This window comes from Rathayibacter sp. AY1D1, from assembly GCF_002932635.1.
Classification (GTDB): domain Bacteria; phylum Actinomycetota; class Actinomycetes; order Actinomycetales; family Microbacteriaceae; genus Rathayibacter.
The window spans coordinates 1-53259 of the sequence record NZ_PSVY01000007.1 but is presented as its reverse complement, the minus strand read 5'-3'; the positions used below and the strand labels follow the sequence as shown (position 1 = coordinate 53259).

The window sequence follows — 53259 nt, the reverse complement described above, 5'->3', positions numbered from 1 at the left end:
CTCGCGCCGGGTGTGCGAGTGGTCGGCGTGCCGGTGCCGGCGGGCGACAAGTACGCGCTGGCGGCCGCGGCGCCGCAGTTCGCGCGCGCCGCGGAGGGGGCCGACGTCGTGCACTCCCACTACTGGGTGTCGGGCCTCGCGGGGGCGCTCACCGGCAGGCCGCACGTGCACTCGATGCACTCGGGCTCGCTCGCGAAGAACGCCCGGCTCGCCCCGGGCGACGTCGCGGAGCCGCAGCAGCGGATCGACGCGGAGCGCTCCGTGCTCGCCTCCGCCGACGCGATCGTGGTGGCGGGCGCCTCGGAGCGGGAGGACGTCGTCAGCGGGTACGGCGCGGATCCCGACCGGGTCGTCGTGGTGCCGCCCGGAGTCGACGCGCGGTTCCGCCCGGGCGGCGGCGAGCGCTCCGGAGTCGTCCTGGTCGGCCGGGTGCAGCCGCTCAAGGGCCAGCTGCTGGCGGTCGAGGCGCTCGCGGCGATGGCGCCGGCGGAGCGGCCGGTGCTGCGGCTGGTGGGCGGGGCGGCACCGGGCCGGGAGTCGTACCTCGACGCGGTGCGCGCCGCGGCGGCTCCGCTGGGAGACCGCGTGCTGATCGAGGGGGCCGCCGACCGCGACCGGGTGGCGGAGCGGCTCCGGAGCGCGCAGCTGGCGCTCGTGCCCTCGGCGGCCGAGACCTTCGGGCTGATCGCGCTCGAGGCGGCCGGCAGCGGCACTCCCGTGCTCGCGCGCAGGACGACCGGCCTGGTGGACGCGGTGCGCGACGGCGGAAGCGGCGTGCTGCTCGACTCCGACTCCCCCGCGGCGTGGGCCGAGGCGATCCTGACCCTGCTGGGCTCGCCCGGCGAGCTGGCGCGACTCGGCCGCGGCGGCGTCGACTGGGCGGCCGCCCACTCCTGGCCGGCCGCCGCCGCCCGGCTGGACGCCGTCTACCGCGGCCTGTCGGCCCGCTGAGGGAACCCCGGACCGTCGAGGGACCCCGCTCCGCCGGATTACCTCGACGGGTCGGGGCTCCCTCGATGCAGGGAGGGGGTCAGTCGGCGATGGCGGGCGCCCCGGGGTCGAGGCGGGCGCCGCGAGTGGAGCGGTACCAGGGAGCGAGGCGGTCGGGCGAGACGGCGACCATCGCGGCGCCCGTGAATCCGGCGTCGTTGCCGAAGCGGGCGGGGACGATCTCGGTGCCGATGTCGAGGAAGCGGGCGAACTCGTCGAAGACGTGCGCCGCCGCGCCGCCGATCACGAACAGCTGCGGCGAGAGCAGCATCTCGAGGTGCCGGTAGTAGACGCTGAGGCGACCCGCCCACTCCTCGAGGGTGATGCCCTCGCGGCGGACGGCCGAGAAGCCGACCTGCGGCTCGAAGTCGGGACCGTCGATGTGCAGGTGACCGAGCTCGGAGTTGGGGATCACCACGCCCTCGTGGACGAGCGCCGTCCCGATGCCGGTGCCGAGGGTGGTCAGCAGGAGGAGGCCCTCGCGTCCGCGCATCGCGCCGAACTCGCGCTCGGCGACCCCTGCCGCGTCCGCGTCGTTGACGACGACGACGTCGACCCCGGTCGCCTCCGAGAGGAGGGCCTGCGCGTCGAGCCCGACCCAGCGCTGCGAGACGTGGGTGGTCTGGCGGACGACGCCGCCGCGGACGATCCCGGGGAAGCCGACGCCCACGGGCGTGCCCGAGATCGGCGAGACGTCGCGGACGATGCCGGCGATCGCCTCGGCGAAGTCCTCGGGCTCCTTGCCCAGCGGGTTCGCGACCGCGAAGCGCCGAGCCGCCCGCTCGCCGGTGGTGACGTCGACGAGGGACGCCTTGATCGACGTCCCCCCGATGTCGACGCCGACGGCGAAGCGCGGGAGGAGGCCGTCGTGGGGCTGGGTCACGGATGCTCCGTCTGCAGTGGTGGGCGAGTGCGGGGACTCGCGAAAACGGTCGGCCCGTCGGATCCGGGATCGCGACGAGCCGAAGGCGATTCTACGAGCCGTCAGGTGCGCGCGGGCTCCGAGAGGGCGCGGAGGACGAAGTCGATCACCGGCTCGTAGAGGTGGACGGCCAGCCCGTCGTCGATCGGGACGACCACCTCGATCGAGCCCTGCGCCTCGGCGACGAATACCGCCGGGTCGTTGCAGTCCGCGATCGCGATGACCGGCAGCCCCCGCCGGCCGGCCGCGCCCGCGAAGCCGTGGTCGGCGACGACCAGGTCGGGGCGGACGCCGAGCTCGTCGAGGCGGTCGAGCAGCGCGTCCATCGGCTCCGGCGAGTGCGTGTGCTGCAGCCCTCCCCCGCGGTAGACGCAGGTGACCCCGCCGGTGCACCACAGGGCCTGGTGCTCGTCCGCGAGAGGCACGCGGATGCCGTCGGGGGCGGCGAACGGGAGCGCGTTCACGTCGATCACGCGGGCGCCCCGCTCCGTCGCGGCAGCAGCGAAGCGGCGGTAGACGTCCATCAGGGTCGCGGGGTGCGCGGTGGCGAACAGGAGGAGCGCCCCCTCGCGGACAGCGGCGGCGAACCGCTCGCGGTAGCGGGCGAGACCCGCGACCGTCAGGCGGGCGTCGATCCGGTCCTGCCCGCTCTCGAAGGAGGGGTCGGTGCTGATCCCCACGCGCTCCCCCATCAGGGCGAGCAGGCTCTCGAGCGTCCAGTGCTCGGCCACGTCCACCCCGTAGAGGTGCGCGGGCTCGCGGGCGGCGAGGCCGCGGAGGTTGCCGAGGTTGCTCGCGCGGCCGGTGAGGACGTCCCCGGCGAGGAGGGAGGAGTCGAGGTACGCCTCGAGCTCGGAGTCGGGAAGCGGCATGCGGGACCTCTCGATCGACGGGGAGCTCCCAGGCTACGGGCAGTTCAGGTGTTGACATCCGATCCGTCGCCGATATATCGTTACTGCATCGCCGACAGATCGGAAGCAGCCGCTCCCGACGGGCGACCGGATCCGATCGAAAGGGATCCCCTCACGACAGAGAGCAGCACACCCATGAACTCCAGGACCTTCTTCTCCGACGACCGCCGCGACTCGTGCGACGGCGACCACTCCTCCCGCCACGAGCACCCCGGCCGCGGACAGCGCCGCGGACCCGGCGGTCACGGCCGCGGCTTCGGGCCCGGCTTCGGCTTCGGCCCGGGCTTCGGCCCCGGCTTCGGCGGCCCCTTCGGCCGCGGCGGAGGACGCGCCCGACGCGGTGACGTCCGCGCGGCTCTCCTCTCCCTCCTCTCCGAGAAGTCCTCGAACGGCTACGGCCTGATCAAGGCCATCGCCGAGAAGACGAACGGATCGTGGCGTCCCAGCCCCGGCTCCGTCTACCCCACCCTCCAGCAGCTCGTCGACGAGGGCCTCATCACGGCCGTCGGCGCGGGCCGCGGCACCGAGTACCAGCTCACGGACGCGGGCGGCACCTACGTGCGCGAGCACGCCGACGAGCTCGACGCGGCCTGGGAGGCCACTCCCGGCGCGAGCGACGCCGATCGCGCCTTCATGGAGAACGTCGGCAAGCTGATGGGCGTCGTGCAGCAGTTCCGCGGAGCGACCGAGGCGCAGCGCGCCGCCGCCTCCGCCAAGCTCGACGAGACCCGTCGCGCGCTGTACCTCATCCTCGCCGACTGACCTCGGCTCCCCTCCCGCGATCCGTCGCGGGAGCCCCGGACGGACGGGACCCCCTCGCCTCGGCGACGGAGTCCCGTCCGTTCCGTCGTCTCCGGACCCGGCGCCTCAGCGGGCGGCGGACAGGCGCGCCAGACCCTCGTCGAGGGTGACCGACGGGCTCCACTGCAGATCGGCGCGCGTGCGGCGCTGGTCGAACCAGTGCGCGGTCGAGAGCTGCTCGGCGAGGAAGCGGGTCATCGGCGGCTCATCGGCGCCGGGCCGCACGGCCCACACGCGCTCGACGAGCGAGCCCGCAGCGCGGGCGACGGAGGCGGGGACGGACCAGCGCGGCGGCTCGACGCCCGAGGCGCGGCAGATCCCGGCGAGCAGCTCGGCGACCGGGCGCGGCTCGCCGTTGGTGACGACGTAGGAGCGGCCGTGCACCTCCTCCGCCCGCCCGAGAGCGGCGACGATCGCCGAGGCGGCGTTGTCGATGTAGGTGGAGTCGATCAGCGCCTGGCCGTGCCCGAGGAGCGGCAGCCGGCCGGCGCGCGCCCGCTCGACGATGCGGGCGACGAGCTGGGTGTCGCCCGGACCCCAGACCAGGTGCGGGCGCACGGCGACCACCGCGAAGCCGGGGGCGTCGGCAGCGAGGGCCAGCAGCTCGGCGCGGGCCTTGGTGCGCGCGTAGTCGCCGCGGGCCCGGTCCGGATCGGCGGGCTCGGCGTCGTCGCCGGTGATCGAGGAGCCGGAGTGGGCGACGGAGGGCGACGAGATCTGGACGAAGCGGCTCACGCCGGCGCGGGCGGCGGCGGCGAGCAGACGCCGGGTGCCGTCGATGTTCACGCGGTCGAAGTCGCCAGAATCGCCGGCGAGCGAGACCTTCGCGGCGAGGTGCACGACGCCCTCAGCCGCGTCGACGGCCTCCTCGACCGCGCGCGGATCGGTCAGGGAGCCCCGCGCCTCCTCGACGCCCGCGACCCCGGAGGGCCGGCGCTGGAAGGTGCGGACCTCGTGCCCCTGGGCGACGAGGCCCGCGGCCACCGCACCGCCGAGCAGGCCGCTCGCGCCGGTGACCAGGACCCTCACGGCGCCACCATCCGGCCGCCGGCGAGCACGCCCTCGGCCCAGCGCGAGAGCGCGGCCCGGTCGATCTTGGAGTTGTGGCGGATGTCGGTGGGCAGCGCCGGGACGACGAGAACCGCGGCGACGGGCCGGCCGACGGCCGCACGCACCTCGGCGGCGAGGGCCTCCTCGGCCAGCACCACGCGGCGCGCGCCCGAGCGCAACTCGACCACGGCGACCAGCTGCGCGACTCCGCGCGGGCCGGCTCCGACGATCGCGGCGCGGGCGACCGAGGCCACGCGCGCCTCGATCCGCTGCTCCGGTCCGACCGGCGTGACCACGCCGTCCGGAGTGACGACGACGTGCGGCATGCGGCCCTCGACCCAGAGGCGGCCGGCGGAGTCGATCCGCCCGACGTCCCCGGTGCGGTGCCAGCGCTCGCCCGGGACGGCGCCGACGCGGGCGGCACGGTCGGTGAGCCAGAGGCGCTCGTAGTGGTCCTCGACGTGACCTGCCGAGACGACGATCTCGCCGGTCGTGCCGGTGATCTCCTCCGGCTCGTCCGTGGCGCGGCCGTCGGCGTCGAGCGGGGCGATCCGCAGCCGGACGCCCGCGGCGGGCACGCCCACGCAGACGCCTCCGCGCGGATCGTCGTCGGAGGCGGCCTCGCGGATGCCCTCCAGCGACGCGTCGGTGAGCAGCAGCCCCTCGGTCATGCCGTAGGGAGTGCGGGCGGAGGCGTTCGGCATGAGCGCCTGCGCCTCGCCGAGCAGTCCCGCCGAGACGGGGGCGCCGGCCGAGAGGAAGGTGCGCACGCCGGCGAGGGCGCGGTGGTCGTCGGCGTCGAGCGCGCCGGCGGTGGCCACGACGTTGGCCAGTGCGGCCGGCGAGAGGAACAGCACGGTCGCGTCGACCCGGGCGGCGGCCGCGGCGACGGCGGCCGCGGTGAGCGTTCGGGGCGCGGTGACGTCCATGTCCGGAGTCGCGGAGCGCGTGCCCAGCGCGGGGCCCAGCAGAGCGAACGGCGCGAAGCCCGCGACGAGCCCTGTGCCCGGTCCGATCCCGTACTGGCGGGCGAGCGCGTCGCGGACGCCGGCGAGCTGGCGGTGCGTGTAGACGACGCCCTTGGCGGGGCCGGTCGAGCCGGAGGTGAACAGGATCGCGGCTACGGCGTCGGCGGCGGGAGCCTCGCCCAGCGCCTCCGGGTCGGCGGCCAGCTCGGCGCGGCCCAGCTCGATCAGCTGCCCGAGCGAGGTGTCGACCCCGAGGGCCGAGGCGGAGGCGCGGGGCAGGGTCTGCGTCGAGACCCGGCCGCCGGGCCAGCGGAGGGCCCGCGCGACGGTGAGGCCGGGCAGGGCGCCGACCACCAGATCCGGCCAGGCACCGCGGACCGCGCGGGTGAGACCGCGCAGGCCCAGGCCCGCGTCGGCGACGACCACGACGGCTCCGATGCGCAGGCACGCGTAGAGCAGCGCCGTCAGGTCGGCACCGGGCGGCACGAGGAGCGAGACGCGGTCGCCCGGGGAGACGCCGGAGGCGCGGAGCCCGGCGGCGAGCTCGCGGACCCGCTGCGAGAGCAGGCGCCACGAGACCGAGCGGGGCCCGCCGCCTCCGGGAGGCGCCATCTCGACCAGAGCGAGCGAGTCGTCCTGCGCGTTGCGGTCGAGGTGCGCCCAGAGCGGCTCGACCGGCGCGGTCGGGCGGCGGACGTCGGGGGCGGGGTCGCCGCCGAACGGCTCCTCGCCGTCGGAGAGGTCGCCCAGCCAGGTGAGGACGGCGGACGAGTAGTCGACGTCCTCGGCCACCAGGTGGCCCGCTCCCTCGTAGCGGTGGACCTGCGCGTGCGGGAGGCGGTCGACGAGGTCGTCGAGGTAGCGGTCGGAGAAGATCGGGTCCAGCGGGCCCCAGAGCATCAGGGCCGGCGTCGTCAGGGCGCTGACGCCCTCGGCGATGCGCTGCAGCTCCGGCTCGCTCGGGTGCGCGGAGTCGACCGGGATGTCGGCGACGAAGCCGCCCACTCCGCCGCGGCGCGACGCGGACCGGTAGGGCGCGCGGTACCCCTCCTTCACCGCGGAGGGCAGCGCGGGGTGCCCCAGCGCGAGGGTCGTCTCGAGGAAGGCCGGCGTGCGGACCGTCGAGGCGCCGAGCACGCCCGACGCGAGCGCGAGCCGGAGCGGGGCCGGGATCGGCTCGTCGGCGCTCTGGTGGATCGCGGTGTTCAGGAGCATCGTGGCGCGCAGCTGCTCCGGGTGGTCGACCGCCCAGCCCAGCGAGACGACTCCGCCCCAGTCGTGGCCGAGGGTGACCACGTCGTCGAGGCCGAGCACGTCGGTGAGGTTGGAGAGCTCGCGCACGCGGTCGGCGAGCGTGTGCAGGGCGCCGGTCCGCTCGGAGAAGCCCATCTCGAGCTGGTCGACAGCGACCACCCGCCAGGCGGGGCCTCCGCTGCGGGCCGACTCGAGCGTGGCGGCCGCGAGGCGGCGCCAGAGGTAGGACCAGGTGGGATTGCCGTGCACGCAGAGGACGGTGCCGACGGGCTCCGTGCCGAGGGCCTCGCCCGTGTCGAGCAGGTGCCAGCGGCGCGGCACGCCCTGGGCGTCCGGAGCGTCGACGAGGCGCGACCACGCGGGATCGAGCCCGTCGAGCCCGGCCGGGGGCAGCTGCGCCGCGGCCGTGGAGCCGAGCGCTCCGCGGATCCGCTCGGCCGGGTGGGGCGCGGTCACCAGGCGATCTCGAGCATCGCGGTGTTGATGCCCGAGCCCACTCCGATGAGCAGCACCCGGTTGCCCGGCTGCAGGGTCTCGGCCTCCTGGGCCAGGGTGATCGGGATCGACGCCGGGCCGACGTTGCCGAGGGTGGGGTAGGTCGTGGGGACGCGGCTGCGGTCGATGCCGACGGCCTTCACCAGGGCGTCGGTGTGCACGTCCGACACCTGGTGCGTGATGTAGCGGTCCATCCCGCTCCAGTTCCAGTCGCGGGTGGCCTCCTTCCACGCCGAGAGGACGAGCTCCATGCCGCCCTTGAGCAGCGCCTTCGCGTCCGTGAACATGCCGTCGACGCTGCCGACGCAGAGCTCGTTGAACTGCGTGGCCGCGCGGGTGATGCCGCCGAGGATGCGGTGGCCCTTGGGGTGCTCGTCGGCCGGGCCGAGGACGGCCGCGGCGGCGCCGGAGCCGAGGGTCAGGCTCGCGAACTCGCTCATGAAGTCCTTGCGCTTGACGCCCTCGCGGCTCAGGCGCTCGATGGTGTTGACCTGGATCTCGTCGGCGTCCTCGCCGTCGATGATGAGCGCGTAGCGGATCTGGCCGGAGTCGATCAGCTGCGCGGCGAGGGTCATGCCGTTGACGAAGCCGAGGCAGGCGTTCGCGATGTCGAAGTTGATGGCCGACGAGGGCAGGCCGAGCCCGTGGTGCAGGCGCACGGCGACCGAGGGCTCGAGGTGCTTGCGGGTCACCGACGTGTTGATGATCAGGCCGATCTGGTCGGCGCGGACGCCGGCCTCGGCGAGAGCGCGCTTGCCCGCGTCGATCGCCGCTCCGTCGAAGCCCTGCTCGGTGCCCCAGTTGCGGCGCTCGTGCACTCCGGCGACGCGCTGGAGGAGCCCGGTGGGGAGCCGCAGTCGCTTGAGCGCCGGAGCGAGCCGCGCCTCGATCTCGGCCGAGGTGGTCACGCGCGGAGCCAGCGTGGTCGCGACGGACAGCAATGCGACGTTGCGGTGCGTGGTCGTTGCGTTTCCGTCCAACGGAACTCCCTGTCGAGTTGTCGATCCTGGCATGTGCCTCCGTGATTTTACGCTGTCGTTCAGGCTGCGCTTCCTGGACGCCGGCTGGGCGGTCGCGGGACGCGTCCTCGGCGGCCCGGCGGAGGCTCCTCCCCCGGAACGACGGGCGAGGAGCCGCCGAGGCCACACGCGACGCGCGGTGTCAACCCACCCGCCGGGGCGTCAGGTCCCCATCGCCCACGGCTCGCGATCGCCGCGAAGGCGGGCGGCGAGCGCCATCGCCTGCTCGTCGGTCAGGGTCGCGACGTAGTCGACCACACCGCGCCCCCGGCCGAGCCGCTGCAGCGCGGCCGGGTCGGAGGTCGGCCGGCCGCGCTCGTCCGACGGGAGCCAGTCGGGGTGGTCGGCGCGCAGGCGGAAGTAGCCGTCGGTCGCGAGCTCGATCAGGTCGAGCAGCTTCTGCGGAGCCCGCGAGCCGTCGCGCGGATCCTCGAGCCAGGCGTCGAGGTGGGTCACCAGCGTCTCGAGCACCTGCGACTGGCCGCGCTGGTAGGTGGCGAAGTCCGGCCGGTCGATCACGAAGCGCGTGTGCACGAACTTCAGCACGGCCACGTCGTGCCAGGCGTCGGGGAGGAGGGAGAGGTGGCCCGAGCGGACGTTCGGCTCGGCGAGCACCACCACGGAGCGCTGCAGGCGGCCGATCCAGGAGGAGACGAAGGCCTCGATCGCGCGCTCGGTGCGCGTCGATCCGTCGAACGGGAGCGCGAGGAGCCCCTCGACCAGCTCGGTCGACACCCGCTCCACGGAGGCGCGGAAGTGCTCGTCGCTCGCGATCCACGGGTCGCGGGCCACGAGCCTCCGGCGGAGCATCTCGAGCGAGTGCCCGGGGGCGCGCGCCCACAGCTCCTCGGCGTCGAGGGCGGCGAGCGCGTTCTGCTCGCGGAGGAACGCGCGGAACTCCACGGCGACGGCCGCCTGCTGCAGCACTCCCGCGCGGTAGAAGTCGTCGAGGTCGTGCAGCGAGTAGGCGATGTCGTCGGCGACGTCCATGACCGAGCACTCGAGGGTCTGCTGCCAGGGGGCGATCGCGGCGAAGCCGGAGCGGGCGTCGAGCAGGTCGTCGAGGTCGAGGGTGTACGCCGAGAACTTCGGCGGCGCGGTCTCCCACCGGCTGGCGGTCGAGCCGCGGGGCAGCTCGGTCGGGTCGGCGGAGTCGATGCCGGGGCGGTGGACCGTCCGCCCCCACGGGTACTTGAGCACGGCGGCACGGGAGGCGGCGGTGAGGTTCAGCCCCACCTCCACCGTCTCGCAGACGTCGAGCTCGGAGAGGATCCGGAACGACTGCGCGTTGCCCTCGAAGCCCTCCACGAGCCCCAGCCGCTCACGCGCGAGGCGGTCGAGCGCCTGCTCGCCGAGGTGGCCGAACGGAGGGTGGCCGAGGTCGTGCGCGCTGGCCGCGGCCTGCACGACCACCGGGTCGCAGCCGCCGAGCCGCTCGACCAGCTCGCGCTGGGCGGGATCGGTGGTGGTCAGCTGCATCGCGATCGCGCGGGCGACCGCGGTGACCTTGATCGAGTGCGTGAGCCGGTTGTGCACGACCTGGCCGACGCCGGAGGGCGAGATGACCTGGGTCACCGCGGAGAGTCGGGCGAAGTAGGGCGAGAAGCGGATCCGCTCCAGGTCGACGCGGTACTCGGGGTACTCCTCGCCGGTGGCGAACCGGTCGACCGGCTCGGGGATGCGCCGGTCGCGGCGGTGGTCGTGCGGGGCCGAGGCCCGCGGGGCCGTCGTCTCGGGGAGTGCCGGCTCGCTCATGGCTTCACCCTAATCAGGGGCGCGGGGGCGGAGGGACCGCGCAGCTCCGGCGGTCGGCGTCGCTCCTGCGGCGAGACACCGCGTCCGCCGGCGAGGCACCGCGGGGACGGCGGCGCCTCGGGGAGCGCACGGACACCTCGGCCGTGGCCCGGGGGCGGGGCCGGCGCCTCGGCGGACGCCGGGACGCCCCGCGGGAGCCCCGCTGACGAGGCGAGCGGGAGACGCCGGGCGCGGCCTCCCGTCAGGCGGACTGCTCGCGCGGAGCGACAGCGAGGTGCACGGCCGCGGCGACGACCGCGCCGAGGACGTAGGCCGCGATGTCGAGCCAGGAGAAGGTGGTGCCGACGACGAGGCGGAGCGGCGCCCACAGCTCGACCAGGCGCGCTGCGACTCCGATCGCCTGCAGCTGCTCCATCGCGATCGACCAGGCCAGCGCGATCCCGGCAGCCGTCACGCCCGGGATGCGCGGCAGGAGCACCGCGACCAGCAGCGCCACCAGCACGACGTAGGCCACTCCGCCGGCGAGGTCGGCGAGCAGCCCCGTGAGCACGAACCGCAGTGCCAGGCCCAGGCCGAGCACGGCGACGGCCGCGAGGGCGAAGCGGAACCGCGCCTTCACCGGTCACGCTCCTCGAGGGCGCGCTGGAGGCGGTCGAGAGCGAGGAGGAACGTGCGGTCGTCGGCCACGCGCCAGCCGAGGGCGGCCGGGGCGGCGACGACCAGGGGCACGAGGACGGTGCGCGGGCGCCGCCTCGCCGCACGCAGGACGGCGGAGGCGGGCGGCGGGGCGAGGACCGCCAGGACCAGCGCGCGGACCCGGTGGGCACCCGAGGGCGAGGTGCCGACGCCCACCGAGACGATCCGATCCCACTCGGCGATGCGCAGGGCGTCCGCGCGCTCGGCGGCGAGCTCGAGTCCGTCGCGGCCGACGGCCAGCACCGCGGCGGCGGCGGCCGGAGCGGCGGAGGCGGGTGCCGCGATCCGGCGCAGCGCCCGGGCGAGCTCGGGAGTGCGCAGGACGGCGAACCCCTCGGTGACCGCGGCGAGCGCCGCCAGCCGGCGCTGCCGCTCCGGGGCGGCCTGACGGACCCGGGCCCGGACGGCGGCCGGGGCGGGCAGGGGCGCGGCGAGCAGCGCCGTCGGCTCGAACCGCGTGCGCGGGGGCAGCGGGACCGCCGGCGGCGTGCGCGGCGGGGGCTCGCCCCAGTGCGGCGTCGATGCGGGATCCATGCGCCCCTCCCTCCTCGGGCGGCTCCGAGCCGCCCCTGAGATCATCCCTCCTCCGCCCTCCCGCCTTGCCGAGAGGGCTCGCTGGGCTTACGATGGAGTACCCCCCGGGGGTATGCCGCGACCGGCGTGCCGACCGGACGCCCACCGGGCCGATCGACCGGATCGGACCGGACGCACCACACAGGAGGACCCATGAGCACCAGGATCGACCTCGGCCTGACCGCGAGCGGATCGACGGGAGGCTGCGGCTGCGGCGGAGGCGGTGCCTGCGCGTGCGGCGGCCACGGCGGCGCCGGCCGCTCCGACGCCGGCCACGCGGCGCAGGGCTCCCTGTCCGCCGCGTCCGTGCAGAGCTTCGGCGTCGCGGGCATGACCTGCGAGCACTGCGTCCGCAGCGTCACCGAGGAGCTCGCCGCCTACCCCGAGGTCTCGGCGGTCGACGTGTCCCTCGCCCCCGACGGGGTCTCGACCGTCACGGTCGGCTCCTCCCGGCCGCTCGGCCGCGAGGAGATCGCCGCCGCCGTCGCCGACGCGGGCTACCGCCTCGCTCCCCTGAGCTGACGTGGCCGAGACCACCGGCACCCCGCTCGAGCTCGCCATCGGAGGGATGACCTGCGCCTCCTGCGTCGCGCGGGTCGAGAAGCGCCTCGACGCGCTCCCCGGCGTCCACGCGACCGTCAACCTCGCCCTCGAGCGCGCGACGCTGACCCTCCCGCCCGGCACGACTCCGGCCGACGCGATCGCCGCCGTCGAGGCCGCGGGCTACAGCGCGACGGTCCCCTCCACCGGCGAGGCGGCTCCCGCGGAGGAGCAGGAGGAGCAGGAGGAGCAGAGCGACGACGACCGGGAGCGGCGCGCCCTGCGCACCCGGCTCCGCGTCTCCGCCCTGCTCGCCGTGCCGGTGGTCCTGCTCTCGATGATCCCGCCGCTGCAGTTCGCGAACTGGCAGTGGCTGTGCCTCGCCCTCGGCTCACCGGTCGCGGTCTGGGGCGCGCTCCCCTTCCACCGCAACGCCTGGCGGGCGCTGCGGCACGGCTCCACCACCATGGACACCCTGATCAGCCTCGGTGTCAGCGCCTCCTTCGCCTGGTCGGTCTGGGCTCTGTTCCTCGGCGACGCGGGGCGGCCCGGCATGAGCATGCCGTTCGAGCTGCTGGGCAGCCGCTCCGGCCACGACGAGATCTACCTCGAGGTCGCCGCCGCCGTCCCCGTCCTCGTGCTGGCCGGCCGCTACCTGGAGGCGCGGTCGAAGCGCGACGCCGGTGCGGCGCTCCGGGCGCTCCTCCGCCTCGGCGCGAAGGACGCCGTGCGCGTCGCCGCCGACGGACAGGAGGAGCGCGTGCCCGCGTCCTCGCTCGCCGTCGGCGACGTCCTCCGCGTGCGCCCCGGCGAGACCGTCGCCGCCGACGGCACCGTGCTCGAGGGCTCGAGCGCGATCGACGCGAGCATGCTCACCGGCGAGAGCGTGCCGGTCGAGGTCGGCCCCGGCTCGACCGTGACCGGCGGAGTTCTCAACGCCCACGGCCTGCTCACCGTCCGCGTCGACCGCGTCGGCTCCGAGACCACGCTCGCGCGGATGGGCCGTCTCGTCTCGGACGCGCAGGCCGGCAAGGCGCGCATCCAGCGGCTCGCCGACCGCGTCTCCTCCGTCTTCGTGCCGGTCGTGGTGGTGCTCGCCCTGGCCACCCTCGCCGGCTGGCTGATCGCCGGCGCCGACCTCGCCGCCGCCGTCTCTCCCGCCGTCGCCGTCCTCGTCGTCGCCTGCCCGTGCGCGCTGGGCCTGGCCACCCCGACCGCCGTCCTCGTCGGCACCGGCCGCGGCTCCCAGCTCGGGATCCTCCTCCGCGGGCCGGAGGTGCTCGAGGCCGGGCGCCGGATCGACACGGTCGTGCTCGACAAGACCGGCACGCTCACCACCGGCGCGTTCCAGGTCGTCGAGTCCAGCGACGACGAGAGCCTGCGGATGCTCGCCGCCGTCGAGCGCGGGTCGGAGCATCCGCTCGCCGCAGCGATCGTGGCCGGGGCCGCGCACCTCGACGTCCCCGAGGCGACCGGATTCCGCTCCAGCACCGGGTTCGGCGTGCGCGCCCGGGTCGAGGGCCGCCTGGTCGTCGCCGGCCGGCTGCGCTGGCTGGAGGAGCAGTGGGGCTTCGCGCCGGGCGGTCTCGCCGAGCGCGCCGAGCGAGCGACCGCCGAGGGCGGCACCGTCGTCGGCGTCGGCTGGGAGGGGGCGCTGCGCGGCTTCGCGGTCCTCCGCGACGAGCCGAGGCCGGAGGCGTCCCGCACCGTCCGCGCCCTGCGCGAGCGGGGCCTGCGGGTGATGGTGCTGACCGGCGACAACCCGCGGGCGGCGCAGGCCGTCGCCTCGGCCGTCGGCATCGACGAGGTCGTCGCCGAGGTGCTGCCGGAGGAGAAGCTCGCCGTGATCGAGCGCCTCCGTGCGGAGGGCCGCCACGTCGCCTTCGTCGGCGACGGTGTGAACGACGCCGCCGCGCTGGCCGCCGCGGACGTGGGGATCGCGATGGGCGCCGGATCGGACGCGGCGATCGAGGCGAGCGACATCACGCTCGTCGGCGACGACCTCGGCCGGGTGCCCGACGCCCTGCGCCTCGGGCGCCGCACCCTCGCGGTCATCCGGGGCAACCTGTTCTGGGCCTTCGCCTACAACGTGGCCGCGATCCCGCTCGCGATGGCCGGACTCCTGGGGCCGCTCGTGGCCGGCGCCGCGATGGCGTTCTCGAGCGTCTTCGTCGTGCTGAACAGCCTGCGGCTGCGGTCGTTCCGCTGAGTCCCGGCGGGCCGTCCGGAGTTCCCTCGCGGAGCTCTTGACGGCCCGCCCGCAGGTGGCGAGGGTGAGCGCATGAGCCTCTTCATCACCTGCCCGGTCGACGACGTCGAGCGCGCCACCGCCTTCTACACCGCGCTGGGCTGGACCCTGAACGCCGAGATGTCCCGCGAGGACGTCTCCTGCTTCGCGATCGGTCCCGGCACGTCCGTCATGCTGGCGAGCCGCGCGATGTACGAGAGCGTCGGCGCCACCGAGGAGCTGATCGGCGCCCCCGGCACCCCCTCGAAGGTGACCGTCTCGTTCGACCTCGACAGCCGCGAGGCCGTCGACGAGCTCGTCGAGCGGGCCGCCGCCGCGGGCGGCCGGATCGGCGACACCGACGACTACCCCTTCATGTACCAGCGCCAGTTCGACGACCTCGACGGCTACCACTACTCCCCGTTCTGGATGAAGCCGGGCGGCGACGCGGCGGAGTGACGGGGCCGCGCGGACTCACTCCGCGTGCCGCAGGCGGTGCCGCCGGACCGCGGCCCGGTTCGCGCAGCGGACGGAGCAGTACCGCTGCCGGCCGTTCCGCGTCACGTCGACGACGACGTTCCTGCAGTGGTCGCCCGACGCCCGACCGGCCTCGCACCGCAGGAGGCGGCTCATCCCCCGGGTCGTCAGGTGCAGCGCCGTGCCCACCGCGATGACGGCGTGGAGGACGTGCGCCAGGGACTGGTCCCGGTCGCGGTAGTGCAGGTGCCAGCCCTCGTCGTCGTGGTCGGTCAGGCGCGGATACGCGGCGATCGCGGCCATCTGGCGGTTCAGCGACGTCGCCCGGTCGCTCGGAGTCGGCGCGTCGACCACTTCCAGCCACTCGTCGATCACGTCGCGTGTCCGGGCGTGGTCGTCCGGGCCGGACTCGAAGGCCATCGTCATGCCGAACTCGCGCGTGCGCGCCTCGATGCCCTCGCGGTCGGACGGCCAGTCGTTCGCGAGGGAGGCGGCGAGCAGGACCGCGTACTCGCCGTAAGGGTTGAGCTGCATAAGACCATGACAGCACAGTGGCTCCCATGCGCACCTCCACCCCCTCCCCGCACCCCTCCGAGCCGCTCGCTCCCGCCGTCGATCCGCACGAGCACGGCTGGACGACCGAGTCGGCCCACCGGACCAGCGAGGGCGTCGTCGTGTACGTCCGCTGCGCCGGCTGCGGCACGCGGCGCGTGGACGTGCGGACCGGGCACCAGGATCCCCCTGCCGCTCTCAGCCGCGTCCTGCCCGCCTCCGACGACCGCTCCCGCCGTGGAGCAGAGGGAGGATGAGGGCATGATCGCCGACCTGACCCTCCCCTGCGACGCCGGCCCCGGGGAGAGGAGCCTCCTCCTCCGGCGTGCGGTGCTCGACGACCTCCCCGCGATCGTCCGGCTCCTCTCCGACGACCCGATCAGCGCCGGGCGCGGAGACGTCGCCGCCGAGGAGGACGGGGCCGCCTACGAGGCCGCCTTCCGGAGCATCGCGCAGGACCCGGGCAACGATCTCGTGGTCGCGGTGGACGGCGCCGGAGCCGTGGTCGGCACGCTGCAGCTGACCGTGATCCCCGGGATGGCGCGCCGCGGCAGCTCCCGCCTGCTCGTCGAAGCGGTCCGGGTGGCGAGCGCCGAGCGGTCGGCCGGGATCGGCACGGCCCTGATGCGCTGGGTGCTGGACGTCGCTGCGATCGAGCTCCGCACGCCGCTCGTCCAGCTGACCTCGGACGCCGCCCGCACCGACGCCCACCGCTTCTACCTGCGCCTGGGCTTCGTCGACTCGCACGTGGGCTTCAAGCGCCGCGTCGAGCTGCCGGGCTCGTAGCGGCGGTGCGGGCCGCCCGTCCGGACGCCCGATCGGCTGTCCCCGCGAGCACGGCCGGCCCAGGAATGGACGATCCGAGCGGAGGCCCGGACGGCACTGCTCGCCTCTCCCCGGCCGACGTGATTGGCTGGCCCGATGAGAACCGAGACCCGTCAGGGCGTCCCCCTCCTGCTCGTCGACGACGACGGAGGCGCGCTCTCGACCCCGGACGACGCGATCGCGCTGATCGGCGAGACCTACGGCGGCGACGTCGAGACGATCGTGGTGCCCGTCGGCCGGCTCGACCCCGAGTTCCTCCGCCTGCGCTCCGGCATCGCCGGCGAGTTCGTGCAGAAGTTCGTCTCGTACGGCAAGCGGCTGGTGATCCTCGGCGACGTCAGCGGGCCGGTGGCGGAGTCGAGCGCGCTGCAGGCCTTCGTCGTCGAGTCGAACCGCGGCGACCACCTCTGGTTCGCCGCCGACCTCGAGGCGCTCGACGCCCGCCTCCGCAGCTCCGGGACCGCGACCGAGCCCGGCGCCGACGGCGGAGTGGAGCCGACGCCCGGCCCCGCCCGCTGATGCCCCTGCTCCAGCCCGGCCCCGACGGCTCTCCACCCGAGGTCGACGGTCCGGTCCGCCTCCTCCTGCTCGCCGACACGCACCTCCCGAAGCGGGCGAAGGCCCTCCCGGACGAGGTGTGGCGCGCGGTCGACGAGGCAGACCTGGTCGTGCACGCGGGCGACTGGGTCGACGAGGCGACGCTGGACGCGCTGGAGGAGCGGGCGGCGCTCCTGCTGGCCGTGTGGGGCAACAACGATCCGGAGCCGCTGCGCGCCCGCCTGCCCGAGGTCGCGCGCGCCCGCGTCGCCGGCCTCGACGTCCGCGTGGTGCACGAGACCGGAGCGGCGACCGGCCGCGAGACCCGCGCCGACGCCGCCCATCCGGGTGCCGACGTGCTCGTCTTCGGGCACAGCCACATCCCCTGGGACACCGTCTCCCCGGCGGGTCTCCGCCTGCTCAATCCGGGCTCCCCGACGGATCGGAGGCGCCAGCCGGCCTGCACCTTCCTGACCGCCGTCGCCGACGACGGAGGGCTCCGCGACGTGCACCTGACCGCCCTGCCGCTCCGGGCACGAACCATTCCCGGCGGCGGCGCAAGGGGGTCGCAGAGCATTTAGGTCGGCCTAAGCTCACCTGGATGAGCAGCTCACACGACCACCCCGACTCCGCGCACCTGCGCCCGGAGGGTCTCGACGACGCCACCGTGGCGGCGCTCGGGAAGCTCTCGGAGGCGCTCGAGACGGTCGAGCACGCCCGCGGTCTGCTCTACGGCTTCCACCGGCTCACCGGCGCGGCCGACCTCGCTCTGGGCGAGGCCGTCGACGCGCTGCGCGAGGCCGGCCACGCCGCGACCGCCGAGCGGATCGAGGCCGAGCTCGTCGGCCGCAACGTCATCGAGGGGCGCTGGACCTTCCAGATCGTCGAGGACTACGACGACACCTACTACGCCGCGTTCCGGGAGCAGGAGCGCGCCGCGCGCGACGAGCTCGCGGGCGGACGCCGCCACCTGTTCGAGTCCGAGATGAAGGAGGACCGCCGCTCCGGCGGCCGCCGCCACCACGAGTCGCGCCCGGAGGCGGGCTCGTGAACGCCGTCATCCGGATGCACGCCTCGTCGCTGCGGGTCAAGGCGGTCACGCCGGGCCGCGGCGGACGCGGCACGCCTCCCGAGCCCGAGGCGACGATGCGGCGCACCACGCTCAGCATCGACGGCCGCCGCTTCCTCCTCGCCGTCTCCCTCGACACCGAGGAGCTCGAGAAGCGCCTGGTCGAGGCCGTGCGCAACCGCGGCGACATGGTGAGCTTCACGGTCGCCGGCGAGCGGGAGGTCTGCGTGCTGGTCTCCCCGGGCGTCGCGGTCATCCTCGAGCACGAGGACGTCCCGGTCGAGGATCCGGACGCCGAGGACGCGCCGATCCTGTACGACGACGTCGAGTACCTGACCTGATCCGTCGGCGGCCGGTCCCGGCCGCCGGTCCGGGCGCGGCCTCTCGACTCGGGTCGTCCGTCCGCTCAGACCGCCCCGGTGCTCGCCCACAGGTGGAACGCCGCGTGCGCCCGGTGCGGCCGCCATGCCTGCGACGCCGCCTCCGCCTCCGCCGTGCTCACCCGGCCGAGCGCCTTCCGCAGCACCAGGTCGCCGGCGGGAAAGGCGTCCGGATCGCCGAGGAACCGGAGCGCGAGGTAGTCGGCCGTCCACGGCCCGATGCCCGGGATCGCGAGGAGCGCGCGCCGCTGCTCCGGCAGGTCGCCCGCGCGGTCGAGCACGGGTCCGGCGGCGAAGGCCTCGGCGACGGCCCGGACCGTCCGCGCCCGGGCGTTGGTGATCCCGATCGCCGAGCGCAGAGCCTCGAACTCCGGTGCGAGCAGGGCGGCGGGTTCGGGGAACGCCAGCAGACCGCGCTCCCCCGGGGCGCCGAAGGCCGCGGCGGTGCGTCCGCCGAAGGTCCGGGCCGCGGCGACGGACACCTGTTGGCCGAGGACCGCCATCACCGCCGCCTCGAACGCCTCCGGGTACTGCGTCGCGCGCAGCCCCGGCCGGGCCGCGACGGAGCGGGCGAGCAGCGGGTCCCGCGAGAGCTCGGCGCCGATCGCCACCACATCGGAGTCGAGGTCGAACCAGGCACGGACGACCGCGGCCGCCGGCGTCAGCACGTCCGGCTCCGCCTCCACCCGCAGCCCGGTCTCCGTCACCTCGAGCGCGATCGGCCGCGTCGCCCCGTCGAGGGTGAGCAGGCGCTCCAGGCGCCGGCCGTCGGCCGAGACCCGCTCCACTCCGGGGAGGGCGTGGTTGCGGAGGAGGCTCGCGGCGCCGGCGGAGTCGAAGGGCCCGAGGGCCGGCAGGTCGAGGGAGGACGTCTCGTTCAGGGGAGCAGGACCGTCTTGCCGCGCGCGCGGCCCGACTCGACGAGGGCGAGCGCGGCGGCCGCCTCGGTCAGCGGGAAGGAGGGCCCGAGCACGACCTCGAGCTCCCCGCGACCGGCGCGGTCGAGCAGGCCCGGCCGGGCGGCGTCGCGGAGCGCGGTGCCGGGATCGGCTCCCGGTCCGCCGCCGAGCAGCAGGATGCCGCCGAGGCGGGCGGCATGCTCGAAGCCGGCGACGGTGGCGATGCGCGAGCGGTCGGCGACCAGAGCCACCGAGGCGTCCAGCGCCTCGTCGGTGCCCGCCGTGTCCAGCGCGACGTCGACGCCGCCGGGGGCCAGGAGGCGCACGCGCTCCTCCAGCCCGGCGCCGTAGCGGACCGGCTCCGCGCCGAAGCGGCGGACGACCTCCTCGCCGCGCTCGCTCGTGGTGCCCAGCACCCGTGCTCCGCGGGCGACCGCGAGCTGCACCGCGAGCGAGCCGACGGCTCCGCTCGCCCCGTGCACCAGGACGGTGTCCCCGGAGGAGACGCGGGTGGCCTCGACGAGGTGCTCGGCGGTCGTCCCGGCCAGCAGCAGGCCCGCGGCCGCCGCCCAGCCGAGCCCGGCGGGCTTGGGCAGGACCGCGCTCGCGGGCGCGACCAGCTCGGCGGAGTAGCCGCCGGAGACCCGGAACGCCACGACCTCGTCGCCCACGCGGATCGGGCCGAGCGGCCCCTCGGCCCTCTCGCCGACCGCGGTCACGACTCCGGAGACCTCGCTGCCCGGCCGGACCGGCACCCGTCCGCGCCCGAACATCCCGCGCAGGAGCTTCGCGTCGGCCGGGTTCACGCCCGCTGCGCGCACCGCGATCCGCACCCTGCCGGGCGCCAGCTCCCCCGGATCGACCTCGACGGCGCGCAGCGCCTCCGGCCCGTCGAATCCCTCGGCCTGCATCGCGACGACCATGCGTCCGCCTCCCGTCCCCGGGCGCCTGCGCACCCGAGCGCGACGCTAGCAGCAGCGTCCGACCCCCGGACCCCCTGCGGAGAGCGCGGCAGCCGACCGAGAACGCCCGTTCTGGTACCGCCTACCATGGAGGGATGTCCCCGATCCTCGACGAGCGCCCTCCCCGCGAGGCGATCCTCGCGGCCGCCGACCGGCTCTACTACGAGCGCGGCATCCAGTCCGTGGGGATGGACGAGCTCCGCACGGCCGCGGGCGTCTCGCTGAAGCGCCTCTACTCGGAGTTCCCGAGCAAGGAGTCGGTGGTGGTCGCCGTCCTGCACGGCCGGCACGAGCAGTGGACCCTCGGCGTGACCACCCGGGTCGCCGCGGCGGACGGACCTCGCGGCAAGCTGCTCGCGATCTACGACTTCCTCTTCGACTGGTTCTCCGAGGACTCGTTCCGCGGCTGCGGCTTCATCAACGCCTTCGGGGAGCTCGGCTCGTCGAACCCGATGGTCGCCGAGATGGCGCGCGACCACAAGGAGACGTTCCAGCGCTTCCTCGCGACCCTCGCTGAGGAGGCGGGAGGCGGCGCCGAGCTCGCCGCGCAGCTCGCGATCCTCGCCGAGGGCGCCCAGACCACCGCGGCCATCGCCGGAACCCCGGAGGCCGCCCTGCACGCGCGTCGCGCCGCCGAGATCCTCATCGACGCGGAGACGCGCCCCGTCTGAGGCACGCCGCGCGCGGGATCAGGCCTCGCCGCCCCCGGGCGGGCCGACCACCAGCAGCGCCGCGAAGACCACGGCGACCAGAGCCAGGACCAGCGCCCCGGCGAGCACGGGCCGCGCGAGCGCCCAGCGGAGGAGCCGGCTCGTCACGCGCCGGTCGCGCGGGTCGTCCGTCGCGTGCGTCCGCCACGGGCCCTCCAGCAGGCCGCGGCGCTCGAAGCCGCGCTCCAGCGGGACCGTCGCGTAGGGCACGACCGCGCTGACGACCGCGAGCGCCGTCGCGCCCGCCGACCACCGCTGGTTCACCGCGAGCACCAGGGCCGCGGCTCCGTAGGCGAGGAACGCGAACCCGTGGATCGGCCCGGCGACGCTCACCGGCCAGTCGCCGTCTCCGGCCGCGTACTTCAGCAGCATCCCGACGATCAGGAGAGTCCAGGTCACCGCCTCGACGATCGACAGCAGGCGGAAGAGGCGGCGCGGGCTCATGGGATCGGCTCCGTTCGGTCCGCGGCGACGCGGCTCGGGGTCGGTCGAGGGTCGCCCGGAGCCTACGGGACCACGCTCGCGAGGAACCTGAGCGGACGAGGACCGCTCGGGGCGCTCAGCCCAGCCAGCCGGTGAGCGAGAGGGCCGTCACCGCGCCGACCAGGCCCGCGGCGACGAGGGCGACCGTGCCCGTGACTCCGCTGCGGGAGGGGGCTGCGGCGGGGCCGCCGGCCAGGCGCGCCCAGAGCCGGCGTGCCACCTCCTCGGCGGAGGGGCGGTCGGCCGGATCGAGAGCGGTCATCGCGGTCAGCAGCTCGCGCCACTCCGCCGGGACCGACTCCGGGACGACGGGCGCGTGGTGGAGGCGCTGGATCGAGATCTCGAGCGTCGTGCCGGTGTAGGCCCTGCGGCCCGAGACGGCCTCGAGCAGGACCAGCCCGAGCGAGTAGACGTCGGACGCCGGTCCGACCGGGCCGGAGCCGAGGCTCTCGGGGCTGAGGTACGCGGCGGTGCCCACCAGCACGTCGGAGCGGGTGAGCCGGGCGTCGTCGACCGAGCGGGCGATCCCGAAGTCGCTGAGCTTGGCCTCGTGCGCGGAGAAGCCGGATGCGGTGGCGCGCGAGCGGACGAGGACGTTCTCGGGCTTCACGTCGCGGTGGAGGACGCCCTGCGCGTGCAGGTGCGCGAGAGCATCGGCCACTTGAGCCCCGACCTCCGCGATGAGCCGCGGATCGCCGGAGCCGAACCAGTCGGCCGCCGGGTCGCTGCGGTCGAAGTACTCGAGGACGAGGAACGCGAGGTCGCCCTCCTCGCCGGGGATCTCGCCCTGGTCGAGGACGTCCACCACGGAGGCGTGGCGCGAGTCGATCAGGAAGCGGATCTCGCGCTCGCGACGCGCCCGCTCGTTGGGGGTGTCCGGGACGTCGCGGTGGACCTTGACCGCGACCTGGCGGGCGAGGCGGAGGTCGCGGGCGCGGTAGACGACGGCGCTGCCGCCCTCCCCCACCCGCTCGAGCACGAGGTAGCGACCGGCCAGGGTGGAGCCGACCAGCGGATCCACGACGTCGGCGGGGAGCGGCTGCAGGCGGTCGAGTTCGTCCAGCACGGGCAGCTCCCTTCGCGAATGAGTCACTAGCTCGTCTAACTAGTAGTCCCTTCGTAGTGGTCGCCGCCCTCCCAGGCAAGCACCTCGGGGGAGGTTGGCTTGTCTAGATGTTCTTGCTACGAGACTGTCTAGACTGTTCGGCATGGATGAGGTCACGCTGAAGCGACCCGGGGCCTTCTGGTTCTCGGGTGAGGCGACCGAGCCCGGAGCGGTGGAGGTCCTCGCCGCGATGCGCGCCTTCCGCACGGCGGAGGCCGCGATGCGCCGACGGACCCGCGGATCCATGGGCATGGGCGAGAACGACCTGCTGGCCGTGCAGTTCCTCATGCGCCGCCAGCAGAAGGGCGTGCACGTCAGCCCGAAGGACCTGGCCTCCTACCTCGGCATCTCCTCCGCCTCCACGACCGTGCTGATCGACCGGCTGGTCAAGAGCGGGCACGTGGTCAGGGAGCCGCACCCGAGCGACCGCCGGGCCATCCGCATCGTCGCCACCCCCACCTCCCACCGCGAGGTGCGCGAGACGCTCGACGAGATGCACCGCCGCATGCTCGAGGCGGCCGAGACGCTCAACCCCTCCGAGGCCGGGACCGTCATCCGCTTCCTGCAGACGATGCGCGACATCGTCGAGCGCCCGGCCGACTCCGAGACGGTCGACGCCGCCCAGGAGCTCGCGGGCGAGCCGATCGGCGAGTACGCCGACGGCGTGCTGGAGCAGCGCCGCGCCTGACCGGCGTCCCCGCGGCCGTGGCCGCGCGTCCCCAGGAGTTCACTCCGAGGGTCTTCTGCCGCGCCCCGGATCCGTCGGAGAATCGAGTCGTCCGGCGGCGATGGACAGAAAACGCACTCCGCGACGTAAGTAGCTAGCTCAACTAGTAGGAAGTCTTTCTAGCGATATAGAGTGACGGACGTCAGCCACTCGCACGTCAGATCGGAGCACACCATGGGCAACATCCTGTACGGCACTCCCCCCGCCGCCATCGAGGTCGAGGACCGCGCCCTCGCCCACCTCCAGATCGTCATCATCAACAAGTTCCGCCGCGACGAGCGCTTCCTGCTCACCCTCGACGCGAGCCCCCAGGCCGGCACCGGCCGCCGCGGCGTGTGGATGCACCCGACCATCCCGATCCAGTTCGAGTTCAAGGGCAGCCGCCAGCCCACGATCAACCCGGAGTGGGTCGAGGCCCTCATGGAGCGCGCCAACAGCGGCGCCGGCCTCCGCATCGTGCCCGAGCCGACGAGCAACGCTGCCGTCCCGCTGCGCCGCGCCGAGCCCGCCGCCTGACCCTCCGCGCCGGAGCCGCTCCCGATCAGGCTCCGCCGCCGCACACCGACACGACCCGCCTTCCCGCCCGGGAGGCGGGTTCCGTCGTCTCCGGGGCTGAGAACCCCGGGAGCGCGCTCGCAAGTGGTTGACATTCCGCGCCACGGTCAGGGTCGCAGTCCTACACTGCTCCTGCGGCACGGGGTCGTTCCGGCGGGCTCGTCCCTGCTGTCGCACGCATGACCGGCCGCCGGCCGCTCGGGCCCCCCTCTCGAGCGACCGGCGTACGGCTGCGCGGCGCACCCGAAGCGCCGTCCGCGAGGTCCGCCGGAACCAGGAGCGGCCAGATGACCCACGGAACGAACAGCCTCACCACCACCGTCGACGAGGTGCGCCCGGGCGACCTCTTCTGCGCCGTCGTCGCCCACGAGACCGAGCAGTGGCGCGTCGTCGCCGTCCTCGGCATCCGCGTCCTCGCCGAGCGGGTCTCCGGAGGAGACCGCCGCAGCTTCACCCTCCGCTTCGTGCGCCACCAGCTCTCGCCGGACGTGCTCATCGCGAGGGGTGCCGCAGCGACGGCCTCTCCGGACTCCCGCCGTTAGAGCGCCGCCGTCGCCACAGCGGGCCGCGCCAGGCGGGCGAAGAGGCGGTCGAACACGACCCGCCGATCGAACTGCAGGGCGTACTCCCGGGCGGCCGCCGCTCGGCGTGCGCGATCGTCGGCGCTGAGCTCGAGGACGGCGTGGTCGAGGAGCGCGGCGATCGTGTCCGGGCTGTCGACCGGGGTCACGAAGGCGTGCTCGCCGATCGCCTCGCCGATGCCGCCGGTCAGCGTGGTGATGATCGGCCCGCCCCCGGCGAGCATCTTCTCGGCCAGCGCGATGCCGAAGGTCTCGACGAACTCGGGCCGCGGCTTGCTCGGGAGCACGAACGCCGCGCAGCCCGCCATCAGGAAGGGCTTCTCCGCGTCGCCGACGTCGTCGAGGAAGCGGATGCGGTGCGCCAGCGGCGACGCCGCCGCGATCCGGCGCAGCTCCGCCTCCTGCGGACCGCGACCCGCGATGACGAGCTCGTGGCGCTCGTGGACGGCACTGCGCTCGTAACCCGTGATGAGGTCCTCCACGCCCTTCGCCTCGGTCAGGCGCGAGAGGAAGAGGACGTAGCCGTCGGTCCGGAGCCCGCGGGCCCGCACGACCTCCTCGACGACGCCGGGGTCGAGGTCGAGGTAGGCGTCCGCGTCGATCGCCGGGTAGGACACGGCGATGCGCTCCCGGCACTGCGGAGCGAAGCGCGTCCCGTGCGCGGCGTCGACGCGCTCCGCCTCCTCGATGATCAGGTCGCGCGTGTACTCCGACACCGCGACGCAGTGGTCCTGCGAGAGGTAGGAGGAGAGGATGTGGGCGGCGGCGCCCAGCCGGCCCTCCTCCACCGCCCGGCGGACCACGTTCGTGACGTCGGAGCCGACGGCCTCGGCGATCGTGGTCACCTCGACGGGCAGTCCGGTGCTCCAGGCGGCGCGGAGGGCGTCGGCCACGACGAGCGTGTGCGGGCTCAGGTAGAGCGAGAGGCAGACGGTCGGGACGCCGTCGGTGAACAGCTCGATCAGGCGTCCGGTCATCCCGGCCAGCCAGCGGCCGTCCGGGACCTTGTAGTCGCCCACGGGTCCCGGCCGCTCCACGACGATGCCGTCGCTGTAGGGCAGCACGGCGTCGAGCGGCTTGAGCGGGAGGCCCGCGGCCTCGAGCCGGTCGATCGGCCAGGTGACGATCCGGACCTCGTCGAATCCGCGCTCGCGGGCGGTCTCGGCGAGATTGCGCGCTTCGACGGAGTGCCCGCAGATCACCGGATCGGCGCGGACGACGATGACGAGTCTGTTCTGCACAGTGTTCGCGTGCGTGCTCTGGTCCATGGGTCTCCTTCAGGGGTCGTCGGTCGGGTGCGGCGGCGGAGGCCGGACGCGCGGGGTCGGTGGTGGCGGGGGTGACGGCGAGCGGGGGTCAGTGCCGGCGCGCCGGCCACGAGGGCGGCCGATGCTCGGGCAGGGTCCCCCAGTCGGAGGGCTCCGGACCGAGGTGCAGGAGCAGCTCGCCGCCGCGATGGAGGGCGGCCGCGGTCAGGACGCTCGTCAGGAGGGGCGCGCCGTCGAACTCGGCCGACTGCACGTACTGGACCGGCCCGCCCGGCTCGGGCTCGACGAAGCCGGTGGTCCGGATCTCGAGGTCGGCCCCTCCGATCGCCACCGACGCGCGCGCGAAGCTCGGCGCGTTGACCAGCACCAGGCCCTGCCCGGCGACGGGGAACAGCCCGAGGCTCGCCCACACGTACCAGGAGCTGAGGCCGCCGGAGTCGTCGTTCCCCGGCAGGCCTCCCCGGCCCGCTCCGAACCGCTGGTGCAGCACGCCGTGCACGATCTCGGCGGTCCGGTCGGGCCGTCCCGCGTAGTGGTACGCCCACGGCGAGTCCATGTCGGGCTCGTTGTTGAGCCCCTCGAAGCGTCCGAGCTCGGCTCCCGCGAGCATCTCGCTCCGCTCGGGGCGCAGCCCGGGCTGGACGACCGGCTCGGCTCCGTAGCCGAAGAACTCGTCCAGCTGGGCGACGAAGCCCTCGTCCCCTCCGCTGAGGGCGATGCGCCCGGCCATGTCGTGCAGCAGGCGGAACGAGTAGTTGTGGCGGGTGCCCTCGTAGTACGTCGAGTCCTTGAGCAGGCCGGAGCGGAGGTCGAACGCGTTCACCCACTGCGCGGCGCGCTCCTCGAGCTGCTCGGCGAGCTCGAGATCGCCGACGTGGCGGGCCACGACCGCTGTGCACCAGTAGCCGTGCGCCAGGTCGAGCGTGTGGCTGATCGGGTGAGCCTCCCCCGCGGCGAGGAACTCCTCGCCGTACATCCGCTTGAGGTCCTCGCTCATGTGCACGAGAGCGGCGTCCCAGTCGACCCCGGGCAGCCCCAGCCGGCAGAGGTCGGCGAGGAAGGTGTGCGCGAGGGCACTGCCCTGGCGCGAGAACCGGTCGCTGCCCTTGGCCATCCGGTAGCCGATCGGGAAGTTGCCCTCCTCCTCGCAGATGGTGAGGAGCGCAGCCGCGATCTCGACCGCCCGCTCGGGCAGCAGCATCGTGAGCAGCGGGAGCTGAGTGCGGTAGATGTCCCACATCGTGCTGATGTCGAAGACGAAGGGTCCGTCCGTCGGCCAGAACGGGCTCTCGGAGGGAGCGAGGCACGGCTTGATCAGCGAGTGGTAGAGCGCGGTCGAGAAGACCGTCTCGCGCTCGGCGGACGGGGTGTCGACGGCGATCGTGCGCAGGCGCTTCCGCCACGTCTTGCGGGTGCGATCACGGCGCTGGTCGAACCCGGTGCCCGCAGGAGGGACGTCGCGATGCAGGTTCTCGCGGGCGCGGTCGGTGCCCCGCAGCGAGAAGCCCATCCGGAGCTCGACGGTCTGCCCGGCCGTGCTGGGTCCCGCCCACATCAGCCCGAAGGGGCGCAGCGTGGTGGGACGGATGTGGTCGAAGTCGAGCCGGGTCCCGCCGGGCATCAGCCGGCGGTCGTACCAGAGCATCTGCCGCCACTGCAGGGCGTCGCACTCCAGGTGCACCGCGAGCGGCGCCCCCTCCATCACGACCTCGCCGGCCGCGACTCCGGGCGAGATCGAGTGCAGCTGCGCGCGCAGCGGCACCGTCGCTCCGCTCGGGATCGCCAGACCCCCGAGGGAGAGGTCGACCACCACGCGTGCGCTGCGGTGCTCGGGGAAGGTGTAGCGGTGCACCACGGAGGCGGGCCCGACGGTGAGCTCGGCCCGCACGCCGGAGGAGAGGGTCGCCGCGTAGTAGCCGGGCTCCGCCACCTCGTCCTCGAGGGCCCAGCTGCGCCCGAGCTCGTCGAGCGGCTCGAGCATCGGCGTGACCCGCAGGTAGTTGTAGTACTTGCGGATCGCGCCGGTGCCCGACTGCTGGAAGTGGGTGAATCCGCTCGCCTCGAGGCCGTCGTGGAGCGTCGGCGGGACCCCCTCGAGCGCGAGGTCGTAGCGGCCGTAGCCCGTCGGATAGGCGCCGGAGTAGGAGCACGCGGACACCATGCCGAGGGGGTAGGTGGCTCCGGGGTGCGTGTTGCCGATCTGCGGCTTCGGCGACCACCACGTCGCTGCGACCCCGGTCGGCTCCGGGAGCGCGGTCGCCTCCGTGCCCAGGAACGGGTCCACCCGCTCGATCATCCGCTCGCCGCCATGCCGTGACGCTAGGCACGGCGGGGAGACGAGGGGTGTCGACGGGGTGTCCGGCGGACGACGGAGCGGCGACGGATGAGGGCCGGCGGGCTAGGGGATCAGGCGCTCCGCGCGGTAGCGGTCGAAGAGCGCCGTGAACGAGTCGACCGTCCGGTGGAACGCCGTGAAGCCGGCGAGGCGGGACTTGCCGATGTCGGTGACGACCTCGAGGTTCCGGCCGAGGTCGGCGTCGGTGTGCCACCAGGAGGCGACGCGGGAGAGGTCGGGCTCGATCAGCCCGTGCTCGTCGACGAGGCGCCGCCAGACGGGCTCGGCATCGGCCATCTGCTGCTCGAGCGGCTGCGGCTCCTCCCCCGGGCCGACCGGCTCGACGCCGAAGTGCTCCGCGATCCGGGTCCACATCCAGCGCCAGCGGAAGACGTCGCCGTTGACCACGTTGAAGGCCTGGTCGCGGCCCGCCTCCGACGTCGACGCCCAGAGCATCTGCTCGGCGAGGATCGTCGCGTCGGTCATGTCGGTGAGTCCGTTCCACTGCGTGAGCGAGCCGGGGAACACGAACGGGGTGCCCTCGGCACGGTGGATCGACGCCGCGACCGCGAGGGTCAGCCCCATGTTCATCGCGTTGCCGACGGCGTGCCCGATGACCGTGTGCGAGCGGTGCACCGACCAGGTGAACCCGGCGCGCCCGGCCGCGGCGAAGAGCTCGTCCTCCTGCGCGTAGTAGAAGTTCGGGGCGTCGAGGCGCTCCTCCTCCTCGTGGAACGGGGTGTCGGGCATCGCGCCCTGCCCGTACGCCTCGAACGGGCCGAGGTAGTGCTTGAGGCCGGTCACCAGCGCGACGTGCTCGACGGGAGCGTGCGCGAGCGCGGCGAGGAGGTCGCGGACCATGCCGCCGTTGACCGCGATGTTCTCCTCCTCCGTCGCCTGGCGCGACCAGGCGGTGAAGAAGACGTGCGTGGGGCGCTGGTCGGCGAGAACGCGGGCCAGGTCCTCGGCGGAGCGCAGGTCGGCGGCGAGCGGAGTGACGCCGGGGAGCGCGTCGATCGGGCGGCGCGAGAGGGCGGTCACCGGCCACCCCTGCTCGGTGAGCAGGTCGACGAGGGCGGAGCCGCCGATGCCCGTCGCACCGACGACGAGGGCGCTGCGGGGGTCGGACGGGGGGACGGGAGTGGTGGAGGACATCCCCTGGGCCAACAGCCCCGGGGGCGAGGCATTCCCCGATCCGGGCGTCACGGAGGGACACCGGAGGTCACGGAGGGACACCGGGCGTCACGGAGGGACACCGGGCGTCACGGGCGGACCGCGGACCGGGCTCCTCCCCTACCGTCGAGCACGAGCCGCCCGGGGTGGGCGCAGCGGAACAGGAGCCGACGATGACCGCGACCGACGTGCGGGCCGTGCCCGAGGTGGACTACGAGGAGCTGGCGGGGCGGTTCCGGCCGCTGTTCGCCGAGATCGCGGCGGGAGCGGCGGCGCGGGAGAGCGCACGCGAGCTGCCGGTCGCGCAGATCCGAGCGCTGGCGGACGCCGGGTTCGGCGCGGTGCGCGTGCCGCTGGAGTCCGGCGGGGCCGGCGCGAGCCTCCCCCAGCTGTTCCGCCTGCTGACGGAGCTGGCCGCCGCCGACTCCAACCTGCCCCAGGCGCTCCGCGGCCACTTCGCCCTGGTCGAGGACCGGCTGCTCGCGACCGACGGGACCCGCGAGCGCTGGCTCCGGCGCTTCGCCGACGGCGAGCTCGGCGGCAACGCCTGGACCGAGGTCGGCACGGTCGCGATCGGCGACGTGCAGACGAAGGTCGCTCCGGTCGAGGGCGACCCGACGCGGTTCACGGTGACCGGCGCGAAGTACTACTCCACCGGCAGCGTCTTCGCCGACTGGATCGACACCTTCGCCCAGCGCACCGACACCGGGCAGAAGGTGATCGCGATCGTCGACGCTCGCCAGGCGGGCGTCGAGCACGCCGACGACTGGGACGGCTTCGGCCAGCGCACCACCGGCTCGGGGACGAGCACCTTCACGGAGGCGGTGGTCGCGGCCGAGGACGTGATCGACTTCGAGACCCGGTTCCGCTACCAGACCGCGTTCTACCAGGCGGTGCTGCTGGCCGTGCTGGCGGGCTCGATCGCGGGGGCCGAGCGCGAGATCGCAGCCGAGGTGCGGGCGCGGACGCGGATCTTCTCGCACGGGAACGCCGAGTCGTTCGCGGCGGATCCGCAGATCCTGCAGGTGGTGGGGCAGGTCTCGGCCGCCGCCTATGCGGGAGCGGCGATCGTGGAGCGCGCGGCGGTCGCGCTGCAGCGGGCGCACGACGCGGCCCTCGACGGCGACCCGCTCGAGGACGAGCGGCAGAACGACCTCGCCGAGCTCGAGACGGCGCAGGCCCAGATCGTCCTGACGCAACTGGCCACCCGGGCGACCTCCGACCTCTTCGACGCGCTGGGCGCCTCCGGGGTGAGCACCCGCAAGAACCTCGACCGGCACTGGCGCAACGCGCGCACGGCAGCGAGCCACAATCCGTGGGTGTTCAAGGCGCGGATCGTCGGCGACCACGCGGTCAACGGCACCGTGCCGCCGCGGGTCTGGGCGATCGGCGCGGGGCCGAAGCGGTAGTCGCCTCTGCGCCGGCCGGGGGCGGTGGACAGCCGGCGAGGGCGGAGGAGAGGATCGAGGGGGCGGCGATGCGGCCGCCGCGGACGAGGGGGCTCGCGATGATCCGGACGACGACCGCGAGGGGCGCCGGTGCGCTGCTCGCCTGCGCGGCGGGGCTGCTCGCGCTGAGCGGCTGCACGGGAAGCGCCGACGGGGGGACGGCCCCGACGACAGCTCCACCGCTGATCTCGAGCGCTCCGACGCCGAGCAGTGCCGTGCCGACCGCGAGCGCCGGCAGCGCGACTCCGCTGCCCACCGCGACCCCGGCCACCGCCCTGCTCCCCTGCGAGGACCTGCTCACGGCCGAGGAGGAGGCGTCGCTCGCCGAGGACGGCCTCGCCCTCTCGCCCGAGGCGACGGTCTACGACGTCGACTACCCCGTCGTGCAGGAGATCGCCGAGGACGGGGTGCTCTGCCGGTGGAGCGGCCAGGGCGACGTGTCGGTCGTGGTCGGGCAGCTGGCGGTCCCGGACGCGGAGTGGCCGGATCGGAGCGCCGCGCTCCTCGCGGATGGGTTCACCGCCGACGACACCGCGGCTCCGGGCTTCCTCGACGGGCCCGACGGACCGGACGAGAGCTACCCCGGCCGCGGCGTCCTCCACCGCGACGGCGTCCTCTACTACGTGAGCTACTCCGGGATCGTCGGCTCGATCGTGCCGCTCTCCGACTGAGGCGGCGGATCGACGACCCAGGGCGGGCGCCCGTGGTCGGCGCTGCTCCCCGTCGTCAGCTGCTCGCCGTGGTGGTCGAACGACAGCGGGACTCCCGCCTCGGCGCACTCACGGCCGATCAGGTCCATGGCGTTCCAGAAGTACTCGCTCGCTCGTCGATCCCCGGAGATCGCGGAGAGCAGATTGCTCGTGGCGAGACGAGCAGCGTCGGACGCGATCGAGTTCGAGGAGCTCTCGTCGAAGCCCTCGAGGGCTTCGCGAAACGGTGGACGCAGAACGGGATCGAGTTCCGGCGCGTAGTCGTTCCACGTGCGCTCGAGCGGGACACAGGGAGCGGCCTCCTGATCGCCTCCCGGCTCGGTGCAGCCCACGAGGAGCAGCACGGATACGAGTACCGCCGATGAGGCGGTCGTGCGGTCCACCATCGTTCATCGCTCGATGCGCATCGTCCCCGTCGTGACCCAGACCGCGCAGGCCTTCTCGCGATATTCCGGGGCACTGGTCTCGACGATGTGATCGCAGGTCGAGACGCCGGTGTACCACTTCACGCACTCCCCTTGAAACTCGTCCTCGCAGTTCTTGTTCGGCTGAATCGGAGCGGCCGAGGCCACCTGCGCCCCGAGGACCGACGTCAGCGCCAGCGCGACGACAGCGAGACCGGACCCGAACCACAGAGAACTCTTCATGACGTCTCCTCATTCGCCGGCAGATCCATCGGGTCCTGGGACCGTATCCATCGCGGAGAGGGTGTCGGACGGTCGGCGCGAACTCGACACATCGAGGCGCGGGCCGGGCCCTCGAGAAGGGGTAGCGTCGACAGGTGCGATTCCCGTGGCGTTCCCGAGACAGCGAGCGACTGCCGCGGGACGTGCTCGTGCTGGGGGTCGTCGCCTTCTTCGTGATGCTGGGGTTCGGCGTCGTCGTGCCGGTGCTGCCGACCTACGTGCGCAGCTTCGGCGTCGACTACACGGCGGTCGGCGCGGTCGTCTCGGCGTTCGCGCTGATGCGGCTGGTCGCGAATCCGTTCGTGGGGCCGCTCGTCGACCGGTTCGGCGAGCGGGTCGTGCTCGCCGTCGGCATCGGCATCGTCGCGCTCTCCTCGGCGCTGGTCGGCTTCGCCTCCGACTACCCGCACCTCCTCCTGCTGCGCGGAGTCGGCGGCATCGGCTCCGCGATGTTCTCCGTCGCGGCGATGACGCTCCTCCTGCGCACCGCGAGCCCGGAGCGGCGCGGCCGCTCGATCGGCTTCTACCAGGGCGGTTTCCTGCTCGGCGGCATGGCGGGCCCCGCGGTGGGCGGCGTGCTCACGGCGATCTCGCTCACCGCCCCCTTCTTCTTCTACGCCGGCACGCTCGCGATCGCGGGGCTCGTCGGGCTGATCCTGCTGCAGCGGCCGGAGCGCGACGCGGCACCGTCCGCCGCGGCGAGGACGAAGCCCCTGCGCGAGGTCGCCCGCGACCGCCGGTACCAGAGCGCGGTGCTGGCGAACTTCGCCCTCGGCTGGTCGGCGATGGGAGTCCGCGCGACGCTCGTCCCCGTGCTCGTCGTCGAGGGGCTCGGCGGGCAGCCCGCCTGGACCGGCATCGCGTTCGCGATCGCCGCGGTGGTGCAGACGATCGCGCTAGCGCCCGCCGGCCGCTTCGTCGACACGGTCGGTCGGCGCCCGGCGCTGATCGGCGGATTCTCCGTCGCGGCGGTGGCGATGCTGGCGATGCCGTTCGTCTCGGAGCTGTGGCTGCTCGTCGTGCTGCTCTGCGTCTACGGAGCGGCGGCCGCCTTCATGGGCACGGCCCCGGGTGCGCTGGTCGGTGACGCCGCGGGCGAGCGCGGCGGCAAGCCGGTCTCGGTGTTCCAGGCCGCGTCCGACCTGGGCGGCGTGATCGGGCCGCTGCTCGCAGGCGCTCTCGCCGACGCCGCATCGCCGACCGCGGCCTTCGCCTCCGCCTTCGTGCTGCTGGCGGCGAGCGCGCTGCTCGGCCTGCGGATCCCGCGCTCGCGGATCGCCTAGCTGTTCCGCCCGCGGGCGTCGACGGGCCAGACGGCGCCGCCGCCGTCGCGGAGGAGGACGCGGTACTCGTCGGCCAGGTTCACCGCGACGCAGACGTGGTTCGGCGCGATCCGCACCCGCGTCCCCACGGGCAGGTCGACACCGGTGATCGTCGCATGGTGCTCCGAGAGCACCGGGATGCGCGCCTCCGGGTGCTCCGGGAGGCGGCCGAAGCCGCTCGAGGCCGCGCCACGATCGGAGGAGAGCACCTTGCTGCCCGCGTCGGCGATCAGGTGGTCGCCGCGGCGGGACACGATCGTGGCGAGGACGGTGACGGCGATGTCCTCGGGCGTCATCGTGCCGATCTCCCACTGCTGGGCGTCGCCGAGGGCCGAGACCCCGGGGCGCAGCTCCGTGAGCACCGAGGAGTCGGCGAACGCGGCCGACGGGGTCGAGCCTCCGCTGACCACGCGGGCCTCGACTCCGGACGCCGCGAGCGACGCGACCGACTCGGCGAGCGCGCGCGCCTCGTCGCGGGCGGCCGCCGCTCCGTTTCCGGCCGCGTAGCTGTGGCCGGGGAAGGTGAAGACGCCGGCGACGTCGAGCCCGGCCGAGACGGCGGCCGCGGCGATCGCGCCGGCTTCGGCGGGGAGCACGCCGCTGCGGTGGTGGCCGGAGTCGATCTCGACGACGACCTCGAGCCCCTCGCGCTCGGGCAGGGCCGCGGCCAGGCGCTCGGCCGACTCCGCCGAGTCGACGCCGACCCGCACACGGGCGCTCGCGAGGACATGGCGGAGCCGCCCGGCGCGCTCGGCGTCGAGCCAGAGCGGGTAGGCGATGAAGAGGTCGCGGATCCCTCCCGCGGCGAAGACCTCGGCCTCCGAGACGGTCGCGACGGTGAGCCCGACGGCCCCCGCGGCGAGCTGGCGCCGGGCGATCTCGAGCGACTTGTGGGTCTTCGCGTGGGGGCGGAGCGCCAGACCCCGCTCGCGGGCAGCCGCGGCGACGGCGGCGATGTCGCGGTCGAGCACCGCCTCGTCGAGCACCAGCGCCGGAGTGGCGAGAGCGTCGAGCACGGCGGAGCGGGCGGAGGAGTCGGCGGCGGCGGTATCGACGGTCACGCGCCGAGCCTAGGCCGCACCATCGGCCCGCGTCCCGCCGTGAGGGCGGCCTCGGGCCGGTCCGCCGCCCGGTCATCGCGCCCCGCGGAAGGCCCCGCGGAGGGATCCCGTCGAGCGCGACACCTCGTCGACCTCGGAGGCGGCCGCGCCGCTCCGCTCCATCGCCGTCTTCCGGATCGCCCACCTCTCCGCCGGGACGCTCCCGACGACGCTCCTGGGCTTCCGCGTCGTCGGGTTGAGCACTCTCGTCCACTGACCGTTCATCCTCCGCGGGATGCGGGGAGGACCCCGGCGCTGCCAGGCTGAGCGGATGACTCCGCAGTCCTCCCGCCTCCGGCCCTTCGGCCCGTCCGGCGCCACCGTCACCCGGCTGACCCTCGGCACCTCCTGGCGCCCCGAGCGCGTCGCCGACCTCGACCGGGTGCCGGCCCTCGAGCGCGTCCTCGACTCCGACGCCGCCACCCGCGCCGTCTCCGTCGTCGACACGTCCAACGAGTACGCCGGCGGCCACAGCGAGCGCCTGATCGGCGAGGCCCTGCAGGCCCGCGGCGGCGTCCCCGAGGGGATCACCGTGGTCACCAAGCTCGACCGCGACCCGAGCACCGGCAGCTACTCGGCCGAGCGGATGCGCCGTAGCCTCGACGAGAGCCGCGAGCGCCTCGGGATGGACGTCCTCCCCCTGCTCTACCTGCACGACCCGGAGCGCATCTCGTACGACGAGGCCTTCGCCGAGGACGGCCCGGTCCGCGCGCTCGTCGCGATGAAGGAGGCGGGCGTCGCCCTCTCGATCGGGATCTCGGGCGGACCCGCGCCGATGCTGCGCCACTACGTCGACACCGGCCTGTTCGACGCCGTGATCACCCACAACCGCTTCACGCTCGTCGACCGCTCCTCCGAGGAGCTGATCGACGCGTCCGTCGACCGCGGCGTGATCGTGGTCAACGCGGCGGTCTACGGCGGAGGCGCCCTCGCGCGCTGGCCTGAGCCGGTCGCCTCCTACGCCTACCGGCCGGCGCCGCGCGAGATCGTCGACGCCGTCGCGGCGATGGGAGCGGCCTGCGAGCGGGCGGGCGTGCCGCTCGCCGCCGCCGCGCTGCAGTTCTCGACGCGCGACCCCCGCGTGACGACGACGGTCGTCGGCGCCACCTCCGCCGAGCACTACGACTCCTTCGTGGCCGACGACGCGCTCGAGATCCCCGACGCGCTGTTCGAGGAGCTGGAGTCGCTCGCTCCGCCGAGCACCGTCTGGCAGGACGCGCCCGGGGCGACCTGGCCGCGCTGATCCGGGCATAGCCGGGCTCTCCTCCCGGTTGGAGCACGTGACCCCCTCCGCGAGATGCCGCCGGCGTGCGCCCTCACCGGCGTATCGCCTACCGAAGCGGCGTTCCGCGGAGAAGCACGACAGGAGAGACATGACCGACACCGCCTTGTTCCAGCCGCTGACGCTCCGCTCGAGGACCGCGCGCAACCGCCTCTGGGCGGCACCGATGTGCCAGTACTCGGTGGAGGCGCAGGACGGCGTGCCCACCTCGTGGCACCTCGTGCACCTCGGCGGGCTCGCGCGCGGCGGATCGGGCGTCGTCATCGCGGAGGCCACCGCCGTCGTCCCCGAGGGGCGGATCAGCCCCTGGGACACGGGGCTGTGGAACAACGAGCAGCGCGACGCCTGGGCTCCGATCGTCGATTTCGTGCACGGGCAGGGCGCGCTCGCCGGCGTGCAGCTCGCCCACGCGGGCCGGAAGGCGTCGACCTACCGCGAATGGAGCGGACGCGGATCCGTGCCGCTGGAGGACGGCGGCTGGCCGACCGTCGCTCCCTCGGCCGTCGCGTTCGAGGGCTACGCGGAGCCGCGCGAGCTGGCGGCGGACGAGCTGCCCGGCCTCGTCGAGGCGTTCCGCGCCTCCGCCCGCCGCGCCGCGGACGCCGGCTTCGACGTGATCGAGCTGCACGCCGCGCACGGGTACCTGCTCCACCAGTTCCTGTCGCCGCTCTCGAACACGCGCGAGGACTCCTACGGCGGCTCGCTCGAGAACCGGGCGCGCCTGCTGCTCGAGGTCGTCCGCGCGGTCCGCGCCGAGATCGGGGAGCTCGTTCTGCTCGTCCGCTTCTCCGCGACCGACTGGGCCGAGGGCGGCTGGACGCTGGAGGAGACGATCACCGTCTCGGAGTGGGCGCGCGCCGAGGGCGTGGACCTCTTCGACGTGTCGACCGGCGGACTCGTGCACGCCAGCATCCCGGTGGCGCCGCTCTACCAGGTGCCGTTCGCGCGCGACCTGAGGAAGGCGACCGGTGCGCTGGTCGGCGCCGTGGGACTCATCACCACGGCGGAGCAGGCGGAGGGCGTGGTCGCGAACGGCGACGCCGACGTCGTGCTGCTCGCCCGCGAGCTGCTGCGCGACCCGAACGCTCCGGTGCGGATGGCGCACGAGCTCGGCGCGGACCTGCCGGTGCCCCCGCAGTACACCCGGGCCTGGCGCTGAGCCTTCAACCGCGAGATGCCACCTGTGCGCACGCCTCGCGGCGTGTCGTGTGCACAAGTGGCATCTCGCGGAGGAGAGCGGTCGGGCTCCCCGGAGGAGAGCGTCAGCTCTCGGAGGGCTCCTCGGGAGCGTCCTCCTCGGGGTTGAAGTGCGAGTCTCCGGAGACCCCCACCGCCAGCCCGTCCTCGGAGTGCGGGATGGTCTCGTCGTCGCCGAGACCGTTCGCCTTCTTCTCGCCCTCGGACGAGGTGGCTGCGTCGGTCACGGCTCAGGCCTCGACGTCGCCGCGCCAGGCACCGTCGGGGGTGCCCTGCTTCTCGATGTATTCCTTGAAGTTGTTCAGGTCCTTCTTCACGGCGTGGCTGCCGGCGCCGACGAGCGAGCCGAGCGTCTCGAGGAAGCCCTTGGGCTCCCAGTCGAGCTGCACGGTGACGCGGGTCTCGGTGTCGGAGAGCTTGTGGAAGGTGACGACGCCCGCATGGTCGGTCTCGCCGCCGGTGCTGTTCCACGCGACGCGCTCGTCGGGGTGCTGCTCGGTGATGTTCGCCTCGAACTCGCGCTCGACGGGGCCGACCTTCACCTTCCAGACGGTGAGGGTGTCGGTGACCTGCTGGATCGACTCGACCTCGTCGAGGAAGCGCGGGAACTCCTCGAACTGGGTCCACTGGTTGTAGGCGACGGACACGGGGACGTTGACGTCGACGGTCTCGATGATCTGCGGCACGGTGGTGCTCCTTGCTGTCTCACTCGGTGTGCGGCGTTCCGCTGCTGCGGTCGTCACGCTCGACGTTAGGCGGGAGCCGCCTGGGAGCGCACCGGGTTGCGGACTGCCCCGAACGTGGTAAGCGGAGGCGGTGCTGCGGTGCGCGCGCCGGGACGGCTCCGTCGGGTGCCGAGACGCCGCCGTGCGCGCCGGGACGTCCGCGGGAGGGCGGCGTCCGGACGGCACGGCGGCGTCTCGGGAGCGGCAGGCCGGAGCAGGCCGTGGTCAGCGGTCCTGCGGGTCGCCGCCGAGCTGGCCGATGGCGGGGAGGGGGCCGCCGTCGTCGGCGCCGGTGCGGCGCCAGCGGGCGATGGCGTTGCCCAGGTGGTAGATCACGAGGGCGGCGCCGGCGCCGAGGACGATGCCGCCGAGCTCGAAGCCGCCGGAGGAGAACGAGAAGCCGGCGATCGCGATCACGAGGGAGACCGCGGCGGTGTACTGGTTGACCGGGCGCGAGAAGTCGACGCGGTTGTCGATCCAGATCTTGATGCCGATCACGCCGATCAGGCCGTAGAGCGCGGTGGTGGCGCCGCCCAGGACTCCGGCCGGGATCGAGTTGAAGACGGCGCCGACCTTGGGCGAGAGGCTGAGCAGGATCGCGGTGACGCCGGCGACCCAGTAGGCGGCCGTCGAGTACACGCGGGTGGCCGCCATCACTCCGATGTTCTCGCCGTAGGTCGTGGTGCCGGAGCCGCCGAAGGCGCCGGAGAGGGTGGTCGCCACACCGTCCGCGATCAGGGCCCGGCCGGTGCTGGCGTTGGCGGAGGCGTCGGTCATCGTCGCGACGCCGCGGACGTGTCCGACGTTCTCGGCGATGAGGACGAGCACGACAGGCAGGAACATCGCGATGCCCGACCACGTGGATCCGGAGGCGAAGTCGGGGAAGGTGAACGGCGGCAGCCCGAACCAGTCGGCCGCGCCGACCGCGGAGTAGTCGATCTCGTTCCGCAGCAGGGCGACGACGTAGCCGATGACCACGCCGAGGAAGATCGAGACGCGGCCGAGGAAGCCGCGGAGGAACACGCTCGACAGGATGATCGCGGCGAGCGTGATCGTCCCGGTGATCGGTGCCTGCTTGAAGCTGAGGTACGCGGTCGGAGCCAGGTTGAACCCGATCAGGGCCACGATCGCGCCGGCGACGACCGGCGGCATCAGCCTGTCGATCCAGCCGAGGCCGACGACCTGCACGAGGACGCCGACGGCGGCCAGGAGGAGGCCCACGGCGACGACTCCGGCGAGCGCCGACCCCGTCCCTCCGACGGCGGTCGCGGCGGTGACGGGCGCGATGAACGCGAAGCTCGAGCCGAGGTAGCTGGGGAGCCGGTTGCGCGTGATCAAGAGGAACAGCAGCGTCCCGACTCCGGAGAAGAGCAGGGTCGTGGCGACCGGGAACCCGGTGAGCACGGGCACGAGGAACGTCGCTCCGAACATGGCGACGACGTGCTGGATTCCGATGGCGATCGTGGCAGGCCAGGCGAGCCGCTCGCCGGGGGCGACGACGGCGCCGGGCTCGACGGTGCGGCCGTCTCCGTGCAGGGTCCAGATGGGCATGGGGCTCCTCGGCGGGGAAGGGAGGCGGGGGTCGACGTTCACAGTAGCGAGGGGTCTGGCCGTGCCGCGGCACCCGACCTACGATCGGGCCATGGACGGAGCGCGGCGTCTCGGCGAGGAGGAGTTCTCCGCGCACCTCGCCGAGCGGGTCGCGCGGATCCGCGGGTCGTTCGGCGACCTCCCGCTCTGGGCGGTCTCGGGCTGGAGCGGTCCGCGGCTGCTGGCGGAGTGGACGCTGACGGGCGGCCCGCGGGGGCTCTCGTTCCTCGCCGACGACGCGGTCCCGGGCGGGCCGGGGCCCTCCGTCGAGATCCGCACGACCCTCGGCGATCCGCGGCACGACGTCGCGCTGCTCTGCTGCCGGGAGGAGGCGCCCGTCTCGTTCGTGCAGCCGGAGGCGCTGCCCGCTCCCACGCGGATCGCGGAGATCCCGGTCGACGGGGCTCCGGAGCCCTTCGAGGTCTGGGAGGGAGCCGGGGCCGTGCGCGCGGCCGCCTGGGTGCGGGGGCACGTCCTCACGCTGGAGTGCCGCGGAGTCGATCTGGACGCTCTCGCGTTGGACGAGGTGGACGACATCGAGCCGTTCGTGGCCGGCTGGCTGGAGTTCGTCGGCGCCTCGCGGCGTTGAGCGACGACCCGCGCTCCCGCGCTGCTGGGAGAGCGCGGAGTCCCGCCCGGCGCGCCGGTGAAAGATGTGCGCCGATCCCGGACAGGAGGGAGCATGAGGCACATGCCAGCTCCCCTCGCGGGTCCCGACCGGTTCGCCGCGGTCGCCGCCGCGGTCGCCGATCCCGTCCGCCGCTACCTCTGGCGGCGCACCGACTCCGCCACTGCCGACGACGTGCTCGCCGCGACGCTCTCGGTGCTCTGGCGCCGCAGCGCCGACGTCCCCGAGGACGACCCGGTGCCGTGGGCGATCGGCGTCGCCCGGCTCCAGCTGCAGAACGCCCGGCGGATGCAGCGCCGCCAGGTCATGCTCGCCCAGCGGATCGCGGTCGTCGATCCGCCCCAGGTGCAGATCGACGAGGGCGAGGCGTCGGGCGCGGAGGAGACCGTGCGCCTCGTGCTCGCCCGGATGCGCGAGCAGGACGCCGAGCTGCTGCGCCTCTGGGCGTGGGAGGAGCTCGACGTCCGCGGGATCGCCGCGGTCCTCGGAGTCACGGCGAACGCCGTCTCGATCCGCCTCCATCGCGCGCGGCGCCGCTTCGCCGAGCTCTACGACTCCGCCGACCCGCACGCGCCCGAAGGGGGACTCCGATGACCGGAACCGACGACGAGGACGTCCGCCGCCTCCTCCGCACGGTCGACCCCGCACGGAGCCTCCCCGCGCTCGACCGCGACGAGCTCGCCGAGCAGATCGCCGCCGCCACGGGCGAGGGCACGCGGACGGTGCACTCCCGCCGCCGCTCCCCCTGGCTGATCGTGGGAGTCGGCGCGCTGAGCGCCGGGGCCGCCGCCTCCCTCCTGCTGCCCTTCGCGCTCGGCGTGGGCGGGGGCAGCACCTCGACGCTGATCCTGCCGAGCACGGGCGGGCCGATGGCCGCGTGCTCGCCGGTGACGGCCGCCGCGCTGGCCCCTGCTCAGCTCGCGTTCCGGGCCGAGGTCCGCTCGATCGACGGGAGCACCGTCACCCTGCACGTGCTCGAGCGCTACGCGGGCGAGGTCGGCGACGGCGTCACGGTCACCCAGGGCAGGGAGACGGCGGTGGACGGGGCCCCCATCGTCTTCGAGACCGGGGTCGACTACCTGGTCGCGGCCGACGGCGACACGATCCTGACCTGCGGCCTCAGCGGCGAGAGCTCCCCCGAGCTCGCGGCGCTGTACCAGGAGGCGTTCTCGCGGCAGTAGGCGGAGGCGGGTAGCGGCCCGCGCGGGCGGTGGCAAGGGCCTCCCCGATCGGGGGGAGCGGCGCGCAGGCTGAGGCATGGGCCTCTCGGCCCTCCCCCTCCGGTCGCCCGGCGGCGCCCGCGGGCCCTCGGCGACGCCGCCCCGCCCGCCCCGCAGGAGGCCCGCATGCCGGTGTTCCGGCTCCTCGAACCGCTCCACGCCGCCGGTGTCGCGCTCGCCGACCTCGCGAGCGATCGGCTCCGCCTCCACGGCGACGGCTCCGACGTCCGCATCACCGCGGTGACCGTCGCGCACACCGAGGCGGGCCCCGGCGCCCTCTTCGCCGCGCTCCCCGGGAGGAGGAGCCACGGCGCCCGGTTCGCGGCCGACGCGGCGGCGGCAGGAGCGGTCGCCGTGCTCACCGACGCGGGCGGGCTCGACGAGGCCCGCGCATCCGGACTGCCCGTCCTCCTCAGCGACGACCCCCGCACCGCCCTCGGCCCGGTCGCCGCGCAGGTGTACGGCACGAGGAGCGGACCGGTGCTCCTCGGCGTGACCGGCACCAACGGCAAGACCAGCACCGTGCACCTCCTCGACGCGGTGCTCCGGCAGCTGGGCGTCGTCTCGGGGCTGAGCTCCACCGCCGAGCGCCGCAGCGCCGACCACGTCGTCGCCAGCCGCCTCACCACGCCCGAGGCCTCCGAGCTGCACGCGCTCCTGGCCCGGATGGCGGAGGACGGCGTCGAGGCGGCGGCCATCGAGGTCAGCGCCCAGGCGCTCGTGCGCTCCCGGATGGAGGGGATCGTGCTCGACGTCGCCGGGTTCACCAACCTCAGCCACGACCACCTCGACGACTTCGGCGACCTGGACGAGTACCTCCGCGCCAAGCAGCGCCTGTTCACGCCCGAGCGGAGCCGCCGCGGCGTCGTGGTCGTCGACACCGAGGCGGGGCGCCGGGTCGCCCGCGAGGCCTCCGTCCCGGTCGTCACGCTCTCGGCCGGGGACGGAGCCGACTGGCGGATCGACGTGCTCGAGACCGCAGTCGACCGCACCCGCTTCCGGCTCACCGCCCGCGACGGCTGGTCGACGACCGCCTCCGTCCCGCTCCTCGGCCGCCACATGGCCTCGAACGCGGCCCTCGCGCTGGTGATGCTGATCGAGGCGGGCCACGCGCGCGACCGGGTGGCCGCGGCGGTCGGCTCCGGGATCGACGTCACCGTGCCCGGGCGGACGCTGCTCGTGTCCGGCGCCGACGGGCCCCGGGTCTTCCTCGACTTCTCGCACACCCCCGACTCGGTCGCGCGCACCGTCGACGCCCTCCGCGAGGTGACGCCCGGCCGCGTGCTCGTCCTCCTCGGCGCCGACGGCGACCGCGACCCGAGCAAGCGCGCGCCGATGGGCCGGGCCGCTGCCGAGCGCGCCGACCTGGTGATCGTCACCGACCACCACCCGCGCTTCGAGGACCCCGCGCGGATCCGCCGCGCCCTGGTCGACGGCGCCCGCCGCGTCGAGCGCTGCGAGGTGCTCGAGATCGCGGAGCCGGCCGACGCCGTCCGCGCCGCCCTGCACCGGGCCGGCCCGTCCGACTCCGTCCTCTGGGTCGGCCCCGGCGACACCGACTACCGCGTGGTCGGCGCCGACGACCTCCCCTACTCGCCCCGCGCCGACACGGCCCGCGCGCTGGCCGAGGCCGGCTGGAGCGTCGACCTGCTTGACTGATCGGGTGTTCTCGACCCTCCCGGTGCGCCGCGTGCAGGCCCGACCCGAGCACCCCGCCGACCTCGCGCGCTGGCCCGCGACGCTCGCGCCCGTGCGGCAGGTGCTGGCCGAGGGCTGGGATCTCGGCCAGGTGACGGTGATCACCGGCGAGAACGGCTCGGGCAAGTCGACGCTGCTCGAGGCGGTCGCCCTCGCCTACGGGCTGAACGCGGAGGGCGGATCCACGGGTGCGATGCACTCCTCCCGCGCCTCGGAGTCGGACCTGGCCGAGCACCTCCAGCTGGTCCGCGGGGCCGGCGCGTCCAAGCGCGGCTTCTTCCTCCGCGCCGAGACGATGCACGGCTTCTTCAGCTACCTGGAGGAGGTGGGGATCGACGGCGGATACCACGAGCGGAGCCACGGCGAGTCGTTCCTCGACATCGTGGCGAACCGCTCCCGGATCAGCGGGCTGTGGCTCCTCGACGAGCCGGAGTCGGCCCTCTCGGTGTCGGGCTGCCTCGCCCTGATCGGGCAGCTGCGCGACCTGGTCGCCGGCGGCTCGCAGGTCGTCCTCTCCACGCACTCGCCGATCCTCGCGGCCCTCCCCGGAGCCGACCTCTACGAGCTCGACGAGACGGGCCTGCGCCCCTGCCGCTACGACGACCTCGACCTGGTGCGGACCTGGCGCGGCTTCCTCGACCAGCCGGCCCGCTTCCTGCGGCGACTGGAGTAGGCCGGCGGCCGCTCGGCCGCGCCGGAACGGGCCCTGCGTGTTCACCACGAAGGGAAGTACGTCGGCAGGCTGCCCCGTTCTAGCGCATCCCGAGCCGGCCGGGCGAAAGTCTCCGCCGGCACGAGCACTGTCAGGCCGCGGAGGCCGCCGCCGGTCGGGCGACCCGGGGCGCCCAGCCCACCGCGATCGCGGCGCCGGCGAGCGCGAGCTGTCCGAGCGGCGGCAGGATCGCCGAGACCAGGGAGCCGTCGCCGCCGGAGGTGACGAAGGTGTCGGCGACCGACATCCCGAAGCCGAACCCGGCGAAGAAGCGGAAGACGACGGCGCCGGCGACCAGGGCCAGCATGAGCACCGCGATCCGCCGCGGAGTGAGCGGCGACCTCCGGCCGACGAGGGCGCCGACCGTCACGACGATCGCGGCGGCCGTCCAGAACGCGGCCCACCCGGTGACCCAGATCGCGTGGGAGCCGAACTCGAAGCCGTCGCGCTCGGACATGGTCGCGTAGATCTCCGCCAGGGCCACGCCGGGGACCTTCGCCTGCGGATTCCAGACCAGCAGATCCACGGCACCCACCACCGTGACGCCCGCCACGAGCGCGAGGCCCGCGAGGGCGACGGGGAGGCGCTGAGCGCGGGTCGCCGTCCGCGGTGCGAGGGCGATGGTCCTCGAGCCGCCGAGGACGATCGCCCCGCAGACGAGTCCGGCGAGGGAGACGGGCAGGCCGACGAGGGCGAGGGGTCCGGGGAGGAGGAGGCCGGCCGCGGTGAGCACCGGGCCGACGACGGCGGCGACCAGGGAGATCCGCGCGAGCACCGTGCGGGCCGACGCCGCAGCGCCGAGGAGGTGGACCGCGCCGAGGACCGCGACCGCGACGGCGGCGACGAGCACCGCGGTCTGCACGGCGCCGACGGCCGCAAGGGCGGTGTCGGAGGCGGCACCCGGCTCGGGGACGATCCCGCCGCCGGTCAGCGCGATGCCGCTCAGCATCAGCGCCGCCGCGGCGAAGAGCGCGAGTCCTCGGCGGGCGAGGCGGCGCGGGAGCGTGCCCCGCGCCTCGCCGGTGTGCGCGGGCAGGTCGCGGTCGACGCTCACCAGCAGGGCGAGCGCTCCGAGGACGACGCCGCGCCGGGGCAGTCCCAGCTCGGCGGCCCCGGCCAGGTCCGCCCGCCACTCCTCGAGGTAGCGCTCGCGGGCGAGCGGGGGCAGCAACAGCGACAGGAGCCGCAGGAGCGCGCTCACGCGGTCGCCTCCGCCGCTCGCGGCGCCGTCCGCGCGGTCGACCTCATCCGCTCGACGGCGGCCCGGGCTGCCGGGGCGCCCTCCGCGGTCAGCTCGTAGAGCCGGCGACGCGGGCCGCTCCGCTCGCTCGCGGCCTCCCACTCCGAGACCACCCAGCCCGCTCCCTCGAGCCGCTCCAGGATCGGGTAGACGCTGCCCGCCGGTCGCCCGGTGGCCTTGATCACGACCATGCCCCAGGTCGGGCCGTCGGCGTCGAGGAGGGTCCGGAGGACGTCCGCGGTGGCGGACGTGAGGCGAGGGAGTGGCTGCACGGGATTGAGGCTACCTATGTAGAGATAGCCGGGTCAACACAGGCGGGACGGCATCTCTAAGCAATACCGCTCTCTGGATTCTCAGCTGCCTGTCAGCCTCTGACATACTCCGCAGATGACCGAGTTCAACCCCGCCGTATTCCCCGGCTCCGCCCCCTCCGCTCCGAAGAAGACCGGCAACGGGCTGGGCCTCGCCTCCCTCATAATCGGAATCCTCGCGCTCATCGGCGCCCTTATCCCGATCGTCAACTACGCCTCGGGCTTCCTCGCCTTCATCGGACTCGTCCTCGGCATCATCGGCCTCTTCCTCAAGGGCCGCTCTCGCGGCACGGCCATCGCCGGCACCGTCCTCAACGTGATCGCGCTTGTCCTCTCGATCATTCTCGCCATCGTCTACACGGCCGGATTCGCGAGCGGCGTCTCGAACGCGATCGCCACCGCGCAGGCCGAGAGCTCCGAGGCCGCTGCCGTGCCGCGGACGCTCGTCTATGAGGTCACCGGCTCGGCTACCGCGGCCTCCATCACTTGGTCGACCTACGACGGAGGAACCTCCGGCTCCGAGCAGGCCACCGGTCAGGCGCTCCCCTTCACGAAGGAGCTGCAAGTCCAGACCGGAGGCGACTTCACCTTCCAGAGCTTCACGCTGACCGCCTCGAACGGCAGCGATGACGAAGGCGAGATCAGCTGCCGAATCACCCTCGACGGCGAGGTCATCGCCGAGCAGACCAGCACCGGGGCCTTCGCGTCGGCGCTCTGCTCGGCGACCCCGGAGTAGCCGCCGTGCGTAAAGCCCTTTTCCCTGCAGCTCTCAGTGCGGCAATGCTCCTCCTGACTGCCTGCACGGCTTCCGCGCCCGCAGCAGCTCCGGCCGAGTCGACGACCCCTGCACCTGCGGCGCCCGCGACACCTGCGTTCGTCGAGCTCGACACCGCACAAGCGGCGTCCCGTTATCTCGACCTCGTCTGCCCCAACAACATCGCGATCAAGAATCTGAGCGACGCCTTCTCATCCGGCGAGGACGAGCTTCTGAACGGTGGCGACCCGGACCCTTCCGGCGTGCACGCCGCTGCGTCTGCTCGGCTCGATCTGACAAGACGGACACTCACGCTCCTGGACGACTCGTACTACCACTGGCCGAGCGATGTCTCCGAGCAGATCGCGACGATCCGCGGCTCCTACATCGCCGAGATGTCCACTCTCAACACGATGGCCAACTCGGCCGATTTCAGTGACGCCTATTACTCGACGTTCCCTGAGGCCACGACTGAACAGCAGAGCGCCGGACAAGAGGTCCGCTACGCGCTGGGCATCGATCCGGACACGGTCGCCAGCTGTGTCGGGCACGAGAACGGGATCGACGCTCTGACGTCCGAGAAGGAGCAGCGGGATGCCGGAGCGTAGCGCCTGATCGAGAGGCAGCGATCGGTGGGCGCGTGTTCCCGGAGACGGTCGAAAAGGGGACCGAGGGCTCCGACGCCGACCAGGCGACGTGTTCGCAAGCGGGAGCCCTCGCGCTGACCGTCCGCCGCCGGCCCTCGCGCCGCTAGCCGGACCCCGCACGCAGAACGTCGGCCGAGAGCAGCCGCCCTCCACCCTCGGGGGACGGCGGGCACTCTCAGCCGACGGTCTGCGCGCGAGCGCGGGGACTACTTGCGGAACATCCGCGCCGTGGTCTCGAAGAGGCCCTTCACGGGGCGCTGCTGCTCGCCCTGCTGGGCGCCGAGGACGATGATGACGGCGGTCAGCACGGGGATGGCCCACTGGGTGACCTTCTGCACGCGGAGGGCCGTGGTCAGCTCCTGTGAGTTGTGCTCCGACGCCTCGGTCACGCCGGGGGCGCCCTCGTCGGCGTGCTTGGCCTGCGTCGCTCCGGCGACCGCGGCGATCACCGAGGCGGCACCGGCGAGCCCGGTCACGACGGTCTTGACGACGGTGTTCGTGCGGCTCTCCTGCTGGTTGGCCAGGCGGGTCTTGTTGGCGAGGACGAGTCCGATGCCGCCGACGCCGTGGGCGGCGATCGCGGCGAGCTGCACAGGGGTCCAGCGGGCCCAGCCGTTCGAGGAGAGGCGGAGGCGCTCCGCCGGGTCGGACGAGGTGGACGCGGCGCCGTTCAGGCCGACGGCGCCCATGAGCGAGCCGCCGAACCAGGCGGCGGCTCCGAGGTCGTGGAGACTGCGGACGAGGGTGTTGCGGGAGGGCATGTGGGCCTCTTCTCTGCCGGCGGCGGACGTCGGCGGTGGTCGGCTGGTGCGGACTCCTCCGACGCTACGCGCGCCCTGGAACCGCGCACGGGGCTTGACCTCTCCCCCTCCGACACGCTCCGCTGGAGGTCACCGACCGACCCGGACCGACCGACCCGAGGAGCCCCGCGATGCCCACCGACGACGAGAAGCGGACGACCCGCGACGAGTTCCACGACGCCGTGAACATGACCGCGAAGGAGCTCGAGGAGTGGCTCGGCACCGACGAGTCGAAGGAGGTCGGCCAGAAGCCGGAGGGCGGCGGCGAGTCCGTCGGCCACGAGAGCGGGCGCCGCATCGTCGACCTGCTCGGCACGAAGCAGGCCGACCTGAGCGACGACGACTACGCCCACATGACGAAGGTCGTCGGCTACGTGCACCGGCACGCGAAGCAGCGTCCCTCGGGCGATGTCACCGAGACGAAGTGGCGCTACTCCCTGATGAACTGGGGCAACGACCCGCTGAAGGGCTGACCCGGTCCGAGAGCTGCGCTCAGCACATCCCGAAGAGGTTGCAGAGGGCGCCGCGGTCCTGGATCGACTCCATGCCGCCCGGCTTCTGCACCTTCGGCAACTCGTAGGAGGCGGCGACCGTCTGCACGCCGGCGGACGAGGCGGCCTGCACGGGAGCGGCGGCAGGAGCAGCGGCGGGAGCGAGGACGGCTCCGAGGGCGAGTGCGGCGGCGGCGAGGATCGGGGCCATGGTCGTTCTCCTGTGATCGAGGGGTGCGATCGGCTCGACCGCTCCACCAGCATGGCGACGCCCCGTCGCACCGCTCCTGTACGAAAGACCAGTCCGCCCTTGTACGGAAGGCCGACGGGGCTCGGAGAAGGCTTCGGTACCCTGGTCCCGTGGTGGGGACGACGCGGTGGACGAACGACGTGCGGACGCTGCCCGGCGGCTGGATCACCCGGTCCCTCCTCCTCGGCTCCTTCACGCTCCTCGTCGTCATCGACCTGATGGGCGGCAGCGTCGACCTCACGTCGGTCCGCGGCTGGATCGAGCTGGCGCTCCCCTACCTGCCGCTCCTGGCGCTGCTCGCCGGCGCGATCCCCGCGGCGGTCTCGCTCTACCTCGTCTACGCCGTCGTCCTGATGCTCGGCGCCCCGCCGCTGCTGCTCGCGGCGCTGATCTTCCCGACCATCGTGGTGGTCGGCTTCGTCACCTTCCTCCTCCCCTGGCGCGCGGGGCTCGTCTTCGTGCTCGGCACCCTCGTCCTCCTGCCCGCGGTGCTGCTCGTCGACCGCGCCATGGGCACGGCCGTCTACGTCCTGGGCGCGTTCGTCCTCTTCGGCGGCACCGCCGGGCTGGGCCTGAACGCCTTCCGGGGCCGCAGCGAGCGGAGCGAGCGCCGGGCCGACCGCATCCAGGAGGAGCAGGCGCGGATCCGCAACGAGGAGCGGACCCGGCTCGCGCACGAGCTGCACGACATCGTCGCGCACGAGGTCACCATCATCGCCATGCAGGCCCGCCGCGCGACCTCGGTCGAGGACCCGGCCAAGACCGAGCGCATCCTCGAGAGCATCGGCGACGCGGCGCAGCAGGCGCTGCAGGATCTGCGGAGCCTCGTGACGCTCCTCCAGGACGAGGACGAGGCAGGCGCTCCCGCCCGCGGCGACTCCGACCTGCTCGGGACCCCGGAGGTCTCGGGCGCCACGACCACCGCTGTCGGCTTCGTCCACGACGTGCGGAACGTCGCCGACGCGATCGAGCGCGCGGGCTTCCGGGTCCGCCTCGACGTGGCGGGCTCCGTGGCGCAGGTGCCCGCGAGCCTCCGCCAGGTGCTGCGGCGCACGGTCCGGGAGCTGGGCACGAACGTGCTCAAGCACGGCGACACCGCCGGTGAGGTGCAGCTCCGGCTCGAGGTGTCGGGGGGCGAGGTGCAGCTGAGCTCCTCCAACGCGATCGCCTCCGCGGCTCCGATCGTCTCCTCGCACCTCGGGATCGAGGCGATGTCTGCCCGCTGCGCCGTCTTCGGCGGGCGGCTGGACGCGGGAGCCCGCGGCGGCCGCTGGACCACGACCATGACCATCCCCCTCGAGGGCCGGGCGTCCGGTGCGCTCGTCGCGGGGGCGACCGACGAAGGACGAGAGCGATGACCCGCGTGCTGCTGGTGGACGACGAATCGATGACCCGCGAGATCCTCCGCGACTACCTCTCTCAGGACCCGGCGATCGAGGTGGTGGGCGAGGCCTCCGACGGGAGGATCGCGGTGCAGCAGGCGGCGACGCTCCAGCCCGACCTGATCCTGATGGACATGCAGATGCCGGTCATGAACGGCGTCGCTGCGACCGAGCGGATCCACGCCGAGCACCCGGGCATCGCGATCCTCGGGCTCAGCACGTTCACCACGGACCGCTACGTCGTCGACCTGCTCCGCGCGGGCGCCTCCGGCTACCTGGTCAAGGACACGAAGCCGCGGGAGATCATCGCGGCGGTGCACGCGGTGCTCGCGGGCGAGTCCGTGCTCTCCGCCGAGGTCACGCGCCACGTGGTGAAGGGGCTCGAGGAGTCGGTGCCGGCGGAGACGGTGCCGGACCCCGATCTGCTCGAGGCGCTCACCGAGAAGGAGCTCGAGGTGATCCGCCTGCTCGCCCGCGGGATGAGCAACCGCGAGATGGCGCAGGAGCTGTTCGTCACCGAGTCGACCGTGAAGGCGCGGTTCGTGAAGGTGATGGAGAAGCTGGGCGTGCGCGACCGGGTGCAGATCCTGGTCTCGGCGATCGAGCACGGGCTCGTCGACCTGGGGACGCGTCCCGGCCGGAGCTGATCGAGCCCGCCGGATTCAGCCCCAGCCGACCACGTCGGCGACGGGCCGCACGAGCCCCGCGACCGCCCGCTCGAGCGCACTCTCGTCGACCGCGGCGAGCGCCGGCTCCGGATCGAGCACCAGGGCGCCGCCCCAGCCCATCACCTCGTACTCCACCAGGGTGCGCGCGAGCGTCTCGGGCGACCGCCAGGCGCGGAGGAGGTTCGCCCGCGCGAACGCGTGCGCGGCGCGTGCTCCCTCCCCGTGCGCGGCGCGGCCGTCGAGGACGGTGCGCAGCACGGTCTCGAGGGTCGGGATGCCCTGGCCGGCCGGGGAGACGACCTGCCAGGTGAGGGAGGGGCGGCTCGAGCGCAGGCCCCGCGCGACCTGGGCGACCGCATCGCCGCCGGCGGAGCGCAGTGCGGCGGGGACGAGCGGTTCGGCCCCCGCGGTGAGGCGGCACAGCGCCAGGAATGTCGCGGCGTGGCCGACCTCGCCGGACGGGTCCGCGCCGGTGACGATCGTGCTCTCGTAGCCCTGCTCGCGGGACTGGTGCAGAGCGCTCGGCAGCGGAGCCGCGGCGGGCACGGAGACGGGCCGGGACGTCTCGCAGACGGCGCGTTCGGGCCCGACCACGGCGAGCACCGGATCCCCGGCTCCCTGGGCGCGCTCGAGCGTCAGGGCGGTCCAGGCCGCGGCGCCCTCCGGAGGGAGCACCGCGGTGAGGCTCTGCGCCCCGGCCGTCGCCGTCCATGCGAGCGAGACCGCTCCGGGGGGAACGGCCGAGCGGAGGCGGGCAGCGCGGTCGGGCCCGTCGTCTCCGGCCGGGTCGCGCCAGCCGAGGGCGACGACGGCGAAGCGGGAGCGCTCGTCGACGACGGCGAGCGGGGGTGCGGCGGTCATGGGCTCCTCCTTCCTGGTGGGGTGGAGGCGGCGGGAACGCCCAGTGCGGCGAAGGGCTGCTCGGCCAGGCGGGCCGCGGCGTCCGCGAGCAGCGGGCGCGGCGGCCGCGCGGCGAGGGAGTCGACGAGCTCGCCCGCGAAGCCGGGCGCACCGCGCAGCAGGGCATCCCGGGCGACGGTGCGGGCCAGACGCTCGTCGTCGTGCACCAGCCGCTCCGCACGCAGCACCGCGCGATGCCGGGCGTGCTCGAGGGCGGAGTCGTCGCTCACCGCGAGGGCGCGGAGGCGGTGCCACGGATCGACGGGCACGGCGGTGTCGTCGACCAGCACGAAGAGGTCGTCGGCGACGGTGTCGCCCGGGCCGAAGAGTCCGGCGCTCGCGTCGAGTCCGGCCTGCGCAGCGAGCGCCTCGGCGGCGATCAGGTCGCCGAGCAGCTCGTCGGAGACGCGGGTCGACGGCGCGGCGGCGGTCGCGGCGAGCCGGCGGGCGGCGGGCTCGGCGCGGTACTCGGGGCGGGCCGTCCCAGGTGGGACGGCGACCGGTCCTGCCGCGCGATCGGGCGCCTCCGCGAGGGCCGCGACCAGGCGGTCCAGGAGCCGGGCGGGGTCGTCGGCCGTGACGCCGACCAGCACGGAGCCGGCCGGGCTGTAGTGGCGCCGGTGCAACGCGCGCAGGACGGGCTCGGTCGCGCGGCCCTCGAGGTCGAGGTCGCCGCTGCCGTCGTGCGCGTTGGGGGCGTCGGCCCAGTAGCGGGCGGTCAGGTGCGGCCACGGCAGCACGCCGCCCGGAGCGGGGGCGAGGCGCGCGGCCCGCTCAGAGGCGACCGCGCGGATCTGCTCCGCGATCTGCTCCGGCAGGAAGGCGGGGCGGAAGACCTGCTCGACGAGCCGCTCCGCGATCACGGCGGCCGACCCGGGAGAGCCCGTCTCGAAGAACTCGGAGTAGTCGAGGTGGGTGTGACCGCCGAGGACGCCGCCGCTCTCGGCGACGCGGGTCTGCCGGACGAGACCGGCGACCCCCTCGCTGTCCTGGTAGACGAGGTGCTCGATCAGGTGCAGCATCCCCTCCTCGCCGTCGCGCTCGTGGCGCATACCGGCGGGCACGGCGAGGGCGACCGAGTCGTTGCGGACCTCCGGCCGGTGCACGACGAGCGCGCGGGCGCCGGAGGGCAGGGCGGCGGACAGGGTCGGGACGTCGCGGGCGCTCATTCCGCCCGCTCCCCCAGCTGTGCGGCGGACAGGCGCAGCAGCAGCCGCGCCTGATCGCTGCTGGCGCCCCCGGAGCGGTGCCAGTCGACGGCGTGCTGGGCCAGCCGGAACGCGGTGCCGACGCGCAGCAGCTCGGCGTCGTGGTCCTCCTCGAGCGAGAGTCCGCGGCGGAGCGCGTCGAGGGCCGGGCGGAGCGCGGGGTGGAAGGCGTGCAGCTCTGCGAGCTCCCCGAGCACCCAGGCGGCGTCCCAGACCGGGTCGGCGAGCCCGACGTCCTCGCCCGTGAGCAGAGCGACGCGGGTCCCGCCGACGACGAGGTGGGCGAGGCCGGGGTGGCCGTGGACCACGACCGCGGCCGGCGAGGCGACGACCGCCTCCGCCCAGTCGGCGAGCTCGAGGAGACCGCCGGCGCCGAGCTCCTCGGCGGCGGGCGCCCAGCCACCGGCGAGCCAGCCGCGGGCGCGCTGCAGCGGACGCGGAGGGAGCGGCTCCCCGGCGGGCCGGGCGCCGTGGAGCGCGTCCAGCGCGCCCTTCCACTCGCGGCCGACGGAGACGAGCGCCTCCTCCGACAGCTCGTGGAGGAGCGCGGGCAGCAGGGCGCGGGCGGTGGTGCGGTAGCGGCGGATCGACGGGTCGGCGCCTCCCGGCACGATCCGGGGATCGGGCGCTGCGAGGCGGACGGGCACCGGCGAGAACGGCAGCGGCGCCTGCTCTCCGAGGCGGCGGGTCCAGACGGTGGTCCCGTCGGGTCCTTCCGAGAGCTCGGTGACGAGCAGCCCGGTGACGAGGGCCCGCGGAGGGGCGGTGGTGCTCACGCCGACCTCGCCTCCTCCGCGGCCGCCGGTGCCGTGCGCAGCGACTCCAGGTGGCGCAGCACCGCGGGGAACGCGGGCGGCACCCAGGCGAGCGCCGTGTCGCTGGACTCGCTCGGCCCGGGCACGGGGTCGATGACGGTGAAGTTGGCCGGCTCGCGCAGCAGCGCGAGGGTGGACTCGACGACCGGGTTGCCGAGCGCCCGCGGCGGCAGCGACGGAGCGATGCACACCGGCGCCTCCGTCGTGAGGGCCGCGAGCAGCGACGGGGAGTCGGTGATGCCGTGCGCGAGGCGCGAGGCGTAGTCGAGGGTGGCCGGGTAGATCAGGATGAGGTCGGCCCACTCGGCGAGGTCGACGTGGGCGACGACGATCTCGTCGTCCCAGCGGTCGTCCTGGATCCGGCCGCGCAGTCGCGACTCCAGGTTGTGCCGGGTGGTGAAGCGGTAGGCCGAGTCGCGGACGAGCACGCGGAACTCGGTCGCCGGAGCGGCGGCGCGCGCCCACTGGATCCAGTAGGGCATGACCTGGGTCATGGCGGAGCCGGTCAGGACGAGGGCCACCCGGGAGTAGCCGAAGCGGCCGAGCGAGAGGTCGGAGAGTGCGGCGCTCTGCGCACCGGGCGGGGTGGTCATGGCGGTCTCCTCAGAGGGCGGCGGGCGGGAGGGCGGATCGGGT

Annotated in this window: 60 protein-coding genes (1 of these 60 only partly in view); 30 read left to right on the top strand and 30 right to left on the bottom strand. The window is 74.3% G+C overall.

The features are described 5' to 3' along the window. Positions 1 to 951 carry the 3' portion of a glycosyltransferase gene (locus C5C56_RS07085; protein ID WP_104319301.1) on the top strand. 162 nt of this gene lie to the left of the window's left edge, so 951 of the gene's 1113 nt are visible here — the last part of the coding sequence; its start codon lies beyond the left edge, outside the window; its stop codon occupies positions 949 to 951. A gap of 79 nt (positions 952 to 1030) precedes the next feature. Here the strand turns inward: C5C56_RS07085 and C5C56_RS07080 are convergent, their stop codons facing one another. Together C5C56_RS07080 and C5C56_RS07075 are read right to left on the bottom strand one after the other, a co-directional pair. Further along, a complete protein-coding gene (locus C5C56_RS07080; protein WP_258065608.1) occupies positions 1031 to 1873 on the bottom strand; it encodes an ROK family protein in 843 nt (280 codons plus the stop codon). A 101-nt stretch (positions 1874 to 1974) separates the two neighbouring features. Beyond that, positions 1975 to 2784 carry a phosphatase gene (locus C5C56_RS07075; RefSeq protein ID WP_104319300.1) on the bottom strand — a complete coding sequence of 270 codons (810 nt, stop codon included), beginning with the start codon at positions 2782 to 2784 and terminating at the stop codon, positions 1975 to 1977. Positions 2785 to 2958: 174 nt separating this feature from the next. Here C5C56_RS07075 and C5C56_RS07070 point away from each other — a divergent pair, with 174 nt between their 5' ends. After that, complete coding sequence (locus C5C56_RS07070; RefSeq protein ID WP_104319299.1) at positions 2959 to 3585, top strand: PadR family transcriptional regulator; 627 nt, start codon at positions 2959 to 2961, stop codon at positions 3583 to 3585. Positions 3586 to 3690: 105 nt separating this feature from the next. On the opposite strand, the gene C5C56_RS07065 is transcribed toward C5C56_RS07070, so the two are convergent. From C5C56_RS07065 to C5C56_RS07040, 6 genes are all read right to left on the bottom strand, one after another. Beyond that, the gene (locus C5C56_RS07065) at positions 3691 to 4653 is read right to left on the bottom strand and encodes an NAD(P)-dependent oxidoreductase (RefSeq protein WP_104319298.1); all 963 of its coding nucleotides are present in this window, start codon (positions 4651 to 4653) and stop codon (positions 3691 to 3693) included. Beyond that, the gene (locus C5C56_RS07060) at positions 4650 to 7352 is read right to left on the bottom strand and encodes an alpha/beta fold hydrolase (RefSeq protein ID WP_258065607.1); all 2703 of its coding nucleotides are present in this window, start codon (positions 7350 to 7352) and stop codon (positions 4650 to 4652) included. Before C5C56_RS07060 ends, C5C56_RS07065 begins: the two co-directional genes overlap by 4 nt. Then, positions 7349 to 8404, bottom strand: coding sequence for a 3-oxoacyl-ACP synthase III (locus tag C5C56_RS07055; RefSeq protein ID WP_104225938.1), 1056 nt, complete (start codon positions 8402 to 8404; stop codon positions 7349 to 7351). Before C5C56_RS07055 ends, C5C56_RS07060 begins: the two co-directional genes overlap by 4 nt. A 168-nt stretch (positions 8405 to 8572) precedes the next feature. Beyond that, positions 8573 to 10165 (bottom strand): deoxyguanosinetriphosphate triphosphohydrolase family protein, encoded by a 1593-nt coding sequence (locus tag C5C56_RS07050; RefSeq protein WP_104319297.1) that lies wholly within the window; start codon positions 10163 to 10165, stop codon positions 8573 to 8575. 241 nt (positions 10166 to 10406) lie between these two features. Further along, positions 10407 to 10784: a DUF2809 domain-containing protein gene (locus tag C5C56_RS07045; RefSeq protein ID WP_104319296.1), complete on the bottom strand. Its 378-nt coding sequence runs from the start codon at positions 10782 to 10784 to the stop codon at positions 10407 to 10409. After that, the gene (locus C5C56_RS07040) at positions 10781 to 11395 is read right to left on the bottom strand and encodes a hypothetical protein (RefSeq protein ID WP_104262386.1); all 615 of its coding nucleotides are present in this window, start codon (positions 11393 to 11395) and stop codon (positions 10781 to 10783) included. Before C5C56_RS07040 ends, C5C56_RS07045 begins: the two co-directional genes overlap by 4 nt. Positions 11396 to 11587: 192 nt before the next feature. Between C5C56_RS07040 and C5C56_RS18275 the strand changes: the two genes are divergently transcribed. The 3 genes from C5C56_RS18275 to C5C56_RS07025 all read left to right on the top strand — a co-directional run bounded on the left by C5C56_RS18275 (position 11588) and on the right by C5C56_RS07025 (position 14660). Then, positions 11588 to 11956, top strand: a complete 369-nt coding sequence (locus C5C56_RS18275; RefSeq protein WP_104233449.1) for a heavy-metal-associated domain-containing protein — start codon at positions 11588 to 11590, stop codon at positions 11954 to 11956. Position 11957: 1 nt separating this feature from the next. Then, positions 11958 to 14183 carry a cation-translocating P-type ATPase gene (locus tag C5C56_RS07030; RefSeq protein WP_258065606.1) on the top strand — a complete coding sequence of 742 codons (2226 nt, stop codon included), beginning with the start codon at positions 11958 to 11960 and terminating at the stop codon, positions 14181 to 14183. 72 nt (positions 14184 to 14255) lie between these two features. Then, on the top strand, positions 14256 to 14660 hold the full coding sequence (locus C5C56_RS07025) for a VOC family protein (protein ID WP_104254872.1): 405 nt from the start codon (positions 14256 to 14258) through the stop codon (positions 14658 to 14660). 15 nt (positions 14661 to 14675) lie between these two features. On the opposite strand, the gene C5C56_RS07020 is transcribed toward C5C56_RS07025, so the two are convergent. Continuing rightward, positions 14676 to 15212: a CGNR zinc finger domain-containing protein gene (locus C5C56_RS07020; RefSeq protein WP_104319295.1), complete on the bottom strand. Its 537-nt coding sequence runs from the start codon at positions 15210 to 15212 to the stop codon at positions 14676 to 14678. 26 nt (positions 15213 to 15238) lie between these two features. On the opposite strand from C5C56_RS07020, the gene C5C56_RS07015 reads away from it, so the two are divergent. The 6 genes from C5C56_RS07015 (at position 15239) to C5C56_RS06990 (ending at position 18002) form a co-directional block, all read left to right on the top strand. After that, positions 15239 to 15487: a hypothetical protein gene (locus C5C56_RS07015; protein ID WP_104224177.1), complete on the top strand. Its 249-nt coding sequence runs from the start codon at positions 15239 to 15241 to the stop codon at positions 15485 to 15487. Between the two features lie 4 nt (positions 15488 to 15491). Beyond that, entirely contained in the window at positions 15492 to 16016 is a 525-nt protein-coding gene (locus tag C5C56_RS07010) for a GNAT family N-acetyltransferase (protein ID WP_104224176.1), read from the top strand. Between the two features lie 135 nt (positions 16017 to 16151). Continuing rightward, positions 16152 to 16574, top strand: a complete 423-nt coding sequence (locus C5C56_RS07005; protein WP_104247004.1) for a DUF4180 domain-containing protein — start codon at positions 16152 to 16154, stop codon at positions 16572 to 16574. After that, positions 16574 to 17173, top strand: a complete 600-nt coding sequence (locus tag C5C56_RS07000) for a metallophosphoesterase (RefSeq protein ID WP_104317654.1) — start codon at positions 16574 to 16576, stop codon at positions 17171 to 17173. The genes C5C56_RS07005 and C5C56_RS07000 overlap by 1 nt, the downstream gene beginning before the upstream one ends. 20 nt (positions 17174 to 17193) lie before the next feature. Beyond that, positions 17194 to 17643: a hypothetical protein gene (locus tag C5C56_RS06995; protein ID WP_104224173.1), complete on the top strand. Its 450-nt coding sequence runs from the start codon at positions 17194 to 17196 to the stop codon at positions 17641 to 17643. Continuing rightward, positions 17640 to 18002: a hypothetical protein gene (locus tag C5C56_RS06990; RefSeq protein WP_104224172.1), complete on the top strand. Its 363-nt coding sequence runs from the start codon at positions 17640 to 17642 to the stop codon at positions 18000 to 18002. The genes C5C56_RS06995 and C5C56_RS06990 overlap by 4 nt, the downstream gene beginning before the upstream one ends. 65 nt (positions 18003 to 18067) lie before the next feature. On the opposite strand, the gene C5C56_RS06985 is transcribed toward C5C56_RS06990, so the two are convergent. Together C5C56_RS06985 and C5C56_RS06980 are read right to left on the bottom strand one after the other, a co-directional pair. After that, a complete protein-coding gene (locus tag C5C56_RS06985) occupies positions 18068 to 18898 on the bottom strand; it encodes a DNA-3-methyladenine glycosylase (RefSeq protein WP_258065620.1) in 831 nt (276 codons plus the stop codon). A 20-nt stretch (positions 18899 to 18918) separates the two neighbouring features. After that, positions 18919 to 19863, bottom strand: coding sequence for an NADP-dependent oxidoreductase (locus tag C5C56_RS06980; RefSeq protein WP_258065605.1), 945 nt, complete (start codon positions 19861 to 19863; stop codon positions 18919 to 18921). Between the two features lie 134 nt (positions 19864 to 19997). Between C5C56_RS06980 and C5C56_RS06975 the strand changes: the two genes are divergently transcribed. Next, complete coding sequence (locus tag C5C56_RS06975; RefSeq protein ID WP_104224170.1) at positions 19998 to 20573, top strand: TetR/AcrR family transcriptional regulator; 576 nt, start codon at positions 19998 to 20000, stop codon at positions 20571 to 20573. An 18-nt stretch (positions 20574 to 20591) separates the two neighbouring features. Here the strand turns inward: C5C56_RS06975 and C5C56_RS06970 are convergent, their stop codons facing one another. Together C5C56_RS06970 and C5C56_RS06965 are read right to left on the bottom strand one after the other, a co-directional pair. After that, on the bottom strand, positions 20592 to 21056 hold the full coding sequence (locus C5C56_RS06970) for a DUF3817 domain-containing protein (RefSeq protein WP_104319294.1): 465 nt from the start codon (positions 21054 to 21056) through the stop codon (positions 20592 to 20594). 115 nt (positions 21057 to 21171) lie between these two features. Further along, a complete protein-coding gene (locus tag C5C56_RS06965) occupies positions 21172 to 22161 on the bottom strand; it encodes a serine/threonine-protein kinase (protein ID WP_181065691.1) in 990 nt (329 codons plus the stop codon). A gap of 142 nt (positions 22162 to 22303) precedes the next feature. Between C5C56_RS06965 and C5C56_RS06960 the strand changes: the two genes are divergently transcribed. The 3 genes from C5C56_RS06960 (at position 22304) to C5C56_RS06950 (ending at position 24024) form a co-directional block, all read left to right on the top strand. After that, positions 22304 to 22888: a MarR family winged helix-turn-helix transcriptional regulator gene (locus C5C56_RS06960; RefSeq protein WP_104224167.1), complete on the top strand. Its 585-nt coding sequence runs from the start codon at positions 22304 to 22306 to the stop codon at positions 22886 to 22888. Positions 22889 to 23101: 213 nt separating this feature from the next. After that, positions 23102 to 23443, top strand: a complete 342-nt coding sequence (locus C5C56_RS06955; protein ID WP_104224199.1) for an ATP-dependent DNA ligase — start codon at positions 23102 to 23104, stop codon at positions 23441 to 23443. A 326-nt stretch (positions 23444 to 23769) separates the two neighbouring features. After that, positions 23770 to 24024 carry a hypothetical protein gene (locus C5C56_RS06950; RefSeq protein ID WP_104246999.1) on the top strand — a complete coding sequence of 85 codons (255 nt, stop codon included), beginning with the start codon at positions 23770 to 23772 and terminating at the stop codon, positions 24022 to 24024. Here C5C56_RS06950 and C5C56_RS06945 read toward each other — a convergent pair. The 3 genes from C5C56_RS06945 to C5C56_RS06935 form a co-directional block, all read right to left on the bottom strand. After that, positions 24021 to 25331, bottom strand: coding sequence for a glycosyltransferase (locus tag C5C56_RS06945; RefSeq protein WP_104249746.1), 1311 nt, complete (start codon positions 25329 to 25331; stop codon positions 24021 to 24023). The genes C5C56_RS06950 and C5C56_RS06945 overlap by 4 nt on opposite strands. 88 nt (positions 25332 to 25419) lie before the next feature. Then, complete coding sequence (locus C5C56_RS06940; protein WP_258063184.1) at positions 25420 to 27615, bottom strand: glycoside hydrolase domain-containing protein; 2196 nt, start codon at positions 27613 to 27615, stop codon at positions 25420 to 25422. A 114-nt stretch (positions 27616 to 27729) separates the two neighbouring features. Next, complete coding sequence (locus C5C56_RS06935; RefSeq protein WP_104319292.1) at positions 27730 to 28821, bottom strand: SDR family oxidoreductase; 1092 nt, start codon at positions 28819 to 28821, stop codon at positions 27730 to 27732. A gap of 191 nt (positions 28822 to 29012) precedes the next feature. Here C5C56_RS06935 and C5C56_RS06930 point away from each other — a divergent pair, with 191 nt between their 5' ends. Together C5C56_RS06930 and C5C56_RS06920 are read left to right on the top strand one after the other, a co-directional pair. Then, entirely contained in the window at positions 29013 to 30248 is a 1236-nt protein-coding gene (locus C5C56_RS06930) for an acyl-CoA dehydrogenase family protein (protein WP_104319291.1), read from the top strand. A gap of 98 nt (positions 30249 to 30346) precedes the next feature. After that, on the top strand, positions 30347 to 30958 hold the full coding sequence (locus C5C56_RS06920; protein WP_146086458.1) for a hypothetical protein: 612 nt from the start codon (positions 30347 to 30349) through the stop codon (positions 30956 to 30958). Here C5C56_RS06920 and C5C56_RS06915 read toward each other — a convergent pair. Both C5C56_RS06915 and C5C56_RS06910 read right to left on the bottom strand, forming a co-directional pair. After that, positions 30916 to 31383 carry a hypothetical protein gene (locus C5C56_RS06915; protein WP_104272816.1) on the bottom strand — a complete coding sequence of 156 codons (468 nt, stop codon included), beginning with the start codon at positions 31381 to 31383 and terminating at the stop codon, positions 30916 to 30918. The two genes, C5C56_RS06920 and C5C56_RS06915, sit on opposite strands and share 43 nt — an antisense overlap. Positions 31384 to 31386: 3 nt before the next feature. Continuing rightward, positions 31387 to 31644 carry a hypothetical protein gene (locus tag C5C56_RS06910; RefSeq protein ID WP_104319289.1) on the bottom strand — a complete coding sequence of 86 codons (258 nt, stop codon included), beginning with the start codon at positions 31642 to 31644 and terminating at the stop codon, positions 31387 to 31389. Between the two features lie 134 nt (positions 31645 to 31778). Here C5C56_RS06910 and C5C56_RS06905 point away from each other — a divergent pair, with 134 nt between their 5' ends. Beyond that, positions 31779 to 32966, top strand: coding sequence for an MFS transporter (locus C5C56_RS06905; RefSeq protein ID WP_244229579.1), 1188 nt, complete (start codon positions 31779 to 31781; stop codon positions 32964 to 32966). Here the strand turns inward: C5C56_RS06905 and C5C56_RS06900 are convergent. Continuing rightward, a complete protein-coding gene (locus C5C56_RS06900; protein ID WP_258061247.1) occupies positions 32963 to 34066 on the bottom strand; it encodes an alanine racemase in 1104 nt (367 codons plus the stop codon). The genes C5C56_RS06905 and C5C56_RS06900 overlap by 4 nt on opposite strands. Before the next feature lie 310 nt (positions 34067 to 34376). On the opposite strand from C5C56_RS06900, the gene C5C56_RS06895 reads away from it, so the two are divergent. Both C5C56_RS06895 and C5C56_RS06890 read left to right on the top strand, forming a co-directional pair. Beyond that, complete coding sequence (locus C5C56_RS06895; protein ID WP_181072875.1) at positions 34377 to 35348, top strand: aldo/keto reductase; 972 nt, start codon at positions 34377 to 34379, stop codon at positions 35346 to 35348. A 130-nt stretch (positions 35349 to 35478) separates the two neighbouring features. Continuing rightward, positions 35479 to 36546, top strand: a complete 1068-nt coding sequence (locus tag C5C56_RS06890; protein WP_104319288.1) for an NADH:flavin oxidoreductase/NADH oxidase — start codon at positions 35479 to 35481, stop codon at positions 36544 to 36546. 103 nt (positions 36547 to 36649) lie between these two features. On the opposite strand, the gene C5C56_RS17775 is transcribed toward C5C56_RS06890, so the two are convergent. The 3 genes from C5C56_RS17775 to C5C56_RS06880 form a co-directional block, all read right to left on the bottom strand. Then, positions 36650 to 36811 (bottom strand): hypothetical protein, encoded by a 162-nt coding sequence (locus C5C56_RS17775; protein WP_167299017.1) that lies wholly within the window; start codon positions 36809 to 36811, stop codon positions 36650 to 36652. A 3-nt stretch (positions 36812 to 36814) separates the two neighbouring features. Then, entirely contained in the window at positions 36815 to 37270 is a 456-nt protein-coding gene (locus tag C5C56_RS06885; protein WP_104224157.1) for an SRPBCC family protein, read from the bottom strand. A gap of 264 nt (positions 37271 to 37534) precedes the next feature. Beyond that, positions 37535 to 38860, bottom strand: a complete 1326-nt coding sequence (locus tag C5C56_RS06880; protein WP_104225956.1) for a uracil-xanthine permease family protein — start codon at positions 38858 to 38860, stop codon at positions 37535 to 37537. A 91-nt stretch (positions 38861 to 38951) separates the two neighbouring features. Between C5C56_RS06880 and C5C56_RS06875 the strand changes: the two genes are divergently transcribed. The 5 genes from C5C56_RS06875 to C5C56_RS06855 all read left to right on the top strand — a co-directional run bounded on the left by C5C56_RS06875 (position 38952) and on the right by C5C56_RS06855 (position 43118). Then, positions 38952 to 39488, top strand: coding sequence for a hypothetical protein (locus tag C5C56_RS06875; RefSeq protein WP_104246989.1), 537 nt, complete (start codon positions 38952 to 38954; stop codon positions 39486 to 39488). A gap of 102 nt (positions 39489 to 39590) precedes the next feature. After that, on the top strand, positions 39591 to 40121 hold the full coding sequence (locus tag C5C56_RS06870) for an RNA polymerase sigma factor (RefSeq protein WP_181067978.1): 531 nt from the start codon (positions 39591 to 39593) through the stop codon (positions 40119 to 40121). Next, complete coding sequence (locus C5C56_RS06865; RefSeq protein WP_104237812.1) at positions 40118 to 40708, top strand: hypothetical protein; 591 nt, start codon at positions 40118 to 40120, stop codon at positions 40706 to 40708. The genes C5C56_RS06870 and C5C56_RS06865 overlap by 4 nt, the downstream gene beginning before the upstream one ends. A 165-nt stretch (positions 40709 to 40873) precedes the next feature. Continuing rightward, positions 40874 to 42406, top strand: a complete 1533-nt coding sequence (locus C5C56_RS06860) for a Mur ligase family protein (protein ID WP_104246986.1) — start codon at positions 40874 to 40876, stop codon at positions 42404 to 42406. 4 nt (positions 42407 to 42410) lie between these two features. Further along, positions 42411 to 43118: an AAA family ATPase gene (locus tag C5C56_RS06855; protein ID WP_104268547.1), complete on the top strand. Its 708-nt coding sequence runs from the start codon at positions 42411 to 42413 to the stop codon at positions 43116 to 43118. 130 nt (positions 43119 to 43248) lie between these two features. Here the strand turns inward: C5C56_RS06855 and C5C56_RS06850 are convergent, their stop codons facing one another. Both C5C56_RS06850 and C5C56_RS06845 read right to left on the bottom strand, forming a co-directional pair. Further along, positions 43249 to 44358, bottom strand: coding sequence for a hypothetical protein (locus tag C5C56_RS06850; RefSeq protein ID WP_104225091.1), 1110 nt, complete (start codon positions 44356 to 44358; stop codon positions 43249 to 43251). Continuing rightward, positions 44355 to 44669 carry a PadR family transcriptional regulator gene (locus tag C5C56_RS06845; protein WP_104249735.1) on the bottom strand — a complete coding sequence of 105 codons (315 nt, stop codon included), beginning with the start codon at positions 44667 to 44669 and terminating at the stop codon, positions 44355 to 44357. Before C5C56_RS06845 ends, C5C56_RS06850 begins: the two co-directional genes overlap by 4 nt. A 115-nt stretch (positions 44670 to 44784) precedes the next feature. Here C5C56_RS06845 and C5C56_RS06840 point away from each other — a divergent pair, with 115 nt between their 5' ends. Together C5C56_RS06840 and C5C56_RS06835 are read left to right on the top strand one after the other, a co-directional pair. Continuing rightward, a complete protein-coding gene (locus C5C56_RS06840; protein ID WP_104261034.1) occupies positions 44785 to 45444 on the top strand; it encodes an MmpS family transport accessory protein in 660 nt (219 codons plus the stop codon). Between the two features lie 44 nt (positions 45445 to 45488). Beyond that, positions 45489 to 46070 carry a hypothetical protein gene (locus C5C56_RS06835; protein ID WP_104257117.1) on the top strand — a complete coding sequence of 194 codons (582 nt, stop codon included), beginning with the start codon at positions 45489 to 45491 and terminating at the stop codon, positions 46068 to 46070. 245 nt (positions 46071 to 46315) lie between these two features. Here C5C56_RS06835 and C5C56_RS06830 read toward each other — a convergent pair whose 3' ends face one another. After that, entirely contained in the window at positions 46316 to 46870 is a 555-nt protein-coding gene (locus tag C5C56_RS06830; protein WP_104225963.1) for a hypothetical protein, read from the bottom strand. Positions 46871 to 47040: 170 nt separating this feature from the next. Here C5C56_RS06830 and C5C56_RS06825 point away from each other — a divergent pair, with 170 nt between their 5' ends. Next, complete coding sequence (locus tag C5C56_RS06825; protein ID WP_104246984.1) at positions 47041 to 47382, top strand: DUF3140 domain-containing protein; 342 nt, start codon at positions 47041 to 47043, stop codon at positions 47380 to 47382. Positions 47383 to 47401: 19 nt separating this feature from the next. On the opposite strand, the gene C5C56_RS06820 is transcribed toward C5C56_RS06825, so the two are convergent. Continuing rightward, positions 47402 to 47611 carry a hypothetical protein gene (locus C5C56_RS06820; protein ID WP_104225965.1) on the bottom strand — a complete coding sequence of 70 codons (210 nt, stop codon included), beginning with the start codon at positions 47609 to 47611 and terminating at the stop codon, positions 47402 to 47404. 149 nt (positions 47612 to 47760) lie between these two features. Here C5C56_RS06820 and C5C56_RS06815 point away from each other — a divergent pair, with 149 nt between their 5' ends. Then, the gene (locus C5C56_RS06815) at positions 47761 to 49008 is read left to right on the top strand and encodes a sensor histidine kinase (RefSeq protein WP_258059356.1); all 1248 of its coding nucleotides are present in this window, start codon (positions 47761 to 47763) and stop codon (positions 49006 to 49008) included. Then, entirely contained in the window at positions 49005 to 49679 is a 675-nt protein-coding gene (locus tag C5C56_RS06810) for a response regulator transcription factor (protein WP_104225096.1), read from the top strand. Before C5C56_RS06815 ends, C5C56_RS06810 begins: the two co-directional genes overlap by 4 nt. Before the next feature lie 15 nt (positions 49680 to 49694). On the opposite strand, the gene C5C56_RS06805 is transcribed toward C5C56_RS06810, so the two are convergent. The 4 genes from C5C56_RS06805 to C5C56_RS06790 are packed head-to-tail and all read right to left on the bottom strand — an operon-like array spanning position 49695 to position 53216. Beyond that, positions 49695 to 50561, bottom strand: a complete 867-nt coding sequence (locus C5C56_RS06805; protein ID WP_104225097.1) for a hypothetical protein — start codon at positions 50559 to 50561, stop codon at positions 49695 to 49697. Next, complete coding sequence (locus C5C56_RS06800) at positions 50558 to 51769, bottom strand: pitrilysin family protein (RefSeq protein WP_104246981.1); 1212 nt, start codon at positions 51767 to 51769, stop codon at positions 50558 to 50560. The genes C5C56_RS06805 and C5C56_RS06800 overlap by 4 nt, the downstream gene beginning before the upstream one ends. Beyond that, on the bottom strand, positions 51766 to 52584 hold the full coding sequence (locus C5C56_RS06795; RefSeq protein WP_104225968.1) for a hypothetical protein: 819 nt from the start codon (positions 52582 to 52584) through the stop codon (positions 51766 to 51768). The genes C5C56_RS06800 and C5C56_RS06795 overlap by 4 nt, the downstream gene beginning before the upstream one ends. Continuing rightward, positions 52581 to 53216 (bottom strand): flavoprotein, encoded by a 636-nt coding sequence (locus C5C56_RS06790; protein ID WP_104225100.1) that lies wholly within the window; start codon positions 53214 to 53216, stop codon positions 52581 to 52583. The genes C5C56_RS06795 and C5C56_RS06790 overlap by 4 nt, the downstream gene beginning before the upstream one ends. Positions 53217 to 53259 lie beyond the last annotated feature (43 nt).

Excerpts from the sequence above, each read along its gene's own strand:
- C5C56_RS06825 (WP_104246984.1), top strand. The coding sequence starts at position 47,041 with ATGCCCACCGACGACGAGAAGCGGACGACCCGCGACGAGTTCCACGAC.
- C5C56_RS06870 (WP_181067978.1), top strand. The coding sequence starts at position 39,591 with ATGCCAGCTCCCCTCGCGGGTCCCGACCGGTTCGCCGCGGTCGCCGCC.
- C5C56_RS06960 (WP_104224167.1), top strand. The coding sequence starts at position 22,304 with ATGGATGAGGTCACGCTGAAGCGACCCGGGGCCTTCTGGTTCTCGGGT.
- C5C56_RS06935 (WP_104319292.1), bottom strand. The coding sequence starts at position 28,821 with ATGTCCTCCACCACTCCCGTCCCCCCGTCCGACCCCCGCAGCGCCCTC.
- C5C56_RS07040 (WP_104262386.1), bottom strand. The coding sequence starts at position 11,395 with ATGGATCCCGCATCGACGCCGCACTGGGGCGAGCCCCCGCCGCGCACG.
- C5C56_RS07005 (WP_104247004.1), top strand. The coding sequence starts at position 16,152 with ATGAGAACCGAGACCCGTCAGGGCGTCCCCCTCCTGCTCGTCGACGAC.
- C5C56_RS07020 (WP_104319295.1), bottom strand. The coding sequence starts at position 15,212 with ATGCAGCTCAACCCTTACGGCGAGTACGCGGTCCTGCTCGCCGCCTCC.
- C5C56_RS06975 (WP_104224170.1), top strand. The coding sequence starts at position 19,998 with ATGTCCCCGATCCTCGACGAGCGCCCTCCCCGCGAGGCGATCCTCGCG.
- C5C56_RS06945 (WP_104249746.1), bottom strand. The coding sequence starts at position 25,331 with ATGGACCAGAGCACGCACGCGAACACTGTGCAGAACAGACTCGTCATC.
- C5C56_RS06820 (WP_104225965.1), bottom strand. The coding sequence starts at position 47,611 with ATGGCCCCGATCCTCGCCGCCGCCGCACTCGCCCTCGGAGCCGTCCTC.
- C5C56_RS06980 (WP_258065605.1), bottom strand. The coding sequence starts at position 19,863 with ATGGTCGTCGCGATGCAGGCCGAGGGATTCGACGGGCCGGAGGCGCTG.
- C5C56_RS06955 (WP_104224199.1), top strand. The coding sequence starts at position 23,102 with ATGGGCAACATCCTGTACGGCACTCCCCCCGCCGCCATCGAGGTCGAG.
- C5C56_RS06880 (WP_104225956.1), bottom strand. The coding sequence starts at position 38,860 with ATGCCCATCTGGACCCTGCACGGAGACGGCCGCACCGTCGAGCCCGGC.
- C5C56_RS07070 (WP_104319299.1), top strand. The coding sequence starts at position 2,959 with ATGAACTCCAGGACCTTCTTCTCCGACGACCGCCGCGACTCGTGCGAC.
- C5C56_RS06860 (WP_104246986.1), top strand. The coding sequence starts at position 40,874 with ATGCCGGTGTTCCGGCTCCTCGAACCGCTCCACGCCGCCGGTGTCGCG.
- C5C56_RS07055 (WP_104225938.1), bottom strand. The coding sequence starts at position 8,404 with ATGCCAGGATCGACAACTCGACAGGGAGTTCCGTTGGACGGAAACGCA.
- C5C56_RS06830 (WP_104225963.1), bottom strand. The coding sequence starts at position 46,870 with ATGCCCTCCCGCAACACCCTCGTCCGCAGTCTCCACGACCTCGGAGCC.
- C5C56_RS07000 (WP_104317654.1), top strand. The coding sequence starts at position 16,574 with ATGCCCCTGCTCCAGCCCGGCCCCGACGGCTCTCCACCCGAGGTCGAC.
- C5C56_RS06970 (WP_104319294.1), bottom strand. The coding sequence starts at position 21,056 with ATGAGCCCGCGCCGCCTCTTCCGCCTGCTGTCGATCGTCGAGGCGGTG.
- C5C56_RS07050 (WP_104319297.1), bottom strand. The coding sequence starts at position 10,165 with ATGAGCGAGCCGGCACTCCCCGAGACGACGGCCCCGCGGGCCTCGGCC.
- C5C56_RS06920 (WP_146086458.1), top strand. The coding sequence starts at position 30,347 with ATGATCCGGACGACGACCGCGAGGGGCGCCGGTGCGCTGCTCGCCTGC.
- C5C56_RS07010 (WP_104224176.1), top strand. The coding sequence starts at position 15,492 with ATGATCGCCGACCTGACCCTCCCCTGCGACGCCGGCCCCGGGGAGAGG.
- C5C56_RS06810 (WP_104225096.1), top strand. The coding sequence starts at position 49,005 with ATGACCCGCGTGCTGCTGGTGGACGACGAATCGATGACCCGCGAGATC.
- C5C56_RS06910 (WP_104319289.1), bottom strand. The coding sequence starts at position 31,644 with ATGAAGAGTTCTCTGTGGTTCGGGTCCGGTCTCGCTGTCGTCGCGCTG.
- C5C56_RS06890 (WP_104319288.1), top strand. The coding sequence starts at position 35,479 with ATGACCGACACCGCCTTGTTCCAGCCGCTGACGCTCCGCTCGAGGACC.
- C5C56_RS06875 (WP_104246989.1), top strand. The coding sequence starts at position 38,952 with ATGGACGGAGCGCGGCGTCTCGGCGAGGAGGAGTTCTCCGCGCACCTC.
- C5C56_RS07025 (WP_104254872.1), top strand. The coding sequence starts at position 14,256 with ATGAGCCTCTTCATCACCTGCCCGGTCGACGACGTCGAGCGCGCCACC.
- C5C56_RS07015 (WP_104224177.1), top strand. The coding sequence starts at position 15,239 with ATGCGCACCTCCACCCCCTCCCCGCACCCCTCCGAGCCGCTCGCTCCC.
- C5C56_RS06800 (WP_104246981.1), bottom strand. The coding sequence starts at position 51,769 with ATGAGCGCCCGCGACGTCCCGACCCTGTCCGCCGCCCTGCCCTCCGGC.
- C5C56_RS06805 (WP_104225097.1), bottom strand. The coding sequence starts at position 50,561 with ATGACCGCCGCACCCCCGCTCGCCGTCGTCGACGAGCGCTCCCGCTTC.
- C5C56_RS06840 (WP_104261034.1), top strand. The coding sequence starts at position 44,785 with ATGACCGAGTTCAACCCCGCCGTATTCCCCGGCTCCGCCCCCTCCGCT.
- C5C56_RS07075 (WP_104319300.1), bottom strand. The coding sequence starts at position 2,784 with ATGCCGCTTCCCGACTCCGAGCTCGAGGCGTACCTCGACTCCTCCCTC.
- C5C56_RS06930 (WP_104319291.1), top strand. The coding sequence starts at position 29,013 with ATGACCGCGACCGACGTGCGGGCCGTGCCCGAGGTGGACTACGAGGAG.
- C5C56_RS06995 (WP_104224173.1), top strand. The coding sequence starts at position 17,194 with ATGAGCAGCTCACACGACCACCCCGACTCCGCGCACCTGCGCCCGGAG.
- C5C56_RS06865 (WP_104237812.1), top strand. The coding sequence starts at position 40,118 with ATGACCGGAACCGACGACGAGGACGTCCGCCGCCTCCTCCGCACGGTC.
- C5C56_RS06915 (WP_104272816.1), bottom strand. The coding sequence starts at position 31,383 with ATGGTGGACCGCACGACCGCCTCATCGGCGGTACTCGTATCCGTGCTG.
- C5C56_RS06950 (WP_104246999.1), top strand. The coding sequence starts at position 23,770 with ATGACCCACGGAACGAACAGCCTCACCACCACCGTCGACGAGGTGCGC.
- C5C56_RS06895 (WP_181072875.1), top strand. The coding sequence starts at position 34,377 with ATGACTCCGCAGTCCTCCCGCCTCCGGCCCTTCGGCCCGTCCGGCGCC.
- C5C56_RS06835 (WP_104257117.1), top strand. The coding sequence starts at position 45,489 with ATGCTCCTCCTGACTGCCTGCACGGCTTCCGCGCCCGCAGCAGCTCCG.
- C5C56_RS06790 (WP_104225100.1), bottom strand. The coding sequence starts at position 53,216 with ATGACCACCCCGCCCGGTGCGCAGAGCGCCGCACTCTCCGACCTCTCG.
- C5C56_RS18275 (WP_104233449.1), top strand. The coding sequence starts at position 11,588 with ATGAGCACCAGGATCGACCTCGGCCTGACCGCGAGCGGATCGACGGGA.